Genomic DNA, 57,671 nt, shown 5'->3' on the forward strand with positions numbered 1-57,671 from the left:
CCCCACTTTGCTCTTGCGAGGTCATGCGGTATTAGCTACCGTTTCCAGTAGTTATCCCCCTCCATCAGGCAGTTTCCCAGACATTACTCACCCGTCCGCCGCTCGTCACCCAGGGAGCAAGCTCCCCTGTGCTACCGCCCGACTTGCATGTGTTAGGCCTGCCGCCAGCGTTCAATCTGAGCCATGATCAAACTCTTCAATTAAAAGCTTGATTTGCTTCAACACGTGAAGCGATGCTCAAAGATTACTTTCTGCAAATTCATTGCCCTTGCGGGTCAATGGATACTGCTTTGGTCACTCTTCAAGACTTGTTATCTTTTGTCCGTCTTTCGACGGTGGATATTGTCTTGTGAGTGCCCACACAGATTGTCTGATAAATTGTTAAAGAGCAGTGCGTTAGCCGCCGTGGCGCTATCGCGAGGTGGCGTATATTACGCTTTCCTCATTCAGAGTCAATCACTAATTTCGTGAATCCACCCTGCTTTAAATCTTTTCCGTCCCGGTCGCTTTGTGAAGTGAATCACTTGCGCCGTGTCGATGGAGGCGCATTATAGGGGGTCGAGTCAGAATGGCAAGCGTTAAACTTCACTTTTTTTCTGTTCGACCGTTTTTCATACGATGCGCTTAGATATTCCGCTTTTTGATAGCTGCAGGGAGATCCGCAAGGCTATTCAGCACCCAATCAGCCAGCACCTCGCCCTGTTCAGTCACCGGTTTACCGGTTCTGACTAAAACTTTAGTCCCCACACCTGCGGCTGCGGCTGCCTGCATATCCTCAGGTTTATCACCCACCATATAAGAAGCAGCCATATCTATGTTTAACTCTTTCTGCGCATCAATAAACATCCCCGGCTTGGGTTTACGGCATTCACACATCTGCCGATACTCCCCCTCGCCATCAGGATGATGTGGACAAAAATAGATACCATCCAGATCAACATCACGATCTGCCAATGACCAATCCATCCATTCTGTTAGATGCATGAACTGATCTTCTGTAAACTTACCTCTTGCAATACCGGACTGGTTGGTAACAAGAACCAGGGCATAGCCCATCTCTTTTAAAGTACGGCAAGCGTCGATGGCTCCATCAATAAACTGGAAATCATCTATTTCATGAACATACCCATGATCGACATTAAGCGTACCGTCACGGTCGAGAAAAATTGCTGGAACAGGTTGTGCCACGAATTTGCTCCTGATGGCTGGAAAACCACGCCAGTATCGCATGTTTTGACCGTTGGTGAGAATGCAATCCAGCAGCAATCCCGGTTGACTTGGACGTCTAGACGCCTTAACATCCAACAACGCTATGGTACTACACCAGCGTTAACTTTTATCTAGCCATAGGCAACCACGATAAAATAAGAAGAATATGATTAAACTTTCTAACATTACCAAAGTGTTCCAGCAGGGTTCGCGCTCGATTACTGCGCTCTCTGACGTGAGCCTCCACGTTCCTGCAGGACAAATTTATGGCGTTATCGGATCTTCAGGTGCAGGTAAAAGTACCCTGATTCGCTGCGTCAATTTATTGGAACGACCAACCCATGGGCAGGTTCTGGTAGACGGTAAAGATTTGACCGCTCTTTCTGAAGGCCAACTGACGCGTGCACGACGCCAGATAGGTATGATTTTTCAGCACTTCAACCTGCTCTCTTCACGTACTGTGTCAGGCAATGTGGCGTTGCCACTTGAACTCGACAATATGTCGCGCAGTGACATTAAAAAGCGCGTCAGTGAACTTTTGGATTTGGTTGGCCTCTCCGACAAGCATGACGTTTACCCGGCAAATTTATCTGGCGGCCAAAAGCAACGCGTTGCCATTGCACGTGCGCTGGCCAGTAATCCAAAGGTTCTGCTGTGTGATGAAGCCACCAGCGCACTGGATCCTGCCACCACCCGCTCGATTCTGGAGCTCCTGAAAGACATCAATCGTCGATTGGGTCTGACCATTCTGTTGATCACCCATGAAATGGATGTCGTAAAACGTATTTGCGATCAGGTCGCGGTCATCAGCGATGGTCAGTTGATTGAGCAAGATACCGTCAGCGAAGTGTTTTCCCACCCGAAAACACCGCTGGCCCAGCAATTTATCCAATCGACTCTGCATTTGGATATTCCAGAAGATTATCTGAAACGCATGAGCCCGGAACCGGCCGGAGATCGCCTGCCGCTACTAAAATTGGAGTTTACAGGCCAATCTGTTGATGCCCCGCTGATATCTCAGGCGGTAAGACGTTTCAATGTGGATATCGGAATTCTGAGTTCGCAAATGGATTATGCGGGCGGAGTGAAATTTGGTGTCATGCTGGCTGAATTACACGGCGAAGATGAGAATGCATTGGCGGCGATGCAATTCCTGAAAGATCATCATGTGAAAGTTGAGGTTCTGGGTTATGTCTGAGGCAATGATGTGGTTAATGGGCCGTGGCATCTGGGAAACTGTCATGATGACTTTCGTCTCGGGATTCTTTGGTTTTGTGCTTGGTTTACCGGTCGGGGTTCTGCTTTATGTTACCCGCCCTGGGCAGATCATTGAAAACCCCAAGCTCCATAGATCGCTTTCGGGTGTGGTGAACATCTTCCGTTCCATACCTTTTATCATTTTATTGGTGTGGATGATCCCTTTCACTCGGATCATCGTCGGTACGTCCATCGGACTGCAGGCGGCAATGGTTCCGTTAACCGTGGGAGCAGCCCCTTTTATCGCCCGCATGGTTGAGAATGCCCTGTTGGAAATTCCTACTGGTCTGGTTGAAGCTGCGCGCGCAATGGGTGCCACACCGCTGCAGATCATCAAGAAAGTCTTGTTACCTGAAGCTTTGCCGGGTCTGGTGAACGCTGCGACCATTACGCTGATTACACTGGTGGGCTATTCTGCAATGGGCGGCGCTGTTGGTGCTGGCGGTCTGGGGCAGATTGGGTATCAGTATGGTTATATCGGTTATAACGCCACAGTGATGAATACGGTATTAGTATTATTGGTTGTTTTGGTGTATCTGATTCAATTCTGTGGTGACCGGATTGTAAAAGCCGTCACTCACAAGTAATACGGATCGGCAATCGCGTTCACAGCAACGCATACAAATGCGTGTCTATAGATAGAGGGAAGGGAAATGGCTTTTAAATTGAAATCACTCGCCGTCGTCGGTGCACTTCTGGGTACTCTGGCTCTGGCAGGTTGCGGACAGGAAGAGAAAGATCCGAATCATATCAAAGTTGGCGTCATCGTGGGTGCCGAACAGCAGGTTGCGGAAGTGGCGCAGAAAGTCGCTAAAGAGAAATATGGCCTTGATGTCGAATTGGTCACCTTTAACGATTATGTTCTGCCAAATGAAGCCCTGAGCAAAGGCGACATCGATCTGAATGCTTTCCAACATAAACCGTATCTTGATCAGCAGATTAAAGACCGTGGTTACAAACTGGTGTCCGTCGGTAATTCCTTTGTCTATCCAATCGCTGGTTACTCGAAGAAAATCAAATCCCTGGATGAACTGACAGAAGGTTCGCAAGTTGCAGTACCAAACGATCCGACCAATCTTGGTCGCTCATTGCTGCTGCTGCAAAAACAAGGTTTGATCAAACTGAAAGACGATGTTGGCCTGCTGCCAACTGTTCTCGACGTGATTGAGAATCCGAAAAACCTGAAACTGGTTGAACTTGAAGCACCGCAATTGCCACGTTCTTTGGACGATCAGCAGATTGCATTGGCCGTTATCAATACCACCTACGCCAGCCAGATTGGTTTGACCCCTGCGAAAGATGGTCTTTTCGTTGAAGATAAAGATTCACCTTATGTAAACCTGATCGTTGCCCGTGAAGACAATAAAGATGCGGAGAACGTGAAGAAATTCGTACAGGCGTATCAGTCTGATGAAGTATATGAAGCTGCTAACAAAGCCTTCAACGGCGGAGCAGTGAAAGGCTGGTAATTTTTTATTGCTGCTTTTTGCCAATATATATGCAAGACGGGCTACGGCCCGTCTTGTTATTTGTGCGATAGATTGCTTCAATAAGTCACTTTTTAAAATGCAGAGGAATTTCCATGCGAGCTTTACCTCTCTGTTTGTTAGCACTTCTGCTAGCGGGATGTTCCACGACTCCAAAGACGACATCATCCCCGACAAACAGTGTCACTCCCGTCGCCCCTAAACCGGCAGTAGCTAAACCTGCAGCTCGACCTGCACCTGTAAAACTCTACAAGGAAGCAGAAGAGTTAGTGGGCCGTCCATTCCGTGATCTGGGCGAAGTCTCCGGTGAATCCTGCCAAATAACACCACAGGATGCACCGCCGAATATCGCGACCGCTCGCAAAAGAATGCAAATTCGTGCCTCATATATGAAAGCCAATGCTGTTTTATTGCATCAATGCCAAATTATGGGCGGTGTACCCGGCTGCTATCAGCAAGCCGTATGCCAGGGCACAGCTCTCAACGTTTCTTTTAAATGACCGAATTCAGCTTCAGCCAGATAGGGAGGATTCGTTCTCCCTACAAAGAAAAATTTGCTGTACCCCGACAGCCAGGTCTGGTTGAAGATGGGTGTGGTGAACTGATGTTGTTGCCACCCTACAACCAACCCGAAGCAGTACGTGGGCTTGAGGATTTCAGTCACATATGGGTGATGTTTATTTTTCATCAAACCATGGAAGGAGGCTGGCGTCCAACCGTGCGCCCTCCCCGGTTGGGCGGAAACGCGAGGATTGGCGTGTTCGCAACCCGCTCTACGTTCAGACCGAATCCTGTGGGTATGTCGCTGATTGAGCTAAAAGGCATTCGCTGCCAGGGTTCAGAGGTCATCCTCGACTTAGGCAGTTTGGATTTGGTTGATGGAACACCGGTCATTGATATCAAACCTTATCTTCCCTTTGCCGAAAGTCATCCTTCTGCGCGAGCCGGATTTGCCCAATTGGCCCCGACTGCTGATATGCCCATACTTTTTTCTGCGCAGGCCGAACGACAACTACAGTTAAATCTCGCACGCTACCCCACCCTGCGCCGCTTTATCACTCAAGTACTGGCACAGGATCCGCGACCTGCATATCGAAAAGGAGAACATGTCGAACGTGACTATGCCGTGCATCTCCTGGAATTTAATGTGCGCTGGCGCGTGATTGAAAACGCAGCAGAAGTGATCTCACTCGATAACGTTTAATTTTCTTTCTGCTCTCTTTTGACAACCGGCTGTCGCTGTTAAACTAAACCACTTTTTAGTTTTTGGCTGCCTGCTGGCAACTCAATGCAATCTGCCGTTCTAATGGAATCAACACACCATGCGTACTAGTCAATATCTGCTCTCCACTCTGAAGGAGACCCCAGCCGATGCAGAAGTCATCAGCCATCAGTTGATGCTGCGTGCCGGGATGATTCGCAAACTGGCATCAGGCTTATACATCTGGCTGCCTACTGGCCTGCGAGTTCTGAAAAAAGTCGAAAACATCGTACGCGAAGAGATGAATAACGCGTGTGCGATTGAAATATCCATGCCAGTGGTTCAACCCGCAGATTTATGGCAGGAAAGTGGTCGCTGGGAACAGTATGGCCCTGAACTGCTGCGCTTTGTTGATCGCGGAAATCGCCCATTTGTACTGGGTCCAACGCATGAAGAAGTGATTACCGATCTGATTCGTAACGAGATTAGCTCTTACAAACAGTTGCCGCTGAATTTCTACCAGATTCAGACCAAGTTCCGTGACGAGGTTCGCCCGCGTTTCGGCGTGATGCGTGCGCGCGAATTCCTGATGAAAGATGCTTACTCTTTCCATACTACGCAAGAGTCGCTACAGGAGACATATGACACAATGTATGCCGCCTACAGCAAGATTTTCTCACGCATGGACCTCAATTTCCGCGCGGTACAGGCTGATACAGGCTCAATTGGCGGCAGTGCATCGCACGAGTTTCAGGTTCTGGCCTCCAGTGGTGAAGATGATATCGTGTTCTCTACCGAATCAGATTTTGCTGCCAACATTGAGTTTGCCGAAGCGGTTGCACCAGCCACACCGCGTGCAGCAGCAAGTGAAGAAATGCGTCTGGTTGATACCCCAAATGCAAAAACCATCGCTGAACTGGTAGAACAGTTCCAGATGCCGATTGAAAAGACAGTGAAAACACTGTTGGTTCATGCAAATAAAGAGAGTGGACACAAACTGGTTGCCCTGTTGGTACGTGGTGACCATGCGTTGAATGAAGTTAAAGCTGAGAAATTACCTCAGGTTTCAGCTCCACTGACTTTCGCTACAGAAGACGAGATTCGCGCCATTATTGGGGCCGGTCCTGGCTCACTGGGTCCAGTGAATATGCCAATTCCTGTCGTTATTGATCGCTCCGTCGCCGCAATGAGTGATTTTGGCGCCGGGGCTAATGTGGAAAGTAAACATTACTTCGGCATAAACTGGGAGCGTGATTTACCTCTGCCACAAGTTGCAGATATTCGTAATGTGGTCGAAGGCGATGTCAGTCCTGATGGTAAAGGCACTCTGCTGATCAAGCGTGGTATTGAAGTGGGTCATATCTTCCAGCTTGGTACCAAATACTCAGAAGCAATGAAGGCAACGGTTCAGGGTGAAGACGGACGCAATCAAGTGATGACCATGGGTTGTTACGGTATTGGTGTTTCCCGCGTGGTTGCTGCGGCAATTGAACAGAACCATGACGATCGCGGCATTATCTGGCCTGATGCCATTGCACCTTTCCATGTCGCTATTCTGCCAATGAATATGCATAAATCTTTCCGCGTGAAAGAGTTGGCCGAGGAGTTATACTCCACGCTTCGTTCACACGGTGTTGATGTTATTCTCGACGATCGCAAAGAACGTCCAGGCGTCATGTTTGCTGATATGGAATTGATTGGCGTACCGCATACGGTTGTCATCGGCGATCGCAACCTGGACAGTGAAGAGATCGAATACAAAAACCGTAGAAACGGTGAAAAGCAGATGATTAAAACGCAGGATGTTATTGCATTTCTGCTAAGCCAGATCCCTCGCTAATCGTCGTTACAGAGATTTATCATTGTCCCAAAAGCCAAACGCCCGCATTGCGGGCGTTTTTACTCATGCTCGTCGGTTCAACGGCAGCGCTGATTGGCATCGAATTTCGCCGGTCCATCAACGACCAATGTTTTTTGCACCAGTCCCTCTTCTGCTGAAGGCAATAGCATAAAATGTCCGTTGAGCGTGACAAACACGGGCTCTCCCCCCGCTTTACCGGCGGCGCTGTAACCTTGCTGCAGCGCGACAGTATTATCCACAGGGAAAGATTTGCCGGTGGTGCAATCAGTGAATCTGGCCGCATCAGCGAAATACTTGTACATCCCCGTTAAGGCCATTGGCGTTGTAGGTAGATCTTGCTTAACCGGCTTCAACTGATAATTGAATGTGGATTCTATCGGCAGGCCACTGCGATCAAGCATTTCCAGATTCTTATCCTGCGGGCGGAAATAACGCTTCTCACCGTGGTTATCAGTCAAAACCAGTTTGTCTGCCGTTCTGGCCCAATTACCATATTCAGCAAACGTGCTGTCGCCTTCTTTGCCTTGCAAATACTTCTCTTGCAGAACAAATGTTCCATCCTCATTCAGAAAGAGCGAGGTTTCAATACCGCCGCAATCCGCGCAAGGCAAAATGCCCTGATAGCTCTGCTGCATAGGCTGTAACCGTTGTTCATTCGCGCGAAAATGATTATTGCAGCCAATCAGCAAAAGTGCCCCGATGGCAAAAAAACACTTATTGTTATTTTCTTCACAGTTTCTCTCCTACTGTGTACTGCGTAACAGACAGACCTTTTTCATTCTGTCTGGCCAGATGACTAAATCTGGCGAATTTTACCCCGCAATGCTTTCGTTCCTGCTTTACGCGTTTTGCTATCCAACCGCCTGGTTTTTGAGGCTTTGGTCGGTTTTGTTGGACGCCTGACTTTTTCAACCACCGTCGCTTCACGAATGAGGGCAACCAGTCTGGTGAGAGCGGCCTCCCGATTCAGTTCCTGACTCCGATATTCCTGTGCTTTAATAATCACCAAACCATCAGCAGTGATAAGGTGGTGATTCATCACCAATAGGCGCTGCTTATAATACTCTGGCAGGCTGGATGCCTTGATGTCAAAGCGCAGATGAATTGCGGTTGATGTTTTATTTACGTGCTGGCCACCAGCACCCTGTGCACGAATCGCCGTCAACTCTACCTCGCTGTCCGGTAAAGTGACACTATTGGATATAATCAACACACTCAGCGCTCACTTGATTGCCAATCTACAAAATGAATTTCCAAACTGGTCTGAGCATCAGAAAGCCAGATAGTACCTTCCTGTAGAGTGGCTTGTAACACCATATTTCGATTAGCCATTGATGCTAATTGCATCAATAAGCCATCCTCAATAAAGCGCACAGATAAATTCCGCAAACCAGAAGTTTTCTCTTTCATTTGCGGCCACCACACTTTTGCTCCGCGGTCACCGTAAGCATAAAGCACGACATTGGATGATTGATTACAGGCTTTTTTCAACCGTTTCTCGTCTGGTAGACCCAGTTCAATCCAAAGATCGATACCATTATGATCGTTCTTCAGCCAGATCTCAGGCTCATCATCCGCACTCAGACCTTTAGTAAAAAATAATCGTTCATCCGCATGGCAAATCCAGGCTAAAAGTCTCAGCATCATCCGCTGTTCGGTTTCTGAAGGATGTTGCGCTATCGTCAGGCTAGCGTCGTGAAAGAAATTTCGATCCATATCCGCAATATTAATTGCCGCTTTATGGATGGTAGCTTTTAGCGCCATGAGGAACCTCTTGAGTAACAATCGGTAAGTGTACTTGAAAGTACTGCGCCACAACCAGTAACGAACAAATAAACTGAATATAAGCCAATTATAAGATAGAGAGAAACCTTGTTGCTGCTGCTAATAACTCAGTAACTCCTGTGCTATAGTCGTTAGATAATGAGAGTTTATCTTCGTGGGTTTATCAGTTTGCTGGCTTCTGTGCCATCCTACCGGGATAAGCTCTTAGGGGGAGGATAACGTGCAACAATACTGTGAATTAGTACGCCGTTTTTATGCCGAGATTGGCAGTGGCGATCTCGGCTACGTGCCCGATGCATTGGGTTGTGTATTGAAAGCATTAGACGAAGTTGCGGCTAACACTGAACTTCCGTCTTCCGTCAGGGACCAGGCGGCTTTTGCCGCCGCTAACTTACTGGTGAGCGATTATGTCGACTAATGATGAGTACCAACCCATCAATTGTGATGACTACGATAATCTTGAGCTTGCCTGTCAGCATCACCTTGTTTTGACGCTGAAGCTGCGGGGCGGAGATGTTGTCGAGGGGAAAGCGAACGATCTGATCTCGAGAAAACATGTGGAATACCTGATTATTGAAGAGGCAGGTAATCAACGTGAACTACGACTCGACCATATCGCAAGTTTCAGTCATCCTGAAATTGGTACTGTAGTTGTCAGTGCTTCTTAGCAACCACAACTGCTATCTGCTTACAGCGGGCGACCTCAGGGTCGCCCGTTTGCATTAGGAGAAGGGCAACACAGCTGTCCGATTTGGCCTTAACCGAACTTGCACTGGCGTTTCCATCTGCCAATACAGACACAGAAGCCACACTGAAACTCAACAAAATTCCTACGGGCATTCTCATTACTGCACATTAAAACGCATATTCAAGCGTTATTAATCAATTTTGGACTTCCTTATTCAAGTTTCTGCCACTTGATCTGCCATTCCGCTTCGTTATCCTCTGCAATTGCGTCGCGCGTCACAAAAACACCTGGGGCAGCAATCAGCGTATCAGCATAGTAAATGAGCGGTGTCCGAGTTCGCTGCCAGGGAGGGATCCCGAGTTCTTGCCATATTTTTTTTATCTGTCGGGAATGATCTCTCCCCACAATACGGATCTTCCCTTGTGCAAAAAACCTTACCGTCACCGTCTCACCACGCCGAGGCTGACGAATTCCCCTTCCCTGAGTATCAACTTTTAGACACCCCAAATTATCGGGCAAAATCAGATCGTCAGGAGGTTGCCAGAACAAAACGGTATCGGTTAAAGGTACCGTTTGAAGTAACAAATATAAACGCTGACGAAAACGACGAAATACCCACGCCCCTAAAGTAAGCTGAGGCTCGGCATCTTCACGGCTGAGGACCACTTCATTCCAGACGCGTTGCAATTGATCACGGGCTGGCATTTGAACCCCAAAGTCGGCAATCCAACGACGCAAAAGCGCATAGCGCTTAACCTCTGACATAGAGGTCAACCCCTCTATATCCAGGGATCGATTCACATCGATCAATGAATCCAGTGCATCGCGCAACAATTCGTCCAACAGCGATTCTTGCTCGGCGCAAAGAGCGGCACTCCGGGCCGCTGCCGAGGCAAAATGCGGCCAACGCTCTGAAAGTTCAGGCAGAATTCTTAATCGGAGAAAATTGCGATCAAAACGATCGTCCTGATTACTCTCATCTTCTATCCAGGTGAGCTGATGTTGGAGAGCATAAGCTTCCAGCTGCGAGCGAGAAATATCCAAAAGTGGCCGTAAAAGCATATTCTGACGAAAAGGCATTTCTTCCGCCATTCCGGAGAGCCCTGCGGGTCCGCTACCGCGTTTTAAAGCCAACAATAGCGTTTCACACTGATCGTCCTGATGTTGTGCCGTCAGCAGAAGTTCTCCTGATAATAAATATGCCGCAATGGCCTGATAACGCGCAATACGCGCAGCCGCTTCCAGCCCTTGTCCGCCACGATTAACGTCCACATGCACAACCTTGAGTGGCACCTTCAAGGCATCGCAAATCAGTTGGCAATGCTTAACCCAAGAATCTGCAAAACGACTCAATCCGTGATGAATATGTATTGCACGAATTTCCAGAGAATGCTGCTGACGCAGCTGTACCAAAGCATGGAGAAGCACGCTTGAATCGAGTCCACCGCTGAAAGCAACCAGTAGTTTCTTGCGCTCACGCAGTTTGTTAGTAATACCTTGCTGGAAATCCAATATATTCATGACGTAGTAGCGATCATCCTGCTTGTATGAGAAACGGCTATTCGCAAATTAACCAATGCAGTACATCATGACGCAACATCGAAAAGATTTCAGCTACGTCAGATGATTACAATCAATGAAACAACTACAAAATAGTTAAAGCGCCTTCCCAAGGGCGCTTTAACAGTCATGACATTAATCAGAATTGCTGATCACTTTAACAGTATATCGTCCATCGGACTGCCGGTATGCACCATGGATATCAGTAGCGAAGCCAGGATAATGAGCGCCAATTTCGCACAACATTTGCAGGAACTCCAGGATGGGACGACTCTCTTCCGTCAACATTTCTCCAGGCATGACTAAAGGAACACCGGGAGGATAAGGCAGAATCATATTTGCATTCACCTTACCGATCATCTCTTCAAGATAGACTTCTTCAATTTTGCCATGTAGTTCCAGTTGAAAAGCCTTATGCGGATTCATCACCATGGTCGGTAACACTTCAAAGGCGTGGTACATAAGTTCAGGCAAGTTATGATCGGCTATAAGCTGATGAATACCTTGAGCTAACGTTTGGATTCTCATGTTCTCATAGAATTCAGGGGCCTCTTGATAAAGCGCGGGCAACATGTTTTTTACTCTCAAATTCAGATCATATGCACGTTTGAATTCAGTGAGCCCACGCAACAATCCTAATGCTTTTGTTTTATCAATACCGATACTGAATAAGAATAGCAGGTTATAAGGCCCCGTCTTCTCGACAATAATTCCTTGTTGATCAAGATATTTTGAAACCAGGGAAGCAGGAATACCCTGGGAAGCCATGGTTCCATCCTTACTCATACCCGGCGTAAGAATAGAGACCTTGATAGGGTCGAGATACATATGGTCATTATCAATATCTTTGAAACCATGCCATGCATCATCGCTATTTAGCGGCCAGCATTTTGTCTCACCATGAATATCATCAGGTTGCCAAACATCAAAGAACCATCCATCAGACTCATCTTTCAAGCGTTTAATCTCCTTACGAAATTTAATCGCTCGTTCAATAGACCCATTTAAAAGACGTTTACCACTATTACCTTTCATCATTGCTGCTGCCGTTTCCGTAGAGGCAACGATGCCATAATGCGGTGACGTCGATGTATGCATCATAAAGGCTTCATTGAAAGTCTCTTCAAAGTAATCACCTTTAATGTGGATCATGGAAGATTGTGAAAATGCAGCGAGAAGTTTATGTGTTGATTGTGTCTCATAAATAGTTTTTCCCGCTACTTTGTTCCCACTCATTCCACACTTGCCTTTATAAATTGAGTGGAAATTAGTGTAAGGTACCCATGCAGAATCAAAATGAATCGATTTCACATCCAGTTCTTGCTTTATAAAATCCGTGTTATACAACAATCCGTCATAGGTGGAATTTGTGATGACCGCATGTACCGGCCAACTTGCTCCCACTGTCTCGCTAACGCGTTTGGCTATGGTTTCTCGCTGAAACTCACTCTTTGGAATGCCACCAAGGATGCCATATGCATTACGCGTTGGACGGAAATATATTGGCGTTAAATCACTCATCATCATCAAGTGGGTAAGGGATTTATGACAGTTTCTGTCAATCAAAATCGTACTTCCTGCGGGTGCCGCATACATGCCAACAATTTTGTTGGCCGTAGAAGTTCCATTGGTCACAATATAGCTGCGCTCGGCATTGAACGTGCGCGCAATATACTCTTCAGCTTCCTTATGTGGCCCGGAGTGATCAAGTAATGATCCCAACTCAGAGACAGAGATCGAAATATCGGACTTCATGGTATTTGCCCCAAAGAAGTCATAGAAAAGAGTGCCTACCGGACTCTTCTGAAAAGCTGTCCCTCCCATATGGCCTGGTGTACAGAAAGTATATTTCCCTTCACGGACGTATTTGAAGAGCGCCTTGGTCAATGGGGGTAAAATAGCATTGATATACTCATCAACTGTCTGTTTTATTTTATTGGCAATATCCGCCTCTGCTCCCAAGGCGTACTCAAAGAAACGTATCTGCAAACGCAACTGATTCAAGCTGATATCCAATGAAGAATGTACATTTGCAAATGCAAACAGTGGCAGCATTTCATTTAGATAGTGAATATCTTCGCACAGATCGAGGTTGTATTTATCCCAATCGAAAATAACGCCACATAAACGGGCATTATTCTCAATAAGTTTAAGAAGATCTTCGCGATTTTGTGGATAGACTATTTTAAAATTCAAGGCTTCCAGTGATTTATGCAACTCACGAATGGGTTCTTCTTTAAAATAAGCACCCATATGATCCATAACCGCTATAATATTCATATTCTATCTCCTGGCAAAGTTAGCCCCTCCCTTGTTTGGTAGGGATATAAGGAGAGGCGACATAATGGGATAATTTGTCGTATTAATGTATTGTCTTAGATTTAGGCGCTATTTTATATTTAGGCACTAAAGTGTCGCTTTTTTTATCTCCTCATTACAGAAAGTTGGTGGATTACGTTTGTTCATTTTGAGTGCATAAAACATCAAAATAATCAGGCTGACAATAAATGTGCCTGATAGCTCCAGGGATCCCGCTCCCATCAAGGCGATAAAACAGAAGCAACAACCGAGAATGGATGCGGAGAGACTTAGAAGATTGCGCATACTTGCGCCTTCGAAACGAATCAGGTCAATGCAGGAGTAGAAGTAAGGCAGCATGGTCAGCAGTACGGCAATGCCTGTCAGTGTGCCAAAAAGATCGGATGCTTTTCCTCCGCCCGAATTCATCACCGTGATAAAAATCATTAAAACAGTCATTTTTAACGCGGCAAGTAATAATCCTTTCCTGGGTACGCCATTCTTGTCGATTTGGCCGTAGGCTGCCGGAAAATTGCCGTCGTTGGCCGCTCTGGCACCAGCCTGTCCCACCAACATCATCCATGAACCCAAGGAGGTCAAACAAGCAAAGGCTGTAAAAGCTGAAACAATCGGTGCCGCCCAACTCCCAACCATCAAAGACGCACTGGCGGCAAAAGGGGCACCCGATGCCGCCATCTGTGAAGCAGGAAACATCCCATTGATGGCCTGAGTTGCAGCAATGTATACGGCACCGGCGAGTGCAGTTCCCATCATGGTTGCGAGGGGAACGGTTCTTTGCGGATTTTTGACCATCCCTGAACTGACCGAGGCAGATTCAATTCCAACAAATGCCCACAAGCAGAGTAATACACTACTGATCACGGCCTGGTAGTCCGTTGTTCCTGATGTATTCCAGTTGGCTTTATACGTGGCAATATCAAACCAACCCCATCCGAAAATGGCAGTCGACATGACTGGAATGAGTACCAATATAAGACCCGTAGTTGTTAACCGACTGACCCATGAGCCACCCAGCAAGTTGATGAAGGTGAAGAACCAGACGAGCGAAATACATGCAATCCCTGCTGGTACAGGACTATTCAGTATCGGGAAGAAAGTGGAGAGATATGAAACGGCAGTGATCCCAATGGCAAGATTACCAATCCAGTTTGCATGGTAATAAAGTACGCCAGTTTGAAAGCCAAAAGCAGGGCCAATTTCTCCCGCATAGGCAATAGGACCACCAGCCTGAGGATTTTTTGTTCCCAACCTTGCGAATACATAGGCCAGCGATAATGCACCGATCAGCGCAATCACCCATCCCCAGATAGCAATAGATCCCAGCTTTGCCAAATTAGCGGGTAATAGGGCGATCCCACTTCCCATCATATTCCCGGCAACCACTCCGGTGCAGGCGACGAGTCCTATTTTCTTGTTAGATGACATGGTCAGTTACCTTTATTAAATTTGGAAACAAATTTATCTTTCCTGCGTTAATAACGCACGGCAGGAAGTGAACGACCGTCATGCTACTGATCATTTCAAAAAAATAACTCAGGAAAAAGTAAATTTAATCTATGGTTTTTATTCTTGATATTTTATTGATATATCCACACTCAAATACAATCAATAAAACCATCAGCCAATTGCAACCCAAAGCAGAAAAACCACACTATTACTTATATTTCACAAGAGAATTTACCTGAGTAATCAATCACTGAGGTAATTATTAAGATAAGGAGTAACTTGTGAGGTCTCAGTATGGAAAATAGCATTTCCCACCCAGCTCAACGTATCAATACCCGGCCTGAGATTAAATGCAGTCATATAGGCATCTGCAGCAAGATGATTTTCCCCTTTCAACTCATAAGTTTTGCCCAGTAAAACGTAATTCAGCCATGAAACTTCAATTGCCATTGATTTTTGCAGCGCATTATATGCTGCATCGGCCCGCCCCTCACTAAGGTCACGGATGGCATAAATTTGCTGGAGAATAGCGGTATCCTGCAATGCATGAATGTCAGCCAAAGCCAGCAGATCATCATGCAATTGCAGTATTCGAACGTCATCATACGGCAGATAAGAGTTAAGAAGCAGCTCAATCAGAACCTGATAAGCTTTGCCACGAATGGAGTCAGGATGTTCGATAATCAATTGCTCCAAGAGGTGTCTGGCTTTGAGCAGACTGTCCTGATCACCATGCTGAATCCACTGTAATACTTGATATAGACGTTGTTGGAGATAGTTTTGCTCTTTACCACCAGCAATGAGTTCAGGAATGACTTTTGCGGGAATCGTCACCTTCAATACATTGAAAAAACTCTTAAAAAAGTCGTTCTGTACATTGACGATATTGTTAGCGGTGATAACGTATCGCTTGTCCAGGATAAGCTAATTATTTGCATGATCCTCAAGACGCAGGGAAAGGAAACACTGCTGCGCCCGGTAATGGTGTTCATTGATAAATTCAATATAGAGCGACTTACCAGAACCTCCCTCTTCCTTGCCGAGATAATTCGTTTGATCGTGAACCAGATAGGTTGAAAAGGTGTTGAGGGTGCGTGTTACGGTATCAGCCAAACCCAAAATGTAAGCAAGCTGTATTGGCCCGTTTGTACAACTGTTTCCACCATTAAGGCGAATCGTGATCTCGCGAGGGTTCAGAATCGTGACAGGAGGCGGTACAGGTTGACGCGCGTTGAAAGAAGCGACCGCAATGAAACTTACACAAAGCATCAATGCCAAAATAAACGCCAGCCATTCCCAAAAATGAGACATTCTATGCAAGGAATGATTGCCAACGAGCTCATTCTGTTGCAAAGGTTGTAAAGCAGGAAGTGATGATGGCTGTATATCAGTTGCTATAACCTCAATTAACGATATTTCAGAAACATTTTCAGTGTTGACATTTTCTTGAGATTTATTAGCAACCCCATGAATCTCATGTTGATATAAAGTTGATGTATTTGCGATATCTTCAGAGATTAATAACCCCTCTTGTACTTCATCTTGCCATTTAACGGGTTGCACTAACTTATATCCCCGTTTAGGAATCGTGATGATATAATCATGATCTTCATCCCTTCCCTTCTTCAGCGATTTTCGCAACTCGGATATACACTGAGTAACAACATGATCAGTAACCATTCCCCTTTGCCAAACGTTATTAATAAGCTCATCCCTGCTCAATACTTGATCAGGGTATTTAGCAAAGTAAGTTAGCAGATCGATTAATCTGGGTTCGAGAAAAAATGCATAACCATTTCTACTAATTTCATTGTTGGGAGGAAAAACCACCCATTCACCAATGGCAAATGTCTTTTCTTTCATTGTTTTTATTTAATAAAACCTAAAGGGAGGACATAATATGATGAAACTTTATCATATCAATGATTTTTGCTCGTACAGAAAAGTAGATATCGTGCGCAGTGTCAATTAATAGTTAAGTATAAAATCAGTGCGCACGAAGTTAATTATTCGTTCTCGTAAAGTTCTAAAGGTAATAGATCGGGATCCTTAAAAAAGGTAAAACGTTTCCCTGTAAAAGGATCAACCCGGATCGGTTCACACGTTACACCGGCACGTTCAAGTTCACTGATTGCAATCTCGATATTATCCACACTGAATGCGAGATGACGCAAGCCGCATGCTTCTGGTTGACTGGGGCGTGCAGAAGGGTTAGGAAAGGAAAAAAGTTCGATGGTGTAATGATCGTTGAGTGCCAGATCCGCTTTCCAGGAGTCTCGCTCCTGACGATAAAACTCTCCTAACAGCCGGAATCCCAAAATATCGCAATAGAAGTGCTTACTAATTCGATAGTTACTGGCAATTATCGCGATGTGATGAACCTGACGTAACTTAAGCATGCTTTCTCCAAGACTTATTCATGTCCTGTGACGGTACCTGACCAGAGTAAATCCCGTCAATCCGTGCTTTCCTAAATTGCCCGAATTACGATACGTCACGCAAAAGCACGCTATTGCCCCGCGTAGCCCAACTCCAGAGCGTGTACAGACCCATTCACGCCGCCTATCTGATTATTGGCGACGGTTGAGAGCGGATGAGGGTGTCCCTGCATCCGCGTTTATTCTCAGGATGGTTTGAAAACGCTCACCAGATACCGCCCCTCTTCGGTCAGTTTCGCTCCGTGGATATCGGTTTCAAACCCTGGATAATGAGAACCAATCGAACACAGCATCAGTAAAAATTCGAGTACAGCCCGGCTCTCTTCTGTGATCATTTCACCAGGCATTACTACCGGCACCCCCGGCGGATAAGGCAAAATCATCGTCGCCGACACTTTGCCGATCAGTTGATCAAGCTCACATGTTTCCACGTTGCCTCTCACCTGATGCTGGAACATCTCATAAGGGGTCATTTTCATTTCAGGCAAAGTATCGAATGCGCGAAGCATTAATCGGGGTAAATCATGCTGCTGCATAAGGCGATGGATGCCCTGTGCCAAGTCCTGAATACGCATGTTGCGATAAAAGTCCGGATCTTCCGCGTAAAGATCCGGCAGCATATTGCCCACACGTAAATTAAGATCGAATGAGCGTTTGAACTCAGTCAAACCACGCAGCAAGCTCATTGCTTTGGTTTTATCGATACCAATACTGAATAGAAAAAGCAGATTGTAAGGTCCGGTCTTTTCGACGACCACACCGCGCTCGTCGAGGAATTTTGCTACCAATGCTGCGGGGATACCCGTTTTCGCCAGCGCTCCTTTCTCATCCATTCCCGGCGTCAGGATCGTCACTTTAATGGGATCAAGAAAGATATGATCGCGATCGGTCTCACCAAATCCATGCCAATTGTCATCCGGATTTAATGGCCAACATTCGGCTTCATCGATCTCTTCAGGCTGCCAGATGTCAAAAAACCAGCCATCCGACTCCTCACGTAAACGCATAACCTCTTTGCGGAAATGCAGGGCACGCTCAACCGAACGGGTAATCAATCTGCGCCCAGGATTACCACGCAGCATCGCGGCAGCCGTTTCCATTGAAGCGACAATGCTGTAATTCGGCGATGTCGTGGTATGCATCATATAGGCTTCATTGAAGGTGCCTTCGTTATAGTCACCTTTTATATGAATCATTGATGCCTGCGAGAATGCCGCCAATAATTTGTGCGTCGATTGCGTCTCATAGATCACCTTTCCCGGGATCCTTTCGCCACTCATCCCGCTTTTACCGGCATAAATCGGATGGAAATTGGTGTATGGCACCCATGCGGAATCAAAATGTATTGAAGGAACGTCCAGCGTTTGCTTAATGTAGTCAGTGTTATATAGCAAACCATCGTAGGTGGAATTGGTGATCACTGCGTGCACTGGCCAACTGGCATTGGCAGTTTGTGCAATCTTCAATGCAATACTCTCGCGGGAAAATTCACGCTGCGGTATGCCGCCGAGAATGCCATATGCATTGCGGACAGGGCGTAAATAGATCGGCACAATATTGGTCATCATCAATAAGTGTGCCAATGACTTATGGCAATTTCGATCGATAAGCACAGTGCTACCCGCTGGTGCAGAATACATCCCGACGATTTTATTCGCCGTCGATGTGCCATTCGTCACCATGTAACTCTGCTCAGCATTGAACGTGCGGGCGATATACTCTTCGGCCTCAAGATGCGGGCCGGTGTGATCAAGCAGAGATCCCAATTCCGTCACAGAAATTGAAACATCAGCCTTTAAGGTATTGGCACCAAAAAAATCATAGAACAAGGTCCCTACGGGGCTTTTTAGAAACGCAGTGCCCGCCATATGACCGGGGGTACAAAACGTATATTTGCCTTCTTTTACATAAGTGAAGAGTGCCTTGGTCAATGGTGGCGTAATGGCATCGATGTATTCATCCGTATACTGGCGGATTCGCTGCGCGATATCTTCTGCAGCATCGAGCGTATACTCAAAAAAGTAGAGCGCCATACGCATTTCATTGAGACTGACATCCATTGAAGAAGTGGTGTTGATGAATGCGTAGAGTGGCAAATATTCATTGAGGTCGTTGATCTCAGTACAAAGTTCCATACTTAACTGATCCCAATCGAAAATAACTCCGCAGATGCGAGCGTTATGCTCAATGAGTTTCAACAGGTCGGCTGAGTCCTGTGGATAAATCAGTTTGAATCCCAGCCCCGTCAATGCGACATCCAACTCGCGCATTGGCTCATCTTTGTAATACACACCCATTGGTTGCATGATGGCAATTATATTCATGAATCGATCCTTTTTTGTTCTGCATTTGCCTATGCATTTCCGCAGCTGGTAAGCATAGTTGAATATCATGCTACAGAGAGGTGTTATGGCGGTGGAGAAACAACAGGTAACAAAAAACCCGATGACAAATCAATGGCATCGGGTTTCAGGAATCAACAACGCTACCTTATCAGCAGTAACCGTAAGTCATCAGGCGCTGGTAACGGCGGTTGCGGAGTTCTTCTGTATTGAGTACGTCGAGATCGCTAAAGTCAGCCAATAACTGTGCCTTCAAGGATTCAGCCATCGTCGCAACATCACGATGAGCACCACCCAAAGGTTCAGGAATAACCGAATCAATCAGCTTAAGCTCTTTCAGGCGCGGTGCCGTGATACCCATCGCTTCCGCAGCAAGAGGGGCTTTATCTGCGCTTTTCCACAGAATCGACGCACAGCCTTCAGGTGAGATAACAGAATAAGTGCTGTATTGCAGCATATTCACTTTATCACCCACGCCGATAGCCAGTGCACCACCCGAGCCACCTTCACCGATGACGGTGCAAATTACCGGAACATTCAGACGGGACATTTCACGCAGATTACGCGCAATGGCTTCTGACTGCCCACGCTCTTCCGCACCCACACCTGGATAAGCACCTGGGGTGTCGATGAAAGTCACGATCGGCATCTTGAAGCGCTCGGCCATTTCCATCAGGCGCAGCGCCTTACGGTAGCCTTCCGGCGCAGGCATACCAAAGTTGCGGCGGATCTTCTCTTTGGTTTCACGCCCTTTCTGATGACCAATGATCATCACCGGACGTCCTTCCAAACGAGCGATACCACCAACAATGGCTTTATCATCAGCAAAAGCGCGATCGCCTGCCAGCTCATCAAAATCAGTAAAAATATGGGCGATATAATCCAGGGTGTAAGGGCGACGAGGGTGACGCGCCAACTGGGCGATCTGCCAGGCTCCCAGGTCAGAGAAGATCTTACGCGTCAATTCAACGCTTTTCTCACGCAGGCGCTCAACTTCTTCGTCCAGATTAATATCTAATTTTTCGTCTTGACGACTGACTGCAGTCAGCGAGTCAATTTTCGCTTCCAGCTCTGCAATCGGCTGTTCAAAATCAAGAAAATTCAGACTCATAGCATTCCTATTTTAGTCAAATTCCAGTTCCACCTGCTCATTACCTACCAGAGTCCGCAAATCTATCAACAAGCGGTCGGTGGGCGTCACACGCCATGTCGCGCCAAATCGCAGCCGGGCGCGTGCATCTTCTCGTTGATAATACAGATGCACTGGAATCGTCCCTGATCGATGGGGTTCCAACGACTGGCGGAGACGGTTCAAAAGCTGGTCATCAATTTGCCTGTCAGTCAGCGATATAGCAAGCCCACGAGCATATTTTTCACGGGCTTCACTGATATCCATGAGCTCGCGGGCGGTCATTTTAAGTCCACCACTGAAGTCATCAAAGCTGACCTGTCCACTGGCAATCAGGATACGGTCTTTTTCCAACAAATGCTGGTATTTTTCCAACGCATCGGTGAATAACATCACTTCCAGACGTCCCGAACGGTCATCCAGCGTACAAACCCCGATGCGATTACCACGCTTGGTAACCATAACCCGTGCTGCAACCACTAACCCCACGGCAGTGGTCATTTTGCCCCGATCCGTCGGATGCATATCTTTCAAACGCTGGCCTCCGGCGTAGCGTTCAATCTCCTTCAGATACTGCGTGATGGGATGGCCGGTCAAATAGAGCCCCAGCGTTTCCCTTTCACCATCAAGTACTTTCTGTTCCGGCCACAGTGCTACATTCGCATAGGATTTTTCGACCTGCTCTGGCGCCTCGGCCAGAACGCCAAACATATCCACCTGCCCAATAGCTTCCGCCTTTGCATGCTGATCGGCAGCTTTGAGTGCATCCCCAAGGGAATTCATCAGCGCAGCACGATGTGGCCCAAGGCGATCAAATGCCCCGGACATGATCAGCTTTTCGAGTATACGGCGGTTAAGCTTCTTGGTATCTGAACGGGCACACAGATCGAATAACTCTTTGAAATATCCGTCCTGGTTACGCGCCTCGATGATGGCTTCAATCGGGCCTTCACCCACCCCTTTTATTGCGCCAATACCGTAAACGATCTCGCCTTCATCATTAACGTGGAAATGATAAAGACCGCTGTTGATGTCGGGAGGCAGGATCTTCAGCCCCATGCGCCAGCATTCGTCAACCAGCCCCACCACTTTGTCCGTATTATCCATATCCGCAGTCATCACTGCCGCCATAAATTCGGCGGGATAGTGAGCTTTCAACCACAAGGTCTGATACGAGACCAGCGCATACGCTGCGGAGTGGGATTTATTGAAACCATACCCGGCGAATTTCTCCACCAGGTCAAAAATTTTAATCGCCAGTTCGCCGTCTATGCCGCGTGCTTTCGCGCCGTCCTCAAAACCACCGCGCTGCTTGGCCATTTCGACCGGGTTCTTTTTACCCATGGCGCGACGCAACATATCTGCGCCGCCCAGCGAATATCCCGCCAGAACCTGGGCTATTTGCATGACCTGTTCCTGATAGAGAATGATGCCGTACGTCGGCTCAAGCACTGGTTTCAGCGATTCGTGCTGCCATTCAATATCAGGATAAGAGAGCGCTTCACGGCCATGCTTACGGTCAATAAAGTTATCAACCATGCCTGACTGCAATGGCCCCGGGCGAAACAGCGCCACCAACGCGATCATATCTTCGAAACAGTCGGGTTTCAGGCGCTTAATCAGATCTTTCATGCCGCGTGATTCAAGCTGGAAAACCGCAGTGGTTTCCGAGCGTTGCAACATATCGAAGCTTTTTTTATCGTTGAGCGGAATTGACGCAATATCGATGGGATCTTCACCCTGCCTGGCTCGGCGCGCATTGATCATGCCCAGTGCCCAATCGATGATGGTTAATGTACGCAAGCCCAGGAAGTCAAACTTCACCAGACCCGCATATTCCACATCATTCTTGTCAAACTGGGTGACCGGGTTGTGACCCTCAGCGTCGCAATACAGGGGTGCAAAATCTGTAATTCTGGTTGGCGCGATCACCACTCCACCGGCATGTTTACCGGCGTTGCGCGTCACCCCTTCCAGTTTACGCGCCATGTCGATCAGCGCCCTGACCTCTTCATCTGCCTCATAAATCTCGGGCAGTTGCGGTTCAGCAGCAAAGGCTTTTTCCAGCGTCATCCCAGGATCGGGCGGCACCAGTTTGGAAATACGATCAACAAAACCATATGGGTGTCCGAGCACCCTTCCCACGTCGCGAATTACCGCTTTTGCCGCCATGGTACCGAAAGTGATGATCTGCGATACCGCATCACGGCCATACATGTCAGCCACATGCTCGATCACCAAATCGCGTTTTTCCATGCAGAAGTCGACGTCAAAGTCAGGCATGGAAACACGTTCCGGGTTAAGGAAGCGTTCGAACAGCAAATCAAATGCCAACGGGTCGAGGTCGGTGATTTTCAGCGCATAGGCCACCAACGAACCGGCACCCGATCCTCGCCCTGGCCCCACTGGCACATTGTTATCTTTTGACCATTGGATAAATTCCATCACTATCAGGAAGTAACCAGGGAATCCCATCTGGTTGATAACCCGAAGTTCGATATCCAGCCGTTCATCATACTCAACGCGTTTCTCTAAGCGGGCTTGAGGGTCAGGAAATAAAAATTCGAGACGCTCCTCCAGCCCTTCTTTAGACTTCGCCACCAGAAAATCTTCGGTAGTCATTTCGCCGGTCGGGAATTGCGGCAAGAAGTATTCACCAAGACGGATAGTGACGTTACAGCGTTTGGCAATTTCGACGCTATTAATCAGCGCTTCCGGGATATCAGCAAACAGCTCGCACATTTCATCTTCGCTGCGCATGTATTGCTGGGGACTATAATTCCTTGGCCGTTTTGGATCATCGAGAGTAAAACCGTCATGGATGGCAACACGAATCTCATGCGCATCAAAGTCACTTTCGACCAGGAAACGGACATCATTGGTGGCAACAACCGGTAAGCCCCGCGCCGTCGCCAGCTCAATTGCCGCATGCAGGTAGTTTTCCTCATCCGGTCGACCGGTACGAATCAGTTCGAGGTAATAACGATCGGCGAAATATTCCTGATAAAAATCGAGACACTGCTCAACCTGAGGCTGATTGCCGCGGATCAAGAACTTCCCGACATCCCCCATTTTCCCGCCAGAAAGCAGCAGCAAACCGTCCCGATGCTCTATCAACCAATCCCGATCTATTACTGGTCCTGCAGCGCCATAGCCACGCTGGTAGGCACGGGAAATGAGTAGCGTCAGGTTTTGGTAGCCATCATTGTTCATTGCCAGAACGGTCAAATGCGCCAGCTCATCCCCAAGCACTTCGCTTTGGACGTTAAAATCGGCACCAATTATTGGCTTGATCCCGGCACCATGCGAACTGCCGTAAAACTTAACCAGTCCGCACAGGTTGGTAAAATCAGTGATTGCCAGCGCTGGCATGCCGAGAGCGGCGGCTCGCTTCACCAATGGACCCACCTTGGCTAACCCATCAATCATGGAGTAGTCACTGTGTACGCGAAGGTGAATAAAACGAGGTTCGGCCATATCCAGATACCAGAAATGAGTGGGTGAAAAATCTATCTGGCATCTTTACTCAATGCGATTGAGAACACCAGATTTGAAAACGCCGAATTTGTCAACGCCGGGTTTGCGAAGACCGGGTTTGCAAAGGCTATTGTAGCGCTAAGCCAAACCTAACGCGCGCTTAACTGGCGCAAAGCTGCGACGGTGGTGCTCAGTCGCGCCCAGAATGGCCAATTTTTCCAGATGGAAGGGCGTTGGGTAGCCTTTATGCTGCGCGAAACCATAATCTGGAAAACTGAGGTCAAGCTCAGTCATTTCACGATCGCGGGTCACTTTTGCCAGAATGGAAGCCGCACTGATCTCTGCAACCAGACTGTCACCTTTCACCACCGCCTGAGAGGCCATAGGCAGCTTAGGGCAGCGATTACCATCAATCAATACCATATCAGGCGTAATCCTCAGCCCGGCAACAGCACGCTGCATTGCCAGCATTGTAGCGTGCAAAATATTCAGTTGATCGATCTCCTCAGGTTCTGCGCGTCCTAAACTCCAGGCCAACGCTTTCTCCGTAATTTCATCAAAGAGAGCATTACGCCGTTTTTCACTGAGTTTTTTGGAGTCAGCCAGACCGATAATCGGTTTTTTCGGATCGAGGATTACCGCAGCAGTTACCACAGCACCAACCAAGGGGCCGCGGCCAACTTCATCTACCCCTGCGATGCAGGTCGCATGAGGATAAATAAACAGCTCTTTCATTGATGGGTCAACTCCAACACAGCCTGAGCCGCTTGTTTATCGGCACCACAGCGAATGCTCTGATGCAACTCCAGAAAAGTGTGCTTCAGTTCAGCGCTTTCATCACCACCGGAAAGCAGGGGTAAAAGCGCAGCAGCGAGTTTCTCAGGCACGCAGTCATGTTGTAAAAGTTCAGTGACAATCTCGCGCCCTGCCAGGAGGTTTGGCAATGAGACATAGGGTGTTTTAACCAGACGCTCAGCCAGCCAATAGGTAAAGGGCTTCATTCTGTAGCCAACAACCATCGGGCATTTCGCCAGCATGCACTCAAGCGCCGCCGTACCGGAAGCGAGTAACGCCGCATCGCTGGCGATCATTGCATCGCGCGCATTGCCATCAAGCAAATGGGCATGAAGATTGGGTGCGACCTCCGCCTTGATGCGCTCAAACTGCTCGCGACGTTTGGCATTCACCAACGGAACGACAACCTCAAGCTCAGGATATTGCTCGCGCAACAGCATCGCTGTGCGAAGAAAATCGGCGCTTAGCATTTCGACTTCCGCACCACGACTGCCAGGCAAAAGCGCCAGGCAACGAACATCGGGGGCGATCCCCAACGTTTTGCGTGCCAGCAATTTGTCTGGTGTGAGCGGCATTGCATCAGCCATCGTGTGACCAATGAATCGGCAAGGAACGTTGAATTTGTCGTAAAACGCTTTTTCAAAAGGGAGGAAGGCCAGCACGAGATCTGTGGCTTTACCAATTTTGAAAACACGTTTTTGACGCCAGGCCCAAACTGATGGGCTGACATAATGGATGGTGCGGATCCCTCGCTGCTTCAACCGACCTTCAAGCGTGATGTTGAAATCCGGTGCATCGATACCCACAAAAACATCGGGAGCCAACGTCGTGAAACGTTGAGTCAAGTCACGACGGATTTTCAACAGGCGTGGCAGACGCTCCAACACCTCTACCACCCCCATCACCGCCAGCTCTTCCATTTCATACCAGGCTTCACAACCTTCGGCCTGCATCAAAGGCCCCGCCACACCAACAAAGCGTGCATCAGGTACCTGCGCCTTGAGGGCACGGATTAACCCGGCCCCAAGAATATCACCGGAAGTTTCTCCGGCGACCAGTCCGATAGTCAAAGGACGATTTTGCATGGATTAGCGAATGATGCCGCGCGTTGAGCGATTGAAGAAATCACTGAACGGCTTCACGGCCGGATATTGCTCGGCTAATGCCGCAATCTCCGGCAGCGCATCTTCCAGCGTTTTACCGCTGCGATAAAGCACCTTGTACGCATTGCGTATCGCGTGCAGGGATTCTTTATCAAAGCCACGACGCTTCAACCCTTCGATATTGATACCAAAAGGCGTTGCGTGGTTGCCTTGAGCAATGACAAAAGGAGGAACGTCCTGGGCAACACCGGAGCAACCACCCACCATGACGTGAGCGCCAATTACGCAGAACTGGTGCACCGCAGTCATGCCGCCGATAATGGCGTAGTCGTCCACTTCAACGTGGCCGCCCAGCGTGGCGTTATTGGCAAAAATACAACGGTTGCCAATCACACAGTCATGCGCGATGTGTGCATTGACCATCAGCAGGTTATCATTACCCACTTTTGTCAGACCGCCGCCTTGCGTGGTGCCGCGATGGATGGTTACGCTTTCGCGGATGCTGTTACGATCGCCGATTTCAACACGGGTAGGCTCACCCGCATATTTCAGATCCTGATTCACTTCACCAATCGAAGCAAATTGGAAAATGCGGTTGTCCTCGCCGATTCTGGTCACGCCATTCACAACAACATGTGATTTCAGAACCGTTCCTGCGCCGATTTCCACCTGGGAGCCGACAAAGCAGAAGGGGCCAATATGTGCGCCAGCGCCAATAATGGCACCCTCTTCAACAATAGCGCTTGGATGGATAAAGGCGTTTTTGTCTATCACGTATTAACTCTCCCGGCGACGGGCGCACATCATCGTCGCTTCGCAGGCGATTTCACCATCAACCTTGGCAACACCTTTGAAGCGGGCTACGCCACGACGCTCTTTAATGAATTCAACTTCCAGAACCATCTGGTCACCTGGGATAACAGGCCGTTTGAAACGCGCGTCATCAATTGCTGCAAAATAGTAAAGCTCGCCTGGCTCAAGTTTGCCAACGCTTTTAAACGCCAGAATACCCGTAGCTTGCGCCATGGCTTCAAGGATCAATACACCCGGAAAAATCGGCTTGCCAGGGAAATGCCCCTGGAAAAACGGTTCATTGACTGAAACGTTTTTTATCGCACGTAAAAATTTTCCTTTCTCAAAATCCAGAACGCGATCCACCAGTAAAAAAGGGAAGCGGTGTGGGAGCAGATCCAATATCTCTTCAATATGCAGAGTATGAGTGTCAGTAGTCAAAATACTCTTCCTGTCTTTAAAAAAACTGATGGCATCAATAACACGGCCTGCTCAAACCCCAAAAGAGGGTCAACAGGCAGGCCGCAAATAGAAACTTTTACCCGGAAACCGAAATGCGTTTTCCGCGTGATTACTCACCCGACGTGGCGGGCGAAAAGGGCGACTAGTCTTTTCCGACTTTACGCTCAACGGCTTTTAAGCGCTTATTGATTTCGTCAATATTCATCACCAACGCGGCGGTCTTACGCCAGGTCTTGTTCGCCTGTAACGGAATGCCCGAAGAGTATACCCCAGGTTCAGTGATTGGTCGCATAACCATTCCCATTCCTGTCACGACAGCTTTGTCACAAATCTCCATGTGACCATTAATCACGCTCGCGCCACCAATTTGGCAGTAACGGCCAATTTTCAGGCTACCCGCCATGATTACGCCACCGGCAACCGCAGTATTGTCTCCAATCACAACGTTATGCGCAATCTGGCATTGGTTATCAATGATAACACCGTTACCAATAATGGTATTGTCGAGAGCACCACGATCGATGGTCGTACAGGCACCGATTTCGACACGATCGCCAATCTGTACTGTGCCAAGCTGCGGGATCTTGACCCAATTGCCCCGATCGTTGGCATAGCCAAATCCATCAGCACCGATCACGGTCCCTGACTGGATCAGGCATTGCTGACCGATTTCGATATTGTGATACACGGTAACGTTCGCCCAGAGCCACGTTCCGGCACCGATGCGCGTATTCTTACCGATAAAGCACCCAGCACCAATCACCACGTTATCACCCAGAACAACCCCGGATTCAATTACCGCGTTGGCACCAAGAGCAACATTCTGTCCCAGTGAAGCTTCCGGCGAAACAACCGCGCTTGGGGCGATATCCTGAGCCGGAGCGGGTGTGGTATCCATGATCTGCGCCATGCGGGCATATGTCAGATAGGGATTTTTAACCACCAGCGCCGGGGTATGGCAAAACGGCAGATCCGCTTGCGTCAAGACAACAGCACCGGCATTGCAGGTTGCCAATTGTTCACGGTAGCGGCTGTTTGATAAAAACGTGATTTGCCCAGAGTGTGCGGAATGCATAGAAGCAATGCCGGTGATGACAAGATCGCCATCACCGTGCAATTGTGCATCCAACTGCTGTGCGAGATCAGCCAGTCGAATTGAAGACATGTATTATTTAACCTGTTTCAGCACATCAGCAGTAATGTCTTTGCTTGAGCCAGCGTAAGCAACGGCGTTAGCATCGATAACTACGTCATAACCTTCTTTGGTCGCTACAGTTTTCACTGCGTCCTGAATGCGGCTCAGAATTTTATTACGTTCTTCCGCCTGACGACGACGGTTGTCTTGTTCAAATGCTTGCGCTTTAGTAGAGAACTGCTCGCGCTGAGCCATAATGCTCTGCTCTTTCTTGGTACGCTCACTGGCTTTCATGGTAGAACCATCACGCTGAAGGTTCTGCATTTGAGTTTGCAGGTTACGTTCCATACCCTGCAATTCGGTTGCACGGCCTTTGAACTCATTCTCGAGTTGTTTCGCGACAGCTTCACGTGCTGGCAACTGTTGGAAAATGCTGGCCAGGTTAACGACAGCGATCTTGTCGGCAGCTTGAACACCAGCTGAAGCAGCCATTGCTAAACCGAGGCTTGCGGCACACAACCACTTTTTCACTATAAACTCCTTACCATCACCCATTTGTGCCCACAGGACACATTAAAATACACAACACGTTAAGAATAACACACTATGCAAACCGGGGGGTTGCCCCCCCGAAGTGCCATCTTAATCTCAACGGCATTGTGATTCTGTGATAATCGCCGGAACGTTAGCCCGGAATTACCATGTTTTACCGATGTTAAACTGGAACTGTTCAGACTTGTCCCCGTCAAATTTCTTGAGTGGCTGGGCATAAGAGAAGACCAGCGGTCCAAGCGGTGACATCCATTGTAGAGCAATACCGGAAGAAACGCGGAAGTTACTTGGATCGCTGTAATCGGGTACACCGACTGATTCAGTCTGCGAAGTATTCTGCCAATTGGTATCCCATACCGTACCGCCATCAATGAAGAAGGAGGTTCGCACGGAGTTGGTGTACTTCTCACTGATAAACGGTGTCGGTACAATCAGCTCTGCGCTCAGAACGGCCATGGCATTACCACCAACGGCGTCATCGGAGTTATCGATCTGACAACTGTCATAGGACGTCTCGCCACCCGCACAACGGTAATAGGCAGCTTTTGGACCAATCGTATTCGACTGGAAGCCACGAACCGTGCTTGAGCCACCGGCATAGAAGTTGTCGTAGAACGGCATTTCTTTACCGCCCAGACCATCACCGTAGCCCGCACGCGCACGCCCCATCAACACCCACTCATGGCTTTCACTCAAAGGCAAATACGCCGACGAGTCAAACGTAATCTTATAGTATTCGTTGTCAGAGCCAGGAACCGTGACTTTTCCGTTCAGGCTTGCACGGCTACCCGAAGTTGGGAAGTAGCCACGATCCAGGTCACTGTAGGTCCAACCCAGGTTCAACATAAAGTCATTGGCACTGAAGTCAGCCGTGTCGGAATGATCTTCCGTAGTCACATCCGGACGCACACCAACGGAGTTCAGATAACGCCACATGGCGATCTGCGGTTCCATATTGGACAGGTCGTTATGGATATAATCCAGGCCAAGGCGCAATGAGTTGTTTTCATTGATTGGGAAACCCAAGGTTCCACCAATGCCATAGCTGCGGTTGGTATAATCAGACAGATCGGCGTCATCGGCTTTAAAGTCGTTATAGAAAATACGACCCCCGAGGCTGACACCGTCAACTGTAAAGTACGGGTCGGTCAGTGACACTTCCGCATAGGTTTGGTAGTCGTTCTTCGTACCGCTGATACCTACCGTATTACCGGTACCCAGCCAGTTATCCTGCTGGACACCCACCTGGAAGCTGACACCACTTTCCGTACCAAAACCAATACCGAAGTTAAAGGTACCGGTATTACGCTCTTTAACCTTGTAGGTTACGTCAACCTGATCGGCAGTTCCCGGCACGCGCTGGGTATCAACATCAACCGTTTCAAAGTACCCCAAACGGTTCAGACGCTCTTTACCTTGATCAACTTGATCATTACCCAACCAGGCACCTTCCATCTGGCGCATTTCGCGACGCAGAACGGAATCTTTGCTGGTGTCATTACCTTCAAAACGGATATGGCGAACATAGAAACGGTTACCCGCATCGATGTTGATATGCAGCTTGACGGTTTTATCGGTATCGTTGATTTCAGGCTGAGTCACGACGCGCGGATAGGCATAACCATAACGGCCTAACAGCTTCTTGATCTCACTTTCCATCTTGGTGACTTTGGCACCGTTATAGAGTTCGCCTGGCTCAATTTTGGTCAGGCTTTCAATTTCAGCAGAATGCCCAGCCATGTTGCCATTGATGAGCACACTGGAAAGTTTGTACTGTTCGCCTTCCGTGATATTCAGGGTGATGTAAATCCCCTTTTTATCCGGCGTCAGGCTGACTTGGGTTGAATCAATATTGAAGCGGGCATAACCGCGATCCAGATAGAAGCTGCGCAGGGTTTCAAGGTCGCCCGCCAGTTTCTGCTTCTGGTATTTGCGATCGCCAACCACGTTCCACCACGGCACTTCATCACGCAACTGGAAGCGCGAAATCAGTTCATCCGTAGTGAAGGCATGATTACCGACAATATTGATTTGCTGAATTTTGGCAGAAACGCCTTCTGTAAATACCAGTTTGAGGTCAACACGGTTGCGTGGCAACGGTGTAACGACCGCTTTCACGGAAGCACTGTATTTACCGACGCTATAGTAGAAGTCTTCCAGCCCTTTTTCGATACTGGAGAGAGTGGTTCGGTCGAGAGCCTCGCCAACCCGGACGCCAGAGGCTTCCAGATTCTGTTTCAGCATATCCTCTTTCACCGCTTTGTTACCGGAGAAAGTTATGCTGGCGATTGTCGGCCGCTCCTTGACCTGAACAATTAGAGTTTCACCATCGCGCAGGACGCGGACATCCTCAAAGTTGCCAGTGGCAAACAGTGCACGGATAGTGTTACTGATATCTTCATCACTGACCGTATCCCCTACGCGAACAGGCATATTGAGTAACGCCGCACCGACGGCGACCCGCTGCAGGCCTTCGAAATGAATGTCTTTCACTACGAATCCATCTGCACCGTATACGGTTGCGCTGCCAAACAGCAGCGACGCTATGAGCAACTTTTTCATCGCCATCGTTGTTATGCGTTCTTCCTAACCTATCCCCAGCCTAAAGGCGGGAGAAATCATTGAAAAGTGCAAGTCCCATTAACAACACCAGCAGTATTGTGCCAATGCGGTAACTGAAATCTTGAACTCGCTCGGAAACCGGTCCGCCCTTCAGCTTTTCTATCGCCAGGAACAGCAGGTGACCACCATCTAACACAGGTAACGGGAACAGATTGATAATCCCCAGGTTGACGCTGATTAACGCCAAAAACATCAGGTAATACACCAACCCATATTCTGCTGACATTCCGGCACCCTGTGCGATAGAGATAGGGCCACTCAGATTGTTCAGCTTAACGTCACCCGTTATCAGCTTGCCCAGCATGCTTACCGTCAACTTCATCAGTTGCCAGGTTTTATCCCCGGCCTCATAAAATGCTGTAAACGGACCATACTGGCGGATCGTTTTATACTCATCGGGCAGTGGAATTACTTTAGGCACTACGCCGGCAAAACCTTCCACCCTGTCTTTCCCCACCGGCTTTGTATCCGGAATTAGCGTCAAAGACAAGGGGGAACCGCCCCTTTCAATCTCTAAATTTATCGATTTCCCAGGATTATCACGCACCTGAATGACAAACGTTTGCCAACGATCTAAAAGCTGACCATCGACTTTAACGATCCTGTCCCCTGCTTGTAAACCCGCCTTTTGCGCTGCCGAGCCAGATTGCACTTCAGACAGAACAGATTCAATCTGCGGACCACGAGGAATAATCCCCAATGCTACGACAGGATCCTGCTTGTCAGGTTCAAAATGCCATTGACGCAAATCCAATGTTTTTTGCACTACCTGATTTGAGCCAAACGGTGCGATTCCTATCGTCGTTTGTGCGTCACCGATCTTGCCGATGAGAGCCAAACGCACTGAATCCCAATCAGGCGTTTCGATACCATCTAAGGACTTAAGTTCCATTCCAGGTGAAATTTTGGCGGCAGCGGCGACAGAATTGGGCGTGATATCCGCAATAACCGGACGTACGCTTGGGACACCGATAATAAACACCAGCCAGTAGGCGAAAACGGCAAAAACGAAGTTGGCGATAGGACCGGCACTGATAATGGCAGCTCGCTGCCAGACGGTTTTGCTGTTGAATGATTGATGACGGAACTCGGGAGCAACTGCCCCCACCCGCTCATCCAGCATCTTCACGTAGCCACCCAACGGAATCATGGCAATGATAAATTCGGTGCCATGTCGATCAGTCCGACGCCACAAGGTGCGGCCAAAGCCAATGGAGAATCGCTCAACGCGGACACCGCAACGACGAGCCACCCAGAAATGGCCAAACTCGTGCACGGTGATTAAAATCCCCAGTGCAACGATAAAAGCGGCCAGACTCCAGAGTATGTTCATCATATAGTCCCTAAACTCCCCGTCTCGGACGGATTAATACACTAACAGCATCAGGCAAGCGAAAACAGGAACAGCGGCAGTAAGGCTATCGATACGGTCGAGAATCCCACCATGACCAGGAATCAGATGGCCACTGTCTTTTATTCCAGCTTCACGCTTGAACATACTTTCAGTCAGGTCGCCTAATACCGACGCCAACGCAGCCACCACCGAACAGATCAAAAGCGTCATAGGGACAACGCTGAGCGGGGCATAACGGCCAAACAACCATGATATCAAAGCCGAGGTCAGTAAACCTCCGATTAATCCTTCCCACGTTTTTCCCGGGGAAACTTTAGGTGCCAGCTTATGTTTTCCAAACAGTTTGCCAAACATGTACGCGCCAGAATCTGCGCCCCACACCAGCAACATCACATATAACAACCACCAGGCACCCGTGGCATGATTCTCGTCATAGCCATACTGGCGCAACGCAACCATTCCCCAGAAAAAAGGGATGATCGTCAACACGCCAAACAGCAAGCGGAGCGTTTTGGAGTGTCGCCAAAGCGCTGCCGATGCCGGATAAAACAGCACCAACAGCAGGGCAACGATCCACCAAATCAAGGACGCCCAAAGCGATCCGCTCACCTGCGGCAAGTGAACGGAGTGATGATAAGCGGGAACAGTCAGCATCATCAGCGCCAACAGAAATCCGCAAAGTATCGCTAACCAGACACGCTGACTACGCGTAACAAATCCGGCCAATTGTCCCCATTCCCATGCCGCAAGCATGCACACTACCAACGTCACGATAGCGAACCCAATTGGCGGCAGTAAAAAAAGTGCGGCGATGACAATCGGAATTAAAATTAAAGCTGTTATAAGGCGATACTTCAGCAAAAGTTCCCCCTAGGACGCTTTGGCGTCGTTAGGTGTTGTTCCCCCGAAGCGACGCTCGCGTTGTGCAAAAGCATTCAGCGCACCTTCAAAGACGAGTTCATCAAAATCAGGCCAGAGAACATCAGTAAAGTAAAGCTCTGCATACGCAATTTGCCATATCAGGAAGTTACTGATGCGATGTTCGCCGCCGGTACGAATCACTAAATCCACCGGGGCAAGTTCTTGAAGACAAACCTTTGCATCCAAAGCTTCTTCAGTGATCTCATCGGGGCGTAATGTTCCGGCTGCAACCTGCTCAGCCAGCGTTCTCATACCCTGAATAATATCCCATCGGCCACCATAATTCGCAGCGATGTTTAGCGTAAGGCCATCGTTATTTTCTGTTAATACTTCTGAACGGTGAATTCGCTCCTGCAACCGTGCGCTGAAACGGCTGATATCCCCAATGACCCGCAGACGGACATTGTGCTTATGCAGGCTTTTTACTTCACTATCCAACGCCCTGACGAAAAGTTCCATCAAAGCAGACACTTCTTGAGCAGGACGATTCCAGTTTTCACTGCTGAACGCATAAAGCGTGAGTGCATCCAGATTATGGCTGGCAGCAAAACTCACCGCCCTGCGCACGGATTTCACCCCTGCTTTATGGCCGAAAATCCTTAACTTTCCCTGACGTTTGGCCCAACGACCATTGCCATCCATGATGATGGCGACATGCCTTGGACCCTGAACGGGCAAGTCAGCCCCTTGTTGATTTGCGGACGACATAACGCGTACTTATTTCCTTAGTCAGAAATACAACAGTCTTACTGGAACAGCGGACCTTGTTTGCGCAAAAAAGCCGTGAACCAATCACGGCTTACCCTCTTCACCCGACCACATTATTTCTTCGTTTTTAAGTGGCATAACGAGAAAGGTGGCGCAGACTATATCATCTCAACGAGGCACGAACAAATTGCTGAAAATGTAAGCGGATAGACTTATTCAGCAAAACTATTCAATGCTTGGCTGGCAACGTCTCTGGCACGACGATCCACCTCTAACACTTCTTCTACCGACGTAGGTTCGCGGCAACTCAAAGAGTCCAGCACGTGGCGATTCAGCAATGCAATATCACTGAAACGAATCCCAGATTGCAGAAAAGACGCCACCGCGATTTCGTTGGAGGCATTCAGCGCAGTGGTTGCGGCCTGACCTGCTTTACAGGCTTCAATAGCCAACTGTAAACAGGGATAACGCTGATAGTCTGGTTCAGTAAAGGTCAATGCGCCAATGCGACAGAAGTCCAATGGGTCAACACCGGTTACAACCCGTTGCGGGTAGGCCATGGCATGAGCGATTGGAGTACGCATATCCGGTGACCCCAATTGCGCCAGAACGCTGCCATCACGGTAGCGCACCATTGAATGGATCACCGATTGTGGATGTAAAACAACTTCCATTTGTTCTGCGCAAGCGTTAAACAACCACCGGGCCTCAATATATTCCAGTCCTTTATTCATCATGGTGGCAGAGTCCACCGAGATCTTGCGCCCCATCGACCAGTTTGGATGCGCGCAGGCTTGATCTGGTGTCAACTCTGCAAACTTATCTAGCGGCGTCTCCCTGAACGGCCCGCCTGAACCTGTCAGGATAATCCTTGAAACACCATGATCCTCAAGGGAAGCATACCCTAACTGCCGCTGAATGCTCTCCGGTAAACTCTGAAAAATGGCATTATGTTCACTATCAATAGGTAACAGTTGCGCACCGCTGTGTTTGACCGCATCCATAAATATGCGACCACAGGTTACCAATGACTCTTTATTGGCCAGCAACACCTGTTTACCGGCCTGAACAGCAGCCAGCGTTGGGAGCAGACCTGCGGCACCGACAATGGCTGCCATAACCTGATCAACGTCATCCAGCGCCGCCAGTTCACAAGCAGACTGCTCACCTGACAAAACCTCGGTTTTCACCCCTTTTTCAGCAAGGATGCGGCGTAGGGCTTGTGCAGAAGCGTCGTCTGCCATCGAAGCATAGCGTGGATGGAATTCGATACATTGCTGCGCCATGACGGAAACATTTTTTCCGGCCACCAGGGCGAGGACTGAAAAACTTTGTGGATTGGTGCGCACCACGCTTAACGTGCTGGTACCAACAGATCCGGTAGAACCAAGAATGGTCAGTTGCTTCATGAGGTTGCTCTGAATAACTGTATTTGTATGAAAGGAATGGCAGCAGTCTGAAACCTCTGCATTCTCTTGTCTATGAGATTTGTTCGGCAAACGGGAAAAATTAACACTACAAAAAGTAAAACGCCGCAAAATGCGACGTTTTACACTGTTCAATACGAATTAAAATGTCATCAACTCAGCTTCTTTCTCTGCCAAAGCTGCATCAATTTTCTTGACGAACATGTCGGTGAATTTCTGGATATCGTCTTGAGTACGGCGTTCTTCGTCTTCACTGATCTCTTTGTCCTTCAACAAAGCCTTCACTTTATCGTTGACATCTCGACGGACGTTACGCACGGAAACCCGGCCCTGCTCAGCTTCACTACGCACGACTTTGATCAGGTCTTTACGACGCTCTTCAGTCAGTGCTGGCAGTGGAACACGAATGCTTGCACCGGCAGACGACGGGTTCAGACCCAGGTCTGACGCCATAATGGCTTTTTCTACCTTTGCACTGATAGAGCGATCAAAAATAGAAATCGCCAGCGTGCGGGAGTCTTCTACGGTAATCTGCGCCAGTTGACGCAGTGGCGTCATCGTACCGTAATAATCCACCATGATGCCATGAAGAATGTCTGGAGATGCACGGCCAGTACGGATTTTATTGATATGGTTTTGGAATGCTTCAACGCATTTTTCCATGCGCGTCTTAGCATCATTTTTGATTTCGTTAATCACGTTGCGAACCCTTGGAAATTGGTTACTTGGCAGACTATACCGTAAGTATAGTCCGTGAATATTCAAACCAACTCTCGCTGGTAAGGATAAAACAGGGCTATGAATTACGCCGTATAAACAGCATGACCTGCCTTATTGTACCAAAATTTTGCTCTTGGCGGTTTCTACGTCGTTGATCAGTGTCCCTTCATTTTCACCCATGACTACGCGGCGGAGTGCGCCAGGCTTATTCATGTTGAAAACGCGAATCGGCAATTTATGATCGCGGGCCAGCGTGAACGCAGCAAGATCCATCACCTTGAGCTCTTGCTCTAACACGGCTTGGTAGGTGATGTGCTCATACAGCGTCGCATCTGGGTTTTTCACCGGATCAGACGAGAAGACACCATCCACTTTCGTCGCTTTCAATACGACATCCGCTTCAATTTCGATGCCGCGTAAACAGGCTGCGGAGTCAGTCGTAAAGAATGGATTACCGGTACCGGCAGCAAAAATCACTACCCGGTTATTGCGCAGCAGGCTAATCGCCTCAGCCCAACTGTAGTTATCGCAGACACCATTCAGTGGAATAGCCGACATCAGGCGGGCGTTGACATAGGCACGATGCAGTGCATCACGCATTGCCAGGCCGTTCATCACTGTTGCCAGCATGCCCATGTGGTCACCCACGACGCGGTTCATTCCGGCTTGTGCCAAACCGGCACCACGGAATAAATTACCACCGCCAATCACTACACCGACCTGGATCCCCAGCTCGACCAGTTCCTTGACTTCCTGAGCCATGCGATCCAAAACACTAGCGTCGATACCAAAACCTTCTGCGCCTTGCAGGGCTTCGCCACTCAGTTTGAGAAGGATACGCTGATATACGGGTTTTGCATTGGTTGCCATGGTGTCCTGTCCTAAGAAGCAGTAAGAGTATTGGGGTTTTGTACATCACATCACAAGTTTGTTGCAATCGCTACAGCCTGAGATGCCATTGAGATAATTCTGGCTGGATAAAATGGAACCGCCAATCGGCGGCTCCATTTTTTTGCATTAAGACTGTTTGCTCATTGCTGCAACTTCAGCAGCAAAGTCAGTTTCAACTTTCTGGATGCCTTCGCCCACTTCAAAGCGGATGAAGTCATTCACATCAGCGTTGTGCTCTTTCAGTACCTGAGCAACAGTTTTGCTTGGCTCGATAACAAAAGGCTGGCCAGTCAGAGAAACTTCGCCGGTGAATTTCTTCATGCGGCCTTCAACCATTTTCTCTGCGATTTCTTTAGGCTTGCCAGACTGCATGGCGATGTCCAACTGAACTTGATACTCTTTCTCTACCACGTCAGCGGACACATCTTCAGGCTTCACGAATTCAGGCTTGCTTGCAGCGATGTGCATGGCAATCTGCTTAACCAGCTCTTCGTCAGCGCCTTTGGCAGCAACCAAAACACCGATGCGCGCACCGTGCAGGTAGCTACCCAGCACGTCACCTTCAAGGATGGCAACGCGACGAATGTTGATGTTCTCACCGATTTTTGCAACCAGTGCGATACGCTCTTCTTCGAACTGTGCTTTCAGCACTTCAACGTCAGTGATTTTGCCTGCAACAGCAGCATCCAGCACTTTGTCAGCAAATGCCAGGAAACCACCATCTTTAGCGACAAAGTCGGTCTGGCAGTTAACTTCCAGAATCACGCCAAAGTTGCCTGCAATTTTGGTTTTGATCACGCCGTCAGCAGCTACGTTGCCTGCTTTTTTAGCCGCTTTGATCGCGCCAGACTTACGCATGTTTTCAATAGCCAGCTCGATGTCGCCGTTAGATTCAACCAGCGCTTTCTTACAATCCATCATGCCAGCGCTAGTACGTTCGCGCAGTTCTTTTACCAGGGCAGCGGTAATATCAGCCATTATATTTTCCTCGATTATCTCAGTGGAGAGGTCTCTCACCAAGATAGTTCTCACATTTAGATAAGCAAAAGGGGCCAATAAAGGCCCCTTAACCAACCATATTCAATACCTGGTTAATAAGGGCTCAGCTGAGCTTGCCTTATTATTCAGCTTCTACGAAGCTTTCTTCCGCCTGAACAGCCAGATCTTGCGAACGGCCTTCACGAACAGCGGTAGCAACAGCGCTCAGGTACAGATTTACTGCACGGATTGCGTCATCGTTACCCGGGATAATAAAGTCAACGCCATCCGGATCGGAGTTGGTATCAACGATAGAGAATACCGGGATACCCAGGTTGTTTGCTTCTTTGATCGCAATGTGTTCGTGGTCAGCATCGACAACAAACAGTGCATCTGGAAGACCGCCCATATCCTTGATACCGCCCAGGCTGTTTTCCAGCTTGTCCAGTTCACGGGTACGCATCAGCGCTTCTTTCTTGGTCAGTTTTTCAAAAGTACCGTCTTGAGACTGGATTTCCAGGTCTTTCAGACGCTTGATGGACTGACGAACAGTTTTCCAGTTGGTCAGCATGCCGCCCAACCAGCGATGGTTCACGAAGAACTGATCGCAGTTGTGAGCCGCTTCTTTTACCGCTTCACTTGCAGCGCGCTTGGTACCAACGAACAGGATCTTGCCTTTACGGGAAGAGATCTTGGTCAACTCAGCCAGAGCTTCGTTGAACATTGGTACAGTCTTCTCAAGGTTGATGATGTGAACTTTGTTACGCGAACCGAAGATGAATGGCTTCATTTTCGGGTTCCAGTAGCGGGTCTGGTGACCAAAGTGTACGCCAGCCTTGAGCATGTCGCGCATGGAAACAGTTGCCATGATAAAACCTCTATAGTAGATGTTGGGGTTATGCCTCCACGTATCCCATACCGCCGACCCCTTGGAGAAATCCCCCTCAGAGCACCCCGGCGTATGTGTCGATACGTGTGTGTTATACACATAATGAGTTGTTGGTCCGATCGCCTGCGTAGCACCAAAGTAAAAAATAGTACAAAACGCAGAGCGGATCGCCGGCGCGCTTTATACCATAAACCCGCCCGCGACTCCACCTTTTGTTGTATCTCACAGTGTCGGGCGAAATGATAATTTGGCAGTAAATAGCTTGGGCTGATACCATAAGCCATTGCTTCTTATTATCGACTGATGTGTCCAATCACAGGGCACTTGCGGAATATTTCATGGCTATTTCAATCAAAACACCTGAAGACATCGAAAAAATGCGCGTCGCTGGCCGCCTGGCTGCTGAAGTGCTCGAAATCATCGAACCCCATATAAAACCAGGGGTAACCACCGGTGAACTCGATAGAATCTGTCACGATCATATCACCAATAAACAGCATGCCATTTCTGCATGCCTTAATTACCACGGTTTCCCAAAATCAGTCTGCATTTCGATTAACGAAGTGGTCTGTCACGGTATTCCAAGCGATGACAAAGTGCTGAAAGACGGCGACATCGTAAATATTGACGTTACCGTAATAAAAGATGGTTTTCATGGCGATACGTCGACCATGTTCATTGCGGGCAAACCCACCATTCTCGGCGAACGCCTCTGCCGCATCACCCAGGAAAGCCTCTATCTGGCGATCAAAATGGTCAAGCCGGGTATTCGCCTGCGCACGCTGGGTAAAGAGATCCAGAAGTTCGTTGAAGCCGAAAAATTTTCCGTTGTCCGTGAATATTGTGGACATGGTATCGGCGAGGGTTTCCACGAAGAACCCCAAGTATTGCACTATGATGCTGATGACGGTGGCGTGGTATTGCAGCCAGGCATGGCGTTCACCATCGAGCCCATGGTCAATGCCGGTGATTACCGCATTCGTACCATGAAGGATGGCTGGACTGTAAAAACCAAAGATCGCAGCTTGTCGGCACAGTATGAGCATACTATTGTGGTGACTGATAACGGCTGCGAAATAATGACGTTGCGGAAGGACGAAACACTCCCCAATATCATTACGCACGAACAGTAAAAACAAGCCGGCTGATGCCGGCTTTTTAATGGGCTGCGCTATGTCTGAAAAGTATCTCGATCAAGAAATTCCGCCGGAATCTTCACACTCCGTTCCCGAGCAGCCCACTGCGCCTTTCTATTTTACTGACGATGAGCTGACCTGTCAGAATCTGAAACTGCGTCTTGAGGAGTTCCAGCTCTGGCTGGCTGCTGCTTTCAATGCCGGTGTCTGCGCTGAAGAGTTGGTGGATGCGCGCAGCCTCTATATTGATCGTCTGTTACGCCGTCTGTGGAGTTACTACGGTTTTGATGGCATCCAGGAAACCGCGCTCGTCGCAGTCGGCGGATATGGCCGCGGCGAACTGCATCCCTTGTCTGACATCGACCTCCTGGTTCTGAGCCAAAAACGTCTGACGGATGCCCACGAGCAGCAGGTTGGCGCGCTGATAACCCTGTTGTGGGATCTCAAACTGGAAGTAGGCCATAGCGTGCGGACGCTGGAAGAGTGCCTGTTGGAAGGTCTGGCAGATCTGACTGTCGCTACCAACCTGATCGAATCACGTATGATTTGCGGTGATGTGGCGTTATTCCTGTCGATGCAGAAACACATTTTCAGCGACGGTTTCTGGCCCTCGCCCGAATTTTTCAGTGCGAAAATTGACGAACAGAATGAACGCCATCAGCGTTACCACGGCACCAGTTACAACCTCGAACCGGATATCAAAAGCAGCCCCGGTGGCCTGCGCGATATTCACACCCTGCTGTGGGTGGCCCGTCGCCACTTTGGCGCAACCTCACTTGACGAAATGGTAGGCTTTGGTTTTCTAACCGAAGCTGAACGCGTCGAACTGAACGAGTGCCAGAGTTTCCTCTGGCGCATTCGTTTTGCGCTGCATCTGGTGCTTACACGTTACGACAACCGCTTATTGTTTGACCGCCAATTGAGCGTGGCGCAACTTTTGCAATATCGCGGCGAAGGCAATCAGCCTGTCGAACGCATGATGAAAGATTTCTATCGCATGACGCGACGGGTCGGTGAACTGAATCAAATGCTATTGCAGCTCTTCGACGAAGCGATTCTGGCGATGGGTGAAAATGAGAAACCCCGCCCACTGGATGAAGATTTTCAACTTCGCGGTGATTTGATTGATCTGCGTGATGAAACGCTCTTTATGCGTGAACCGCAATCCATCATGCGCATGTTCTACCAGATGGCACGCAATCGCGAGATAAAAGGCATCTATTCAACAACCGTCCGTCAGTTACGCCATGCGCGGCGCCATCTCTCAACGCCGCTGTGCAATATCCCGGAAGCCCGTGAATTGTTCATGTCAATACTGCGCCATCCGGGTGCGGTTTCACGGGCACTGGTTCCGATGCATCGCCACAGCGTTTTGTGGGCGTATATGCCGCAATGGGGAAAGATTGTCGGCCAGATGCAGTTCGATCTGTTCCACGCATATACGGTTGATGAGCACACCATCCGGGTATTGCAAAAACTCGAAAGCTTTGCAGATGAAAGAACCCGTCCCCGCCACCCGCTTTGCGTTGAGCTTTATCCACGCCTTCCGCAGCCTGAATTGCTGCTGCTGGCGGCGCTGTTTCATGATATCGCCAAAGGCCGCGGCGGTGATCACTCCATTCTTGGCGCGCATGACGCCATGGAGTTTGCTGAACTCCATGGCCTCAATTCGCGTGAAACACAGCTCGTTGCCTGGTTGGTTCGCTGCCATTTGCTGATGTCAGTGACTGCGCAGCGTCGTGATATTCAGGATCCTGCCGTCATACAGCAATTTACGGCTGAAGTGCAAAGTGAAACCCGCCTGCGCTATCTGGTGAGTCTGACCGTTGCAGATATTTGCGCCACAAACGAAACCCTGTGGAACAGTTGGAAGCAGAGCCTGTTGCGGGAACTGTATTTCGCTACAGAGAAACAGTTGCGTCGCGGCATGGAAAACAGCCCGGATCTGCGTGAGCGTGTACGTCACCACCGTCTGCAAGCGTTGGCGCTGCTGCGCATGGACAATATTGATGAGGAGGCGCTGCACCGAATCTGGAGCCGCTGCCGTGCCGACTATTTCCTGCGGCACTCCCCCAATCAGTTGGCCTGGCATGCGCGTCACCTACTGGAACATAACTCCACGCAACCGCTGGTGCTGGTCAGTCGGCAAGCTACGCGCGGCGGTACAGAAATCTTTATCTGGGCAACGGATCGGCCTTATCTGTTTGCCGCAGTCGCGGGTGAATTGGATCGACGCAATCTGAGCGTACACGACGCACAGATATTCACTAACCGTGACGGTATTGCCATGGACACCTTTATCGTTCTGGAACCCGATGGCAGCCCGTTGGCGCAAGATCGCCATGCGTCAATTCGCCAGGCGCTGGAACAGGCGATGACGCAGAACTATCAGCCGCCGCGCAGTCGCCGCCCTTCGCCGAAACTGCGGCACTTCAGCGTGCCTACGGAAGTGAATTTCCTACCAACCCACACCGATCGGCGCAGCTATATGGAACTGATATCACTCGATCAACCGGGTTTGTTGGCGCGTGTAGGTGAGGTTTTCGCCGATCTCGGCCTTTCATTGCACGGCGCACGCATCAGCACCATTGGCGAGCGGGTAGAGGATTTGTTTATACTTGCGGACAGCGATCGGCGGGCACTGAGCAGTAAAAAGCGTCAAGAATTAGAGCAACGGTTGACAGCAGCACTCAATCCAACCGATAAAGTGTGATACCGCATTTTTTTATATCTTTTAACACTACAAATCAGGACAGATACCAGGATGCAGCAACTACAAAACGTTATTGAAATGGCTTTCGAACGTCGCGCAGAAATCACTCCGGCGAACGTAGACACTGTAACGCGCGAAGCGATTAACCAGGTCATCAGCCAATTGGACAGCGGCCTTTTGCGCGTTGCAGAAAAAATTGACGGTCAGTGGGTAACGCATCAATGGCTGAAGAAGGCCGTGTTGCTCTCTTTCCGCATCAATGACAACCAGGTTATGGCAGGGGCTGAAACCCGTTATTACGACAAAGTGCCGATGAAATTTGCTGATTACGACGCAGAGCGCTTCCAGCGTGAAGGTTTCCGCGTAGTGCCTCCTGCGACCGTACGCCAGGGTGCATTTATCGCCCGTAATACAGTTCTGATGCCCTCTTACGTCAACATTGGTGCTTATGTCGACGAAGGCACGATGGTGGACACCTGGGCTACCGTGGGCTCTTGCGCACAGATTGGCAAAAACGTCCATCTGTCTGGTGGTGTCGGCATCGGTGGGGTTCTCGAACCACTGCAAGCCAACCCAACGATCATTGAAGACAACTGTTTTGTCGGTGCCCGCTCAGAAGTGGTCGAAGGTGTAATCGTTGAAGAAGGTTCGGTCATTTCCATGGGCGTTTTCATCGGTCAAAGCACCAAGATTTACGATCGCGAAACCGGTGAAGTGCACTATGGCCGTGTCCCTGCAGGTTCAGTTGTGGTTTCAGGCAACCTTCCGTCAAAAGACGGCAGCTACAGCCTGTACTGCGCAGTGATTGTGAAAAAAGTTGACGCCAAAACCCGCGGTAAAGTGGGTATCAATGAGCTGTTGCGCTCTATCGACTAAGCTTTCTTACCCGTGATACTCCGAGCTGCAGATGCGTTGGTTGCAGCTCGGAGTATTCAGTGTGGTGGGCTATGCCAGGTTAATTTCCCGCTATTTTTTTGCCTTCATTACGATAGTCTCACATACTTGGGCATGCAAAGAAGTCATAATGAATCTGTGGATTAAACCAATAAGGTGGCGCTATGTATGACAATCTGAAAAGTCTGGGCATCAATAATCCCGCTGATGTAGATCGCTATAGCCTTCGTCAGGAGGCCAATAACGACATTCTTAAAATCTATTTCAGAAAAGATAAGGGTGAGTTTTTCGCCAAGAGCGTGAAATTTAAATACCCACGCCAGCGTAAAACTGTTGCTGCGGATAGCTCAGGCAGAGGGTACCGTGAAATTCATGAGATCAGCCCAAATCTGCGCTATGTGATCGACGAGCTCGATCAGATCTGTCTGCGTGATCAGGTTGAAGTTGATTTGAAACGTAAAATCCTTGATGACTTGCGCCACCTTGAATCCGTGGTGACGAATAAGATTGCGGAGATAGAGTCTGACCTGGAAAAACTGACGAAGAATGGCCACTAAGTTCTGCGACCCATACGCGTCAAGGCATTTTATTCAAGGCAATTTGTTTCAAGAAAAGTTATTGCAAAACAGTTTATTGCAAAACCATTTGTTGCAAAACAGTCGGTTTAAAAACAGTGGTGCAATCAGCGCCACTGTGATTTCAGAACGCCCCAAAATAGGTATCAACTCTTAAGCAGCGTTCCCCAATGTTCAACCCATGGGCTAGACACCACTTCCGCTTCAGGCTGCTCAATAGCGTCTATTTCCAGCATCTCACCAATGCGTGTAGCGCCCTGCTCCTGCAACAATGCGTCAAAAGACCGGCCAGCGCCGCAGAAGTTATCATAACTGCTGTCACCCAGAGCAATAAGGCCGTAGCGTAATTCGGGTTGGTACCCCACGGTATCACGAATGACCTCGTACAGCGGGGCGATACTGTCGGGGAGATTCCCCTGACCCGTGGTCGAGGTTATGACTAGCGCGTAGTGCTGTCGGTAATATTGCCACTCTTCCAACGTCCCCTCTTCGAACAGTTTAACGTCATGCCCCTGTTCTTTGAGAATGTTCTCAGCTTCTTCGGCAACCAGTAACGCATTACCGTAAACGGTCCCGACAAAAATCCCTACCTGAGCCATCAATGACACTCCATTTATCTGATAACAATCTGTCCGCTATCCTGACCCGACGGGCTGGCAAACTCAACCCCTTCAAGCGCAGGGAGAATTCCTTTCCAGCCAAAATCACCGATCAGCCCCTGCCAGCGTGAATCCAGGGGAGCGGTGATCGACAGATGTTCACCGGTTACCGGATGACTCAATTGCATCTGACTGGCATGCAGCATAAGGCCAGGGCAGGAAAAATGCTCAACCACACCGCGATTTTGCTTCAGGTCACCGTGAGTAGTATCACCAATAATAGGGTGCCTGAGATGCGACATGTGGCGACGTAACTGGTGCTTGCGTCCGGTTTGCGGTTGCAACTCCATCAGGCTGAAACGTGACGTTGGGTAGCGTCCAATCGGCAAGGGAACTTCGACGCTGGCTAACGCACGATAGTGAGTGATGGCCGGTTGCGGTGCTTTTTGCGCACTCGAAAATTTATCGGCAATTTTGTCCAGTTCCTCCGTCAGTGCATAATCAACGGTTCCATCGTCAAGCAAATAGCCACGCACTATCGCATGATAAGTTTTCGCAACCTGATGCTGCTCAAACTGCTGAGACAGACTCCGCGCCACGTCACTTGACAGCGCCATCAACAAGATCCCCGACGTTGGGCGATCCAGACGATGCACGGTGAAAACGTGCTGACCAATTTGATCGCGCAATGTCTGCATAACAAAAACGGCCTCGTGGCGATCCAGCCAGGTACGGTGCACTAACCAACCTGCGGGCTTATTCACCGCCACCAGATGTGAGTCCTGATAAAGAATTTCCAGCATTTCAGTCTTCTTTATTCAACAGGTCATCAAGGCGCTGTAACGCCGCCATTAAATTCCCGTGTCCAGTCAGGACGCCGTTAAATGCCATCTCAAAATAGGGAGTAATCGCAAATCGAGTGGGTAACGGGGCATTCTGGTCCAGCAGGGCATGCATTCTGGGGATCAATACCCATTGCAGCCACTGCTCAGCATTCATCGTATCTACGCAGAATGGCTCAACGCTTTCGAAGGATTTTGGCTCAGGTGGCTGGGATTGCCACAACGACAAATCGCGCATCTCCTGCTCAATTTCCAGCAGGCTCTGTCGTACCCGTGTTTCTGTAGTCATCAGTTACTCTCAGCAGAAATACCAGGTTCATAACCATGGCGTGCCTAAAGAGTGAAAGCATAGCACTGTTGATGGGACTCCCCAACTAGTGCCAGGAGTCGAATAATTTGAGGTGGGGTTATTGCAGGCAATATATTCCAGCCAATAAAGTTGGGGGTACTGTTTGCACAGTACCCCCGGTTCGTTTTTCAGCAATCCCGCTAACTAAGTGCTCCCTGCTCAATCCCTGAAAACTTTTCCTTGAGGCATCCTATCCCAGCCATCCCTTGCAGCGTCCTACTTTCATCCTGACAGTTCGTCCTGACATCATCCTGATGTAATATCCTTCGGTCTTCCTGACCCACCAACGCATCCTCGCTGGCTCTCAATCTCCGTCCTGGAGGTGTCCTTTGTTTCTTTCCTGAAACATCCTGACAACATCCCGTTGCTTCCCTAACTCTTCCTGAGTTTGTCCTTTTCGAAGCCGGTATCATCCTGATTATCCTGCTTCAAACCGTTTCCTTCCGGCAAGATAAGAATCTCTCATTTGCCTACGGCTTACAAGGTAGCGTAAGCCTTACTTACAACACCTGGCAGGTTATAAACATAATGCTCTGAATTAACTTATTGAATTAATTACTTTTAAATTAAAAACCAAAGAGAATGTCAGAAAAAATAAGAGCAATGTCTTACAGGCTGTGTGAGAGATCTCTTACACGCTGAGTAGTGGAATAGGATTGCATTTTTAACTCAGACCAATGAGGTCTTCATTCTGGTAAGAATTCGGAAAGGGGACTCGAAAGATTTTCCCTTCGTTTGGTGCCGAACTGCGCCAGCATATCCTGCCCAGAGACATTACGCAGAGAGATCATTCCCCTCGCAGATTCCGTTGCTGCCAGAAGTCGAATAACTTGAAGTGGGGTCATTGCAGGCGATACATTCCAGGCAATAAAGAGGGGGTACTGTTTGCACAGTACCCCCGGTTCGTTTTTCAGCAATCCCGCTAATTAAGTGCTCCCTGCTCAATCCCTGAAAACTTTTCCTTGAGGCATCCTATCCCAGCCATCCCTTGCAGCGTCCTACTTTCATCCTGACAGTTCGTCCTGACATCATCCTGATGTAATGTCCTTCGGTCTTCCTGACCCACCAACGCATCCTCGTTGGCTCTCAATCTCCGTCCTGGAGGTGTCCTTTGTTTCTTTCCTGAAACATCCTGGCAACATCCCGTTGCTTCCCTAACTCTTCCTGAGTTTGTCCTTTTTGAAGCCGGTATCATCCTGATTATCCTGCTTCAAACCGTTTCCTTCCGGCAAGATAAGAATCTCTCATTTGCCCACGGCTTACAAGGTAGCGTAAGCCTTACTTACAACACTTGGCAGATTATAAACACAATATCCTGAATTAACCTATTGAATTACTTATTTTTAAATTAAAAACCAAAGAGAATGTCAGAAAAAATAAGAGCAATGTCTTACAGGCTGCGTGAGAGATCTCTTACACGCTGAGTAGTGGAATAGGATTGCTTTTTTTTACTCAGACCAATGAGGTCTTCATTCTGGTAAGAATTCGGAAAGGGGATTCGAAAGATTTTCCCTTCGTTTGGTGCCGAACCCTACCATTATAACACCATGCCACTATAACCCGCCCTCAGACATTACACCGTGAGACCATTCCCCTCGCAGATTCCGTTGTTGCCAGAAGTCGTATATATTGCAGACAACAAAAAGGGGTACCCTTTAAAAGTACCCCCTGATTCGTTTTCAGCAATCCCGCTAATTTAGTGCTCCCTGCTCAATCCCTGAAAACTTTTCCTTGAGGCATCCTACCCGGCTATCCCTCGCGGCGTCCTACTTTCATCCTGACAGTTCGTCCTGACATCATCCTGATGTAATATCCTTTGGCCTTCCTGGCTTACCAACGCGTCCTTGTTGGCGTTTAATCTCCAAAGTGGAGGTGTCCCTTGTTCCTTTCCTGAAACATTTTGGCAACATCCCGTTGCTTCCCTAACTCTTCCAGAGCTTGTCCTTTTAAAGCGGGTACCATCTTGATTATTTTGCTTCAAACCGTTTCCTTCCGGCGAGGTAAGAATCACTCATTTACCCACTGCTTACAAGGTAGCGTAAGCCTTACTTACAACACGCAGCAAATTGTGAACATAATATTCTGAATCAATTTATTGATTTAATTAGTTTTTAATTAAAACACGAAGAGAATACCATAAAAAATAAGAGCTTTGTCTTACAGGCTGAGTGCGACATCTCTTACATGCTGAAGAGTGGAATAGGATTGTACTTTTACTCAGACAAACGAGGCGCTAATCCAAATAAGAATTCGGAAAGGGAATTCGTAAGTTTTTCCCTTCGTTTGGTACCGAATTGCTCCTGTATAACCTGTCCCGAGACATTACACAAAGAGATCATTTCCATCTCAGACTCCGTTGTCGCCAGAAAAAGTGTTGGCCCAAGCTTCAGTCGTTTTTGCGTGACCAAATGACCGATCAGATTTTCCTGTAGACGGATAAAATCATCCTCGCTCCAAACCTGAAGCAATGTCACATCCTGGTTATTCCAGCTCGCAGACATGTCTCCCGCGAACTGGCTGGTATAAAAACGATGAATCTCTTCACGCAGGCTGATTTCCAACGCTCTTTCAACGTTCGCCAGGGAAGCTGACCCAACAAAAGGTTGCGGCAGCCAAAAAACCTTGTCATCGGTACTCCGCTCAATACAAGGCGAAGGCACACCATACAGTGCCTCACTCGCTGGCGGGAATCCGGTTTCACGCTGCCATAGCGCGACATAGCGATCCGTAAATTCGCGCAATGCCACTGAAACATCATGCGTCATAATTTCTCTCATCTTCCGGGGTGGGTAAGTTAAACTAGCGCTATTGTACCTATCTATTAGCGAGGAGACAGCATGTCCTCAACCAATAAGCATCAAGCCCTGGCGGGTTTAACGTTGGGCAAACCTACCGCTTACCGTGATATCTATGATGTCAGCCTGTTACAGGCGGTTCCGCGCAGCATGAATCGCGAGCCGCTTGGCTTGTATCCGGATGCGCTGCCTTTTCACGGTGCCGACATCTGGACACTGTATGAATTGTCCTGGCTGAATGCCAAAGGCTTACCGCAGGTTGGCGTGGGTGAAATCAGTCTGAACGCCGACAGTACCCATCTGATTGAGTCGAAGAGTTTCAAGCTTTACCTCAACAGCTTCAACCAGACCCGCTTTGAGGATTGGGAGAGCGTTCGCACCACGCTGGAAAGGGATTTATCAGCCTGTGCTGAAGGTAACGTTACGGTAAACCTCTATCGCCTTGATCAGATTGAAGGCCAGAATATCGCCCGTTTCGAGGGTGAATGCATTGATGATCAAGATATCGAAATCGATGACTATCAGTTCAGTAGCGAGCATTTGCGTCATTCAGCCGGATCTGACCCTGTTGAGGAAACGTTGATCAGCCACTTGCTAAAATCCAACTGCCTGATCACCCATCAACCTGATTGGGGCTCAGTGCAAATTCATTATTCTGGCGGCAGAATCAACCGTGCAGCGCTGTTGCGCTACCTGGTCTCTTTCCGACATCACAATGAATTCCACGAGCAATGCGTTGAACGGATCTTTAACGATCTGCTGCATTATTGTCAGCCGCAAAAACTGGCAGTCTACGCAAGATATACCCGCCGCGGAGGTCTGGACATAAATCCTTGGCGAGCCAACTTCCAATTTAGTCCTGCAACAGGGCGGTTAGTCAGACAATAATACGAGGGGTTGCTCAAGAACTAAGCTAACGATACGTTACTATTGGTAAAAAATCAGGGACACCGTTAAGGTTAGATCAATAACAAACGCACCAAGAAAGGTGCAAAGGAGTCATCTTGATTACACATGTCAGCCCGCTCGGCTCAATGGATCTGTTATCGCAGTTGGAAGTCGACATGCTGAAACGCACGGCCAGCAGCGACCTTTACCGTCTTTTCCGTAATTGCTCCCTTGCCGTGTTGAATAGCGGCAGTCAGACCGACAGCAGTAAAGAACTTCTTGAACGCTTCGAAACCTTTGATATCAACGTCTTGCGCAGGGAGCGCGGCGTTAAGCTTGAATTGGTGAATCCACCGGAAGAGGCCTTTGTTGATGGGCGGATTATCCGCTCATTGCAGGCAAACCTGTTTGCTGTATTGCGTGACATTCTTTTTGTGAATGCACAAATTGTCAGCGCAGGTGAACTCCAGGAAATGAATCTGGAAAACTCTGTGCACATTACCAATCTGGTCTTCTCCATCCTGCGTAACGCCCGTGCGCTGCACCTGGACGAGGATCCCAACATGGTCGTATGCTGGGGCGGACACTCAATTAACGAAAGAGAGTACCAGTACGCACGCAAAGTAGGGAGTGAACTTGGCCTGCGTGAACTGAATATCTGCACCGGTTGCGGACCGGGTGCCATGGAAGCACCGATGAAAGGTGCCGCCGTTGGACACGCGCAGCAACGCTACAAGCTAGGTCGTTTTATCGGGATGACCGAACCCTCAATTATTGCAGCTGAGCCACCAAATCCGCTGGTGAACGAACTGATCATCATGCCGGATATCGAAAAACGTCTCGAAGCCTTTGTCCGTATCGCGCACGGGATCATCATCTTCCCTGGTGGCGTTGGTACAGCGGAGGAGTTGCTGTATTTGCTGGGTATCCTGATGAATCCGGAAAACAGCGATCAGGTTCTGCCGCTGATTCTGACAGGTCCAAAAGAGAGCGCGGATTATTTCCGTGTCCTTGATGAATTCATTATGAATACGCTCGGTGATGAGGCTCGTCGCCACTACACCATCATCATTGACGATCCGGCTGAAGTTGCCCGTCAGATGAAAAAAGCGATGCCTACTGTGAAAGAAAACCGCCGTAATACTGGCGATGCATACAGTTTCAACTGGTCAATCCGTATTGCGCCCGATTTACAGTTACCTTTTATGCCAACGCATGAAAATATGGCGAATCTGAATCTTTATCCAAATCAACCCGCAGAGTTGCTGGCCGCGTCATTACGCCGTGCCTTCTCTGGCATTGTGGCGGGTAATGTGAAAGAAGTAGGGATTCAGGCCATTGAGGAGTTCGGGCCGTACAAGCTTCACGGTGATCCGCAGATGATGAAACAGATGGACAGTCTGCTACAGGGATTTGTTGCCCAACACCGGATGAAACTTCCGGGGTCGGCGTATGAACCTTGCTATGAAATCTGTGCCTGATCGCATCAACTGCCCGCAGCGGACGGCAATTTGCCGTCCGTTACTTCTCACGCACTTTTTCTCTGGCCCGCGCCAATGATACATCTTCTGATAGTTGATGCTTTAAACCTGATCCGCCGCATTCATGCTGTACAAGGCTCACCTTGCCTGACCACTTGTCAAAACGCACTGAACCAGCTCATTCAGCATGCGCAGCCTACACATGCCGTTGCGGTATTTGATGAGGACGATCGGGCGAACAGTTGGCGGCATCAGTGCCTGCCTGATTATAAAGCCGGGCGTTCACCCATGCCTGAAAACCTACAGCAGGAAATGCCACAACTGCGCGCTGCGTTTGAAGCCCTCGGTGTCGCCTGTTGGCATTCCGCTGGCAATGAAGCAGACGATCTGGCCGCTACGCTGGCTACCAAAGTTGCGGCAGCGGGTCATCAGGTCACCATCGTTTCCACCGACAAAGGATATTGCCAGCTACTGGCGCCTAATATTCTTATCCGCGATTACTTTCAAAAGCGCTGGTTGGATATGCCTTTTATCAAGGCAGAATTCGGCGTAGAACCTCAACAGCTCATCGATTATTGGGGATTGGCGGGGATCAGCAGCAGTAAAATACCCGGTGTACCGGGAATCGGGCCAAAAACAGCCGTGACGCTATTGCAAATGCAGGAGGCAGGAACGCTGGAGGCGCTCTATCAGAACCTGGAGGCGGTTCCGGATAAGTGGCGTAAAAAACTGGAGCAGCATCGGGATTTGGCCTTTGCCTGCCAGCAAGTTGCCAGCCTGAAAACAGACGTGGCGCTGAATGGCAACCTGCAACAACTCAGATTGCCACCCAGCCAATAATCACGCATAAGAAATAATTGCAATTCAGACATCCATCCACGCTGAGTATCAAGCACCGTGGATAAATGATTAACGCTCGTCGCGGCGTCCAGGTACGGCGGACCAAATGCGGCGGACGTGTACAGTGACCTCTTCTCGATCGTGATAAAGCTGTTTGGCGTGGATCTCGGAATTGATGCCCTGCTCATCAAGCAGTTGCTTAATCATTTGCAGATTCTGCGTCACTTCTTCATAACGCTTTTTCATCGGTAATTTGAGATTGAAGATCGCTTCGCGGCACCAGCCCTTCACCAACCAGTTAGCCATCAGATGCGCAACCTTGGCAGGTTTCTCCACCATGTCACACACTAACCAGTAGATATTGCTGCGCGTTGGCTCATAGCGGAAACCATCTTCACGGCAGTGCGTTACCTGACCGGTATCCATCAGGCTCGGTGCCATCGGCCCGTTATCGACAGCAAACACCATCATGCTGCGCTGAACCAGTTGATAGGTCCAGCCCCCCGGACAGGCACCCAGATCTACCGCGTACATGCCGCTGGCAAGGCGCTCATCCCACTCATCGGCAGGAATAAACACGTGAAATGCCTCTTCCAGCTTCAGCGTTGAGCGGCTTGGCGCTTCAGAAGGAAATTTGAGGCGCGGGATGCCCATATAGAAAGGGGAATTGTTATTGCTATAGGAGTAGCCGACATAGCAACAACCGGAAGCGATAAAGAAGACGTGGATGACGGGGCGCTGAGGATTCTCTTTGGTCATCAACAACTTCTGCGCCCGCAGTGCAGAACGCAGCGGCACCGTCAATTTGCGGCAGAAACGGGTCAACTCCTTCGCCTCGTTGGTATCAGGCATTTCAACCCGCAGTTCTCCTGCGTTTTCAACCACTCCCATCAACATACCAACAATAGGCGATACGCGATCTTCTGGGGGTAAATCTTTCAGTAATTCGCCGACCACCAGAATCTGTCGGGCAAAAATCAACTCGCGGAAAGGCAACGCGCGGGCCAAACGATCGGCGTCTTCTGGTTGATAACACTCAAACAAAACGTAGGCGCTGTTCTCTTTTACGCGGGCAAAACCGTAAATCTCCAGCGCAGCGGCCTTCTCGGTAATTTCTGCAGCGCACTCTTTCTCAAAGCCCTGGCGGCAATATAAAGCTAACTTATTCATGACGTTCTGCCCTTTTTCTCAGACGCAGCGCGCCGATCAACATTAAAATCCAGCCTGCCAAAAAGCAGGTGCCGCCAATAGGCGTGATATATACCCATAAATGTAGGTGGGAAAGTGCCATGCAATAGAGGCTACCGCTAAACAGAACGGTTCCCAACGCCAGCAGTGCGCCACTCCAGTAAAACCACAGGCTAACCCGGCGCTGCATCGCCACCGCCAACGCCAGAATCGCCAGCGTGTGAAAACCTTGATAATTCAGGCCGGTCTGAACCCAGGCCATCTCTTTCAATCCAAGAGAATTACTCAGTACGTGTGCGCCAAAGGCACCAAACGCAACAAAAACAAAACCGCTCAACGCGGCAAAAATCAACATCGCACGACTACTCATCGTCTTAACCTTTTAATAAAACCAACCCAGCGTTGTGGTGCCTATGCCCGTCATACTTCAAGCCGCAGGTGCTTTGACCGCGCCCGTGCACCCTCAACTTTCGTAGCGGAAGCGGAATTTTTCTTGCTCGCTGGCAGCTCTTGCCAATATCCACTGACGAAAGGCCGCTATTTTACCCAGTTCTGCCTGACTGTCATGACATACCAGATAAAAAGCATTTTTACTCACCAGAACTTCATTGAAGGGGCACACCAAACGCCCGGCTTCGATCTCCGTTTGCGCCATAACATTATTGACCAGTGCCACGCCCTGCCCGTGTACGGCAGACTGAACCACCATCGCGCTGTGACTGAAAATAGGTCCTTGTTGCACATTGATATGCTGTAATCCCAACTGCCGCGTATAGGCCAGCCAATCCCGCCGGGAAGTGTCATGCAACAAAGTATGCCAGGACAAATCGGCAGGAACCTTGAGCGGATGTTCGCCTTGCAGCAACGCAGGGGCACATACCGGCAGCAAATATTCGCTATAGAGTCGCTCGGTCCGCAGGCCCGGCCAGTTTCCCCGGCCATAAAATATCGCGACATCCACATCATCAGCCAGTTTATCTTCCTCGCGGTCAACTGCCTGTATACGGACATCGATGCCAGGATACGCGGTATTAAAACTGGAAAGACGCGGAACGAGCCATTGTATGGCAAAGCTGGGAGGTAAACTAACGGTGAGAGCCCCTTTCGCACTGCGCGCCTGCAGCTTACGGGTGGCATCATTGAGCGCGGAAAAAATCTCTTTTATATCAAGATAATAACTCTGACCTTCCTCGGTCAGCAGTAAAGAACGGTTTCGCCGCCGGAATAATTTCAGCCCAAGAAAGTCCTCAAGCGATTTAATTTGATGGCTCACGGCCGCCTGGGTGACGAATAGCTCCTCCGCAGCCTTAGTAAAACTAAGGTGACGCGCGGCAGCGTCAAAAACCCGCAGGGCATTTAAGGGTGGCAAACGTTTAGACATGGATTGGATACTTTTTGTTAACGATTTATCACCAGATAAATCCGTTTATTTACGTATTAGTTTTTTTTATCCGAGCCATTATAAATTGTCCGTTGAGGATGCACCAGCAAATACCTATAGTAGCGGCACTTCCTAAGCCGGAACGAAAAGTCGAAGGGTATGAGGATATCTTGAGGCTTTTGGCTTGTGGTTGTGATGTTGTGTTTGCAAATTGTCTGGAGAGCCAGACTCGAGTGGCGATAGCCGCTCTTTTTCACTTCCTGTGCATTTACCCTGTCTGTCTATAGTGATTTTATGCAGCACCGCACATTGCGCGGTGCTTTTTTTTTGCTTATTTTACAGACCGTCCTGGCCCGCTAAAAATTACTTCCCTTGCACCATCTCTTTGACTTCTGAGCGATTGATCTGCTGCTCATTGCCATAAGCATCGGTGTAACTGATCATGCCAGTATCATCATCAACTTTCGGTTTTCCGTCTGCAACTATCGTGCGACCATCATTGGTATGCATAACATAATTGCTGGAACAGGCTGCTAAGGTGAAAGTTAGCATCAGCGCTGAAAATACTGCAGCGATCTTCTTCATTATGGACTCCTTGTGGTTTTATATATTTGTAGTTTTATATGCTTCAAAAACCGTTGATGTCATTAGGCAAAATTTTCTACCCATCAATATTCAGCATAACAAACTTTTCAGATATTGCCAGAAATTGGCCAAATTCGCTCAGCAATGCCTTGTCTGCCAATCAGAAATAGGACAGGATCACCTGCTGACATGAGGAAACATAAAATCCAATGATGCTTTTCGATCCTTCCGAATTCCGTCGGAATTTCCCCGCGTTGACTAACGGTGGGGTGTATTTAGACAGTGCGGCAACGGCGCTGAAACCCCAGGTGATGATCGATGCCACGCAGCGTTTCTATGCGCAAAGCACAGCGACAGTCCACCGCAGCCAGCATAAGGCGGCGCAAGCCTTAACCCGGCAATATGAATCTGCTCGCCAGCAGGTTGCCGAGTTGATTAACGCCCCGCTGCCGCAGGACATCATATGGACGCGTGGTGCAACAGAAGCCATTAATCTGGTGGCACAAAGCTACGCCAGACCCAGACTGCAACCGGGTGATGAAATTCTGGTAAGCCAGGCGGAACATCATGCAAATCTCATCCCCTGGTTGATGGTCGCTGAACAAACCGGCGCAACCGTGGTGGAACTGCCTCTTGATGAGCATGCACTCCCCGATTTGGACGCATTAGTTCAACTATTGAATCCGCGCACACGATTGCTTGCCTTGGGTCAGATGTCGAATGTCACGGGCGGTTGCCCGGACTTACAACGCGCTATTGCGGTGGCGCACGCCAACAACACGCGGGTAGTTATCGATGGGGCGCAAGGTGTTGTCCATTCTCCAGCTAACGTTCAGGCATTGGATATTGATTTTTATGCTTTTTCTGCACACAAACTGTATGGCCCGACGGGGATGGGTGTGCTCTACGGAAAAACTGAACTGCTCAATGAAATGGATGCATGGCAAGGCGGAGGAAAAATGCTGACCCAAGCTTCGTTCTCAGGTTTTACGCCACAAGCGGTGCCTCATCGTTTTGAGGCTGGCACGCCGAATATCGCTGGCGTTATTGGCCTGAGTGCCACCCTGACATGGCTTAAACAGATAGATACCGTACAAGCCGAAGCCTATGCCCGCCAACTTGCACAACACGCCGAAGAGAGACTGGCAGAACTACCGGGCTTTTGCAGCTATCGCCGCTCTGACTCAAGCTTGCTGGCGTTTAATTTTGCCAATATGCACCACAGTGATATTGTCACGTTGCTGGCCGAACAGGGAATTGCCATCCGCGCTGGGCAGCACTGCGCACAGCCACTGATGGCACAACTTGGCGTGAGCGGTACGCTGAGAGCCTCTTTTGCTCCATATAATAACGAGCAAGATGTTGATGCCTTGGTCATTGCCGTCAAAAATGCATTGTCGCTGTTAGCCGATTAAGTTATCAGCAGATCAAACGAAAATTACCGAATAGATAGAATCCGGAGCATTTATGCTTGCCCCCCATCCGTTTGGCCGGGAAATCACCACAGAGTCGCTTATCAGCACGTTCGCTGCCTTTACTCAATGGGAAGACAAATATCGTCAACTCATTCTATTGTCCCGCAAGTTACCGGCTCTGGATGAGTTATTGAAAACGCCAGCCATTGAGCTTTCCGGCTGTGAAAACAGAGTGTGGCTGGGGTATCAGATACAAGAGAATGGCACGCTGCATTTCTATGGCGATAGTGAAGGCAGGATCGTCAAAGGATTGCTGGCAATTATTCTTACTGCGGTCGAAGGGAAAACACCGCAAGAGTTAATCCAGCAGGATCCTCTCGCTCTTTTCGATACATTGGGGTTGCGCCATCAGCTCAGCGCCAGTCGCGCCAGCGGCCTGCAA

The 57,671-nt window shown here is 48.9% G+C and carries 51 protein-coding genes, 1 rRNA gene and 2 pseudogenes (1 of these 54 running past the window's edge); 17 read left to right on the forward strand and 37 right to left on the reverse strand.

The genetic code is table 11. The features are described from left to right. Both DRI82_RS13585 and gmhB read right to left on the reverse strand, forming a co-directional pair. Positions 1 to 203: ribosomal RNA gene (locus tag DRI82_RS13585) — 16S ribosomal RNA — on the reverse strand; the annotation flags it as partial. 421 nt (positions 204 to 624) lie between these two features. Beyond that, positions 625 to 1,188 carry a D-glycero-beta-D-manno-heptose 1,7-bisphosphate 7-phosphatase gene (gmhB, locus tag DRI82_RS13590; RefSeq protein ID WP_114194642.1) on the reverse strand — a complete coding sequence of 188 codons (564 nt, stop codon included), beginning with the start codon at positions 1,186 to 1,188 and terminating at the stop codon, positions 625 to 627. 187 nt (positions 1,189 to 1,375) lie between these two features. Between gmhB and metN the strand changes: the two genes are divergently transcribed. From metN to proS, 6 genes are all read left to right on the forward strand, one after another. Then, positions 1,376 to 2,407 (forward strand): methionine ABC transporter ATP-binding protein MetN, encoded by a 1,032-nt coding sequence (metN, locus tag DRI82_RS13595; protein WP_114194463.1) that lies wholly within the window; start codon positions 1,376 to 1,378, stop codon positions 2,405 to 2,407. Then, positions 2,400 to 3,053, forward strand: a complete 654-nt coding sequence (locus DRI82_RS13600) for a methionine ABC transporter permease MetI (protein WP_114194464.1) — start codon at positions 2,400 to 2,402, stop codon at positions 3,051 to 3,053. Before metN ends, DRI82_RS13600 begins: the two co-directional genes overlap by 8 nt. 66 nt (positions 3,054 to 3,119) lie before the next feature. Next, positions 3,120 to 3,935 (forward strand): MetQ/NlpA family lipoprotein, encoded by an 816-nt coding sequence (locus tag DRI82_RS13605; protein WP_114194465.1) that lies wholly within the window; start codon positions 3,120 to 3,122, stop codon positions 3,933 to 3,935. A 113-nt stretch (positions 3,936 to 4,048) separates the two neighbouring features. Further along, positions 4,049 to 4,453: an Rcs stress response system protein RcsF gene (rcsF, locus tag DRI82_RS13610; RefSeq protein WP_114194466.1), complete on the forward strand. Its 405-nt coding sequence runs from the start codon at positions 4,049 to 4,051 to the stop codon at positions 4,451 to 4,453. Continuing rightward, positions 4,450 to 5,157: a tRNA (N6-threonylcarbamoyladenosine(37)-N6)-methyltransferase TrmO gene (gene tsaA, locus DRI82_RS13615; protein WP_114194467.1), complete on the forward strand. Its 708-nt coding sequence runs from the start codon at positions 4,450 to 4,452 to the stop codon at positions 5,155 to 5,157. Before rcsF ends, tsaA begins: the two co-directional genes overlap by 4 nt. A 118-nt stretch (positions 5,158 to 5,275) precedes the next feature. After that, a complete protein-coding gene (gene proS / locus DRI82_RS13620) occupies positions 5,276 to 6,994 on the forward strand; it encodes a proline--tRNA ligase (RefSeq protein WP_114194468.1) in 1,719 nt (572 codons plus the stop codon). A 77-nt stretch (positions 6,995 to 7,071) separates the two neighbouring features. Here the strand turns inward: proS and nlpE are convergent. The 3 genes and pseudogenes from nlpE to DRI82_RS13635 all read right to left on the reverse strand — a co-directional run bounded on the left by nlpE (position 7,072) and on the right by DRI82_RS13635 (position 8,779). After that, positions 7,072 to 7,748: pseudogene (nlpE, locus tag DRI82_RS13625) on the reverse strand (envelope stress response activation lipoprotein NlpE). A gap of 63 nt (positions 7,749 to 7,811) precedes the next feature. Continuing rightward, entirely contained in the window at positions 7,812 to 8,228 is a 417-nt protein-coding gene (gene arfB / locus DRI82_RS13630) for an alternative ribosome rescue aminoacyl-tRNA hydrolase ArfB (RefSeq protein WP_114194470.1), read from the reverse strand. A 2-nt stretch (positions 8,229 to 8,230) separates the two neighbouring features. Then, entirely contained in the window at positions 8,231 to 8,779 is a 549-nt protein-coding gene (locus DRI82_RS13635; RefSeq protein WP_114194471.1) for a YaeQ family protein, read from the reverse strand. Positions 8,780 to 9,020: 241 nt separating this feature from the next. On the opposite strand from DRI82_RS13635, the gene DRI82_RS13640 reads away from it, so the two are divergent. After that, entirely contained in the window at positions 9,021 to 9,218 is a 198-nt protein-coding gene (locus tag DRI82_RS13640; RefSeq protein ID WP_114194472.1) for a YaeP family protein, read from the forward strand. Continuing rightward, a complete protein-coding gene (gene rof, locus DRI82_RS13645) occupies positions 9,208 to 9,468 on the forward strand; it encodes a Rho-binding antiterminator (RefSeq protein WP_114194473.1) in 261 nt (86 codons plus the stop codon). Before DRI82_RS13640 ends, rof begins: the two co-directional genes overlap by 11 nt. A 230-nt stretch (positions 9,469 to 9,698) precedes the next feature. On the opposite strand, the gene tilS is transcribed toward rof, so the two are convergent. From tilS to rpsB, 23 genes and pseudogenes are all read right to left on the reverse strand, one after another. Continuing rightward, complete coding sequence (gene tilS / locus DRI82_RS13655; RefSeq protein WP_114194475.1) at positions 9,699 to 11,009, reverse strand: tRNA lysidine(34) synthetase TilS; 1,311 nt, start codon at positions 11,007 to 11,009, stop codon at positions 9,699 to 9,701. A 174-nt stretch (positions 11,010 to 11,183) separates the two neighbouring features. Then, positions 11,184 to 13,328, reverse strand: coding sequence for a lysine decarboxylase (cadA, locus tag DRI82_RS13660; RefSeq protein ID WP_114194476.1), 2,145 nt, complete (start codon positions 13,326 to 13,328; stop codon positions 11,184 to 11,186). A 126-nt stretch (positions 13,329 to 13,454) separates the two neighbouring features. Beyond that, positions 13,455 to 14,792, reverse strand: coding sequence for a cadaverine/lysine antiporter (cadB, locus tag DRI82_RS13665; protein ID WP_114194477.1), 1,338 nt, complete (start codon positions 14,790 to 14,792; stop codon positions 13,455 to 13,457). 264 nt (positions 14,793 to 15,056) lie between these two features. Beyond that, positions 15,057 to 16,676, reverse strand: a pseudogene (gene cadC, locus DRI82_RS24545) (lysine decarboxylation/transport transcriptional activator CadC). A 143-nt stretch (positions 16,677 to 16,819) separates the two neighbouring features. Next, positions 16,820 to 17,212 (reverse strand): VOC family protein, encoded by a 393-nt coding sequence (locus DRI82_RS13680; protein WP_114194480.1) that lies wholly within the window; start codon positions 17,210 to 17,212, stop codon positions 16,820 to 16,822. Positions 17,213 to 17,436: 224 nt separating this feature from the next. After that, positions 17,437 to 19,575 carry a lysine decarboxylase LdcC gene (locus tag DRI82_RS13685; RefSeq protein ID WP_114194481.1) on the reverse strand — a complete coding sequence of 713 codons (2,139 nt, stop codon included), beginning with the start codon at positions 19,573 to 19,575 and terminating at the stop codon, positions 17,437 to 17,439. 169 nt (positions 19,576 to 19,744) lie between these two features. Then, on the reverse strand, positions 19,745 to 20,704 hold the full coding sequence (gene accA, locus DRI82_RS13690) for an acetyl-CoA carboxylase carboxyl transferase subunit alpha (protein WP_114194482.1): 960 nt from the start codon (positions 20,702 to 20,704) through the stop codon (positions 19,745 to 19,747). Between the two features lie 12 nt (positions 20,705 to 20,716). Beyond that, positions 20,717 to 24,199, reverse strand: coding sequence for a DNA polymerase III subunit alpha (dnaE, locus tag DRI82_RS13695; protein WP_114194483.1), 3,483 nt, complete (start codon positions 24,197 to 24,199; stop codon positions 20,717 to 20,719). Positions 24,200 to 24,337: 138 nt separating this feature from the next. Then, positions 24,338 to 24,934 carry a ribonuclease HII gene (rnhB, locus tag DRI82_RS13700; RefSeq protein ID WP_114194484.1) on the reverse strand — a complete coding sequence of 199 codons (597 nt, stop codon included), beginning with the start codon at positions 24,932 to 24,934 and terminating at the stop codon, positions 24,338 to 24,340. After that, a complete protein-coding gene (gene lpxB, locus DRI82_RS13705) occupies positions 24,931 to 26,079 on the reverse strand; it encodes a lipid-A-disaccharide synthase (protein WP_114194485.1) in 1,149 nt (382 codons plus the stop codon). Before lpxB ends, rnhB begins: the two co-directional genes overlap by 4 nt. Positions 26,080 to 26,082: 3 nt before the next feature. Beyond that, positions 26,083 to 26,871, reverse strand: coding sequence for an acyl-ACP--UDP-N-acetylglucosamine O-acyltransferase (gene lpxA / locus DRI82_RS13710; protein WP_114194486.1), 789 nt, complete (start codon positions 26,869 to 26,871; stop codon positions 26,083 to 26,085). A 3-nt stretch (positions 26,872 to 26,874) separates the two neighbouring features. Beyond that, on the reverse strand, positions 26,875 to 27,330 hold the full coding sequence (fabZ, locus tag DRI82_RS13715) for a 3-hydroxyacyl-ACP dehydratase FabZ (RefSeq protein ID WP_114194487.1): 456 nt from the start codon (positions 27,328 to 27,330) through the stop codon (positions 26,875 to 26,877). Positions 27,331 to 27,493: 163 nt separating this feature from the next. Beyond that, positions 27,494 to 28,516, reverse strand: a complete 1,023-nt coding sequence (gene lpxD / locus DRI82_RS13720; RefSeq protein ID WP_114194488.1) for a UDP-3-O-(3-hydroxymyristoyl)glucosamine N-acyltransferase — start codon at positions 28,514 to 28,516, stop codon at positions 27,494 to 27,496. 3 nt (positions 28,517 to 28,519) lie between these two features. Continuing rightward, complete coding sequence (gene skp / locus DRI82_RS13725) at positions 28,520 to 29,017, reverse strand: molecular chaperone Skp (protein WP_114194489.1); 498 nt, start codon at positions 29,015 to 29,017, stop codon at positions 28,520 to 28,522. 165 nt (positions 29,018 to 29,182) lie between these two features. Next, positions 29,183 to 31,606: an outer membrane protein assembly factor BamA gene (gene bamA, locus DRI82_RS13730; RefSeq protein WP_114194490.1), complete on the reverse strand. Its 2,424-nt coding sequence runs from the start codon at positions 31,604 to 31,606 to the stop codon at positions 29,183 to 29,185. 34 nt (positions 31,607 to 31,640) lie between these two features. Then, on the reverse strand, positions 31,641 to 32,996 hold the full coding sequence (rseP, locus tag DRI82_RS13735) for a sigma E protease regulator RseP (protein ID WP_114194491.1): 1,356 nt from the start codon (positions 32,994 to 32,996) through the stop codon (positions 31,641 to 31,643). Positions 32,997 to 33,026: 30 nt separating this feature from the next. After that, entirely contained in the window at positions 33,027 to 33,875 is an 849-nt protein-coding gene (gene cdsA / locus DRI82_RS13740; protein WP_114194492.1) for a phosphatidate cytidylyltransferase, read from the reverse strand. Positions 33,876 to 33,884: 9 nt separating this feature from the next. Further along, the gene (ispU, locus tag DRI82_RS13745; protein ID WP_114194493.1) at positions 33,885 to 34,643 is read right to left on the reverse strand and encodes a (2E,6E)-farnesyl-diphosphate-specific ditrans,polycis-undecaprenyl-diphosphate synthase; all 759 of its coding nucleotides are present in this window, start codon (positions 34,641 to 34,643) and stop codon (positions 33,885 to 33,887) included. A 212-nt stretch (positions 34,644 to 34,855) separates the two neighbouring features. Further along, positions 34,856 to 36,052 carry a 1-deoxy-D-xylulose-5-phosphate reductoisomerase gene (gene ispC, locus DRI82_RS13750; protein ID WP_114194494.1) on the reverse strand — a complete coding sequence of 399 codons (1,197 nt, stop codon included), beginning with the start codon at positions 36,050 to 36,052 and terminating at the stop codon, positions 34,856 to 34,858. A 159-nt stretch (positions 36,053 to 36,211) separates the two neighbouring features. Further along, positions 36,212 to 36,769 carry a ribosome recycling factor gene (frr, locus tag DRI82_RS13755; protein WP_114194495.1) on the reverse strand — a complete coding sequence of 186 codons (558 nt, stop codon included), beginning with the start codon at positions 36,767 to 36,769 and terminating at the stop codon, positions 36,212 to 36,214. A 132-nt stretch (positions 36,770 to 36,901) separates the two neighbouring features. Then, positions 36,902 to 37,660, reverse strand: coding sequence for a UMP kinase (gene pyrH / locus DRI82_RS13760; RefSeq protein WP_114194496.1), 759 nt, complete (start codon positions 37,658 to 37,660; stop codon positions 36,902 to 36,904). A gap of 147 nt (positions 37,661 to 37,807) precedes the next feature. Further along, positions 37,808 to 38,659 (reverse strand): translation elongation factor Ts, encoded by an 852-nt coding sequence (gene tsf, locus DRI82_RS13765; protein WP_114194497.1) that lies wholly within the window; start codon positions 38,657 to 38,659, stop codon positions 37,808 to 37,810. Between the two features lie 142 nt (positions 38,660 to 38,801). Beyond that, a complete protein-coding gene (gene rpsB / locus DRI82_RS13770; protein ID WP_114194498.1) occupies positions 38,802 to 39,527 on the reverse strand; it encodes a 30S ribosomal protein S2 in 726 nt (241 codons plus the stop codon). Positions 39,528 to 39,886: 359 nt separating this feature from the next. Here rpsB and map point away from each other — a divergent pair, with 359 nt between their 5' ends. From map to DRI82_RS13795, 4 genes are all read left to right on the forward strand, one after another. Further along, positions 39,887 to 40,681 carry a type I methionyl aminopeptidase gene (map, locus tag DRI82_RS13780; protein ID WP_114194499.1) on the forward strand — a complete coding sequence of 265 codons (795 nt, stop codon included), beginning with the start codon at positions 39,887 to 39,889 and terminating at the stop codon, positions 40,679 to 40,681. Positions 40,682 to 40,721: 40 nt separating this feature from the next. After that, complete coding sequence (gene glnD, locus DRI82_RS13785) at positions 40,722 to 43,397, forward strand: bifunctional uridylyltransferase/uridylyl-removing protein GlnD (protein WP_114194500.1); 2,676 nt, start codon at positions 40,722 to 40,724, stop codon at positions 43,395 to 43,397. Positions 43,398 to 43,448: 51 nt separating this feature from the next. Beyond that, the gene (gene dapD, locus DRI82_RS13790) at positions 43,449 to 44,273 is read left to right on the forward strand and encodes a 2,3,4,5-tetrahydropyridine-2,6-dicarboxylate N-succinyltransferase (protein WP_114194501.1); all 825 of its coding nucleotides are present in this window, start codon (positions 43,449 to 43,451) and stop codon (positions 44,271 to 44,273) included. A gap of 182 nt (positions 44,274 to 44,455) precedes the next feature. Then, the gene (locus DRI82_RS13795; protein WP_114194502.1) at positions 44,456 to 44,848 is read left to right on the forward strand and encodes a DUF3461 family protein; all 393 of its coding nucleotides are present in this window, start codon (positions 44,456 to 44,458) and stop codon (positions 44,846 to 44,848) included. A gap of 164 nt (positions 44,849 to 45,012) precedes the next feature. Here DRI82_RS13795 and DRI82_RS13805 read toward each other — a convergent pair whose 3' ends face one another. The 5 genes from DRI82_RS13805 to syd form a co-directional block, all read right to left on the reverse strand. Then, the gene (locus DRI82_RS13805) at positions 45,013 to 45,465 is read right to left on the reverse strand and encodes a flavodoxin (protein ID WP_114194504.1); all 453 of its coding nucleotides are present in this window, start codon (positions 45,463 to 45,465) and stop codon (positions 45,013 to 45,015) included. A 14-nt stretch (positions 45,466 to 45,479) separates the two neighbouring features. Then, positions 45,480 to 46,268: a tRNA pseudouridine(65) synthase TruC gene (gene truC, locus DRI82_RS13810; protein ID WP_114194505.1), complete on the reverse strand. Its 789-nt coding sequence runs from the start codon at positions 46,266 to 46,268 to the stop codon at positions 45,480 to 45,482. 1 nt (position 46,269) lies between these two features. Next, positions 46,270 to 46,596: a YqcC family protein gene (locus DRI82_RS13815; protein ID WP_114194506.1), complete on the reverse strand. Its 327-nt coding sequence runs from the start codon at positions 46,594 to 46,596 to the stop codon at positions 46,270 to 46,272. Between the two features lie 746 nt (positions 46,597 to 47,342). Beyond that, complete coding sequence (locus DRI82_RS24765; protein WP_114194508.1) at positions 47,343 to 47,501, reverse strand: SecY-interacting protein Syd; 159 nt, start codon at positions 47,499 to 47,501, stop codon at positions 47,343 to 47,345. A gap of 1,368 nt (positions 47,502 to 48,869) precedes the next feature. Then, positions 48,870 to 49,421: a SecY-interacting protein gene (gene syd / locus DRI82_RS13835; protein WP_114194510.1), complete on the reverse strand. Its 552-nt coding sequence runs from the start codon at positions 49,419 to 49,421 to the stop codon at positions 48,870 to 48,872. Between the two features lie 72 nt (positions 49,422 to 49,493). On the opposite strand from syd, the gene queF reads away from it, so the two are divergent. The 3 genes from queF (at position 49,494) to xni (ending at position 52,660) form a co-directional block, all read left to right on the forward strand. Next, on the forward strand, positions 49,494 to 50,339 hold the full coding sequence (gene queF, locus DRI82_RS13840; RefSeq protein WP_114194511.1) for an NADPH-dependent 7-cyano-7-deazaguanine reductase QueF: 846 nt from the start codon (positions 49,494 to 49,496) through the stop codon (positions 50,337 to 50,339). A 116-nt stretch (positions 50,340 to 50,455) separates the two neighbouring features. After that, the gene (gene ppnN / locus DRI82_RS13845) at positions 50,456 to 51,820 is read left to right on the forward strand and encodes a nucleotide 5'-monophosphate nucleosidase PpnN (protein WP_114194512.1); all 1,365 of its coding nucleotides are present in this window, start codon (positions 50,456 to 50,458) and stop codon (positions 51,818 to 51,820) included. Between the two features lie 75 nt (positions 51,821 to 51,895). Next, positions 51,896 to 52,660: a flap endonuclease Xni gene (gene xni / locus DRI82_RS13850; protein WP_114194513.1), complete on the forward strand. Its 765-nt coding sequence runs from the start codon at positions 51,896 to 51,898 to the stop codon at positions 52,658 to 52,660. Between the two features lie 69 nt (positions 52,661 to 52,729). On the opposite strand, the gene rlmM is transcribed toward xni, so the two are convergent. The 4 genes from rlmM to DRI82_RS13870 form a co-directional block, all read right to left on the reverse strand. Then, positions 52,730 to 53,830, reverse strand: coding sequence for a 23S rRNA (cytidine(2498)-2'-O)-methyltransferase RlmM (gene rlmM / locus DRI82_RS13855; protein ID WP_114194514.1), 1,101 nt, complete (start codon positions 53,828 to 53,830; stop codon positions 52,730 to 52,732). After that, positions 53,823 to 54,218 carry a DUF423 domain-containing protein gene (locus tag DRI82_RS13860; protein WP_114194515.1) on the reverse strand — a complete coding sequence of 132 codons (396 nt, stop codon included), beginning with the start codon at positions 54,216 to 54,218 and terminating at the stop codon, positions 53,823 to 53,825. Before DRI82_RS13860 ends, rlmM begins: the two co-directional genes overlap by 8 nt. Positions 54,219 to 54,311: 93 nt before the next feature. Further along, positions 54,312 to 55,229, reverse strand: coding sequence for a transcriptional regulator GcvA (locus tag DRI82_RS13865; protein ID WP_114194516.1), 918 nt, complete (start codon positions 55,227 to 55,229; stop codon positions 54,312 to 54,314). A 363-nt stretch (positions 55,230 to 55,592) separates the two neighbouring features. Beyond that, a complete protein-coding gene (locus DRI82_RS13870; RefSeq protein ID WP_114194517.1) occupies positions 55,593 to 55,814 on the reverse strand; it encodes a YgdI/YgdR family lipoprotein in 222 nt (73 codons plus the stop codon). 209 nt (positions 55,815 to 56,023) lie between these two features. Here DRI82_RS13870 and csdA point away from each other — a divergent pair, with 209 nt between their 5' ends. Continuing rightward, positions 56,024 to 57,229 carry a cysteine desulfurase CsdA gene (gene csdA, locus DRI82_RS13875; RefSeq protein ID WP_114194518.1) on the forward strand — a complete coding sequence of 402 codons (1,206 nt, stop codon included), beginning with the start codon at positions 56,024 to 56,026 and terminating at the stop codon, positions 57,227 to 57,229. A gap of 52 nt (positions 57,230 to 57,281) precedes the next feature. Beyond that, positions 57,282 to 57,671, forward strand: partial view of a cysteine desulfurase sulfur acceptor subunit CsdE gene (gene csdE, locus DRI82_RS13880; protein WP_114194519.1) — the 5' portion only. The gene runs 48 nt beyond the window's last position; the window shows 390 of its 438 coding nt (coding positions 1–390); it begins with the start codon at positions 57,282 to 57,284; its stop codon lies beyond the right edge, outside the window.

This window comes from Edaphovirga cremea (genome assembly GCF_003332275.1).
GTDB classification, from domain to species: Bacteria; Pseudomonadota; Gammaproteobacteria; order Enterobacterales; family Enterobacteriaceae; genus Edaphovirga; species Edaphovirga cremea.

Bases quoted from the DNA above. Each gene is read 5' to 3' on its own strand.
- rof (WP_114194473.1), top strand. From the start codon at position 9,208: ATGTCGACTAATGATGAGTACCAACCCATCAATTGTGATGACTACGAT.
- DRI82_RS13685 (WP_114194481.1), bottom strand. From the start codon at position 19,575: ATGAATATAATTGCCATCATGCAACCAATGGGTGTGTATTACAAAGAT.
- DRI82_RS13870 (WP_114194517.1), bottom strand. From the start codon at position 55,814: ATGAAGAAGATCGCTGCAGTATTTTCAGCGCTGATGCTAACTTTCACC.
- bamA (WP_114194490.1), bottom strand. From the start codon at position 31,606: ATGGCGATGAAAAAGTTGCTCATAGCGTCGCTGCTGTTTGGCAGCGCA.
- proS (WP_114194468.1), top strand. From the start codon at position 5,276: ATGCGTACTAGTCAATATCTGCTCTCCACTCTGAAGGAGACCCCAGCC.
- tsaA (WP_114194467.1), top strand. From the start codon at position 4,450: ATGACCGAATTCAGCTTCAGCCAGATAGGGAGGATTCGTTCTCCCTAC.
- DRI82_RS13795 (WP_114194502.1), top strand. From the start codon at position 44,456: ATGTATGACAATCTGAAAAGTCTGGGCATCAATAATCCCGCTGATGTA.
- rnhB (WP_114194484.1), bottom strand. From the start codon at position 24,934: ATGAAAGAGCTGTTTATTTATCCTCATGCGACCTGCATCGCAGGGGTA.
- tilS (WP_114194475.1), bottom strand. From the start codon at position 11,009: ATGAATATATTGGATTTCCAGCAAGGTATTACTAACAAACTGCGTGAG.
- rcsF (WP_114194466.1), top strand. From the start codon at position 4,049: ATGCGAGCTTTACCTCTCTGTTTGTTAGCACTTCTGCTAGCGGGATGT.
- DRI82_RS13805 (WP_114194504.1), bottom strand. From the start codon at position 45,465: ATGGCTCAGGTAGGGATTTTTGTCGGGACCGTTTACGGTAATGCGTTA.
- DRI82_RS13635 (WP_114194471.1), bottom strand. From the start codon at position 8,779: ATGGCGCTAAAAGCTACCATCCATAAAGCGGCAATTAATATTGCGGAT.
- DRI82_RS13600 (WP_114194464.1), top strand. From the start codon at position 2,400: ATGTCTGAGGCAATGATGTGGTTAATGGGCCGTGGCATCTGGGAAACT.
- DRI82_RS13815 (WP_114194506.1), bottom strand. From the start codon at position 46,596: ATGACTACAGAAACACGGGTACGACAGAGCCTGCTGGAAATTGAGCAG.
- DRI82_RS13865 (WP_114194516.1), bottom strand. From the start codon at position 55,229: ATGTCTAAACGTTTGCCACCCTTAAATGCCCTGCGGGTTTTTGACGCT.
- lpxD (WP_114194488.1), bottom strand. From the start codon at position 28,516: ATGTCTTCAATTCGACTGGCTGATCTCGCACAGCAGTTGGATGCACAA.
- accA (WP_114194482.1), bottom strand. From the start codon at position 20,704: ATGAGTCTGAATTTTCTTGATTTTGAACAGCCGATTGCAGAGCTGGAA.
- dapD (WP_114194501.1), top strand. From the start codon at position 43,449: ATGCAGCAACTACAAAACGTTATTGAAATGGCTTTCGAACGTCGCGCA.
- glnD (WP_114194500.1), top strand. From the start codon at position 40,722: ATGTCTGAAAAGTATCTCGATCAAGAAATTCCGCCGGAATCTTCACAC.
- rseP (WP_114194491.1), bottom strand. From the start codon at position 32,996: ATGATGAACATACTCTGGAGTCTGGCCGCTTTTATCGTTGCACTGGGG.
- DRI82_RS24765 (WP_114194508.1), bottom strand. From the start codon at position 47,501: ATGACCCCACTTCAAGTTATTCGACTTCTGGCAGCAACGGAATCTGCG.
- map (WP_114194499.1), top strand. From the start codon at position 39,887: ATGGCTATTTCAATCAAAACACCTGAAGACATCGAAAAAATGCGCGTC.
- ispU (WP_114194493.1), bottom strand. From the start codon at position 34,643: ATGTCGTCCGCAAATCAACAAGGGGCTGACTTGCCCGTTCAGGGTCCA.
- csdA (WP_114194518.1), top strand. From the start codon at position 56,024: ATGATGCTTTTCGATCCTTCCGAATTCCGTCGGAATTTCCCCGCGTTG.
- cadB (WP_114194477.1), bottom strand. From the start codon at position 14,792: ATGTCATCTAACAAGAAAATAGGACTCGTCGCCTGCACCGGAGTGGTT.
- rpsB (WP_114194498.1), bottom strand. From the start codon at position 39,527: ATGGCAACTGTTTCCATGCGCGACATGCTCAAGGCTGGCGTACACTTT.
- DRI82_RS13680 (WP_114194480.1), bottom strand. From the start codon at position 17,212: ATGCTTAAGTTACGTCAGGTTCATCACATCGCGATAATTGCCAGTAAC.
- xni (WP_114194513.1), top strand. From the start codon at position 51,896: ATGATACATCTTCTGATAGTTGATGCTTTAAACCTGATCCGCCGCATT.
- cadA (WP_114194476.1), bottom strand. From the start codon at position 13,328: ATGAATATTATAGCGGTTATGGATCATATGGGTGCTTATTTTAAAGAA.
- tsf (WP_114194497.1), bottom strand. From the start codon at position 38,659: ATGGCTGATATTACCGCTGCCCTGGTAAAAGAACTGCGCGAACGTACT.
- DRI82_RS13605 (WP_114194465.1), top strand. From the start codon at position 3,120: ATGGCTTTTAAATTGAAATCACTCGCCGTCGTCGGTGCACTTCTGGGT.
- rlmM (WP_114194514.1), bottom strand. From the start codon at position 53,830: ATGAATAAGTTAGCTTTATATTGCCGCCAGGGCTTTGAGAAAGAGTGC.
- queF (WP_114194511.1), top strand. From the start codon at position 49,494: ATGTCCTCAACCAATAAGCATCAAGCCCTGGCGGGTTTAACGTTGGGC.
- truC (WP_114194505.1), bottom strand. From the start codon at position 46,268: ATGCTGGAAATTCTTTATCAGGACTCACATCTGGTGGCGGTGAATAAG.
- DRI82_RS13860 (WP_114194515.1), bottom strand. From the start codon at position 54,218: ATGAGTAGTCGTGCGATGTTGATTTTTGCCGCGTTGAGCGGTTTTGTT.
- ispC (WP_114194494.1), bottom strand. From the start codon at position 36,052: ATGAAGCAACTGACCATTCTTGGTTCTACCGGATCTGTTGGTACCAGC.
- pyrH (WP_114194496.1), bottom strand. From the start codon at position 37,660: ATGGCAACCAATGCAAAACCCGTATATCAGCGTATCCTTCTCAAACTG.
- lpxB (WP_114194485.1), bottom strand. From the start codon at position 26,079: ATGCAAAATCGTCCTTTGACTATCGGACTGGTCGCCGGAGAAACTTCC.
- dnaE (WP_114194483.1), bottom strand. From the start codon at position 24,199: ATGGCCGAACCTCGTTTTATTCACCTTCGCGTACACAGTGACTACTCC.
- metN (WP_114194463.1), top strand. From the start codon at position 1,376: ATGATTAAACTTTCTAACATTACCAAAGTGTTCCAGCAGGGTTCGCGC.
- syd (WP_114194510.1), bottom strand. From the start codon at position 49,421: ATGACGCATGATGTTTCAGTGGCATTGCGCGAATTTACGGATCGCTAT.